We start from the raw sequence: 54,700 nt of genomic DNA, 5'->3' as shown, positions 1-54,700 counted from the left end.
AGATGTCCGGCCGGCCGGAGGCCGAGGCCGCCGCGTCGCGGATCGGCATCGAGGGACCGGCCCTGACGCTCGCGCCAGCCGCCGCGCAGGCGCTCTCCATGGCGCTGCACGAGCTGGCGACGAACGCGACGAAGCACGGCGCGCTCTCGGTGCCGGCGGGGCGGGTCGCGGTGTCGTGGCGCGTGGACGGGGCGGCGGGGCTGCTGCGGCTGCGCTGGGAGGAGCGCGGCGGGCCGCCGGTCGCGGCGCCGCCGGCGCGGCGCGGCTTCGGCTCGCGGGTGATCGAGGCGACGGTGCGCGACCAGCTCGGCGGGCGCGTGGCGCGGCACTGGAACGTATCGGGGCTGGCCTGCGAGATCGAGGTGCCGCTGGCGCGCGCGCTGGCCGCGAAGCCGGCAGCGCCCGGACGATCGCCCCAAGCGCCGCCGGCCCGCGCGGCCGCGGGGGTAGCAGGCGGCCCCGCTGCGCAGGCGTGACCTGCGCGCGGCCGGGGAGCCGGGCGCAGGACGGCGCGCGCTGCGGGGGCGCCGCCGCTCGCGGGGCGCGGGCGCCGCGAGGCCCGCGCCGGCGGCAGCGGCCGCCAGCGGGATCAGTCGCGCTTGCGCTCGATCACCTCCAAGGTCTCGGGGTGGAGCTTCAGGTCGTACTCCGCGCCGTCCGGCATGCGGGCGTCGTCCACCTCCCAGACGCCGTCCTCGAACTCGATCTCCTCCCAGGCGACGAAGCCGAGGCCGCGCAGCACGGCCTCGATGCGCGCGCGCTCCTCCGGCGTCGGGGGCCGGCCGGCCAGCGTGGGCCCGGGAGCGGCGGCAGCGAGCGCGGCGGCCCCGGCTGACGCCAGGCGGAGCATCGAGCGGCGGTCCAGGCCGACCATGGTGGCGACTCCTTCCGAAAGAACGGGGATGCGGGTCGAAACGGCGCCATCGTCCCGCGGTTCAGCGCGGGGGCGGCGCCCCGCCCTGCGCTGCCGCGCCGGCGGTGGTCGCCGGCCCTCCCCGGCGCCGCGGCAGCAGCGGCAAGGCCGCCAGGGCGAAGGCCGCGCCGGCGAGGAAGGTCGCCGTCGGCCCCGCCGCCTGCCACAGGGCGCCGGCGATGGCGCTGGCCAGCAGCAGCGCCAGGCCCTGGGCGAGGTTGAACACCCCGAAGGCGCTGCCGCGCAGATCCGCCGGCGCCGCGTCCGCGACCAGGGCGGCCAGCAGCCCCTGGGTCGCCGCCATGTGCAGGCCCCAGAACGCCGCGCCGGCGAGCGCCCAGGGCCAGGACGGCGCGAAGGCCAGCGCGAGGTCCGCCGCGACGAGGACGGCGACGCCGAACGCCAGCAGCCCCGCCCGCTCCACCCGGTCGGCCAGCGCGCCGAGCGGGTATGCACCGACCATGTAGACGAGGTTCATCGCGACCATCACCGCCGGCGCCCAGGCGACCGGCAGGCCGATGTCGGCGGCGCGCAGGACCAGGAAGGCCTCGCTGAACCGCGCGAGGGTGAAGACCCCCGCGACCGCCAGCACGCGCCAGAAGGCGCCCGGCAGCCGGGCGAGCTCGGCGCCCCGCAGCGGCCATGCGCGGCGCCCCCGCTCCGCCGGCGCGCGCGGCGGCGCCTCCGGCTCGCGCACGCCGAACAAGACCAGGCCGACCGCGACGAGGGCCGGCAGCACCGCCACCCACAGGACGAGGCGGATGTCGTCGCCTGCGGCCAGCATCAGCGCCATGGCGAGCAACGGTCCGGCGAAGGCGCCGGCGGTGTCCATCGCCTGGCGCAGCCCGTAGGCGGCGCCGCGCAGCTCGGGCGGCGTCACGTCCGCGACCAGCGCGTCGCGCGGGGCGCCGCGGATGCCCTTGCCGACGCGGTCCGCGAAGCGCGCGGCGGCGACCGTGCCGGCGCCCGTCGCCAGGGCGAAGAGGGGCTTGGTCGCCGCCGCCATGCCGTAGCCGAGCAGCACCAGCGGCTTGCGCCGGCCCATCCGGTCCGACAGCGCGCCGGAGAACAGCTTCGAGACGGCGGCGGCGGCCTCGGCGACCCCCTCGATCAGCCCGACGGCGACGAACGAGGCGCCGAGCGTGCCGACGAGGAACAGCGGCAGCAGCGCATGGATCGTCTCCGAGGACAGGTCCATGAAGAAGGAGACGAGGCCGAGCGCCCAGACCGTGCGCGGCAGGCGCCGCGACGCGCCGTCGTGCTGCCGGCCCCCTTGGGGGGATCCGCTCGCGGGCGGGCCGCGCCGGCCGACCGTCACGGCAGGCCGCCGCCGTGGCCGTAGCGCACCACCCGCACCGCCTCCAGCGTGACCAGGCTGCTGCCGAGCATCGGCTCCAGCGCCGCGAGCAGGCGCTCGACCTTCTCCTCCGTGTCCACGATCTCGATGACGAGCGGCAGGTCTTCCGAGAGGCGGAGGATCTTGGTGGTGTGGAGCCTGCTCGACCGGCCGAAGCCCATCGGGCCGCGCAGCACCGTCGCGCCCGCCAGCCCCATCTCGCGCGCCTTCAGCACGATGGCCTCGTAGAGCGGCCGTCCGGCGTGCTCGTCCGACTCGCCGATAAAGACGCGCAGCAGCATCGCCGGGGTCGTGGGGATCGTCATGGCCGCATCCCTCTGAGACGGTTCAGGCGCTGTGCCAGCAGGTGGCCGAGCCACGCCGCGGCCAGCCACAATACCAGCGAGGCCAGCACATAGGCGCCGGCGAGCCAGGGGGCGGCGGAGCTGGCAAGCCGCACGCTCTCCAGGCTGAAGATCGAGAAGGTGGTGAAGCCGCCGCAGAAGCCGGCCATCACGAACTGCCGCGTCGCCGGCGCGGCGAACAGGCGCCCGCCGGGCTCGGTCAGGGCGGCGTAGAACGCGATCAGGAAGGATCCGGCCGTGTTGACCAGCAGCGTCCCCCAGGGGAAGGCCGGACCGAGCAGCGCGAGCGCGCCGAGCGAGCAGAGGTGGCGGGCGACGGAGCCGAGCGCCCCGCCCGCGGCCACGGCGGCGTAGAGCCTGAGGCGTCCCGCCATCGTTCCCCGCTCAGCCCCCGAACAGGCGGGCGCCGCCGGACAGCCCGGCGACGGCCGCCCCCAGGCACAGGACCAGCGTGGCCAGCACGTTGAGGACGGCGCGGCCTCCCTCTCCGCCGCGGAGGAGGGCCAGGGTCTGGAGGCTGAACGAGGAGACCGTGGTGTAGCTGCCGAGCACCCCGACCACGAGGGCGAGCCACGGCGTTCCCCGCCCCCCGGCGGCGCCGCCATGCGGCGCGAGGAGCAGCGCCGCGAGGAACCCGACGGCAAGGGCGCCGCTGGCGTTCACCGCGAGCGTTCCCCAGGGGAAGGTCTCGCCGACGCGGCGGGCGACGACGCCGGAGAGCCAGAAGCGGGCGCAGGCCCCGACCGCCCCGCCGAGGGCCACCAGCAGCACCTGCGCCATCACGGCCCCCGATCCCCCGTCGCCGGCCCGTCGCCCCTGGGGGCCGCGCGGCGGCTCCGGCCGCCGGCCGGACGGCGCCCACGATGCGCCGGGTCGCGGCGAGCCTCCGCGCCGTCCCCGGGCCGCCACCGGGCATCCTTCCGCAACGCCAGGGCCCGACCCATCCGGAGCGCCTCCGCCCTTCGCACCGTCCGACAGGCCGCCGACATAGCAGGACCCGCGGCACCGGTCGAACGCGCGGGTTGTCGAACCCCGCGCTGGCGCCCCCTGCGGGCGAGGCCCGGTCCGCCGCGAGGCTCCCCCCACGAGGCCTGCTGGCGCCCGGCCCCGCAGTCTTCGGGGCACGCCGCTGCGGCATGCGACGATTCGCCGGCGCACCCGTTGATCTTCGGACGCGCCTGCGCGATATGCGCGCTGCGTGCCGGCCTTCGGCCCGGCGCGCCCCTTTTTCATCCCTGGAGTTCCCGATGGACGAGGCGAGCGGAAGTAGACCCCGCACGCACCACCAACGCCGCGCCGCCGCGCGGCGCCGGGTCCTGCGCGCGCCGGCCGTCGCCTGACGGTCCGCCGCCTCCGCCCCGGTGCCGCGCGACGGCGCCCCGGACCGGACGGAGACGGCGATGAGCGCCACCACCCTGCCGACCGCCACGGCGCCGCTGCCGCCGGAGGCGGCCACCACCCTCCACCCCGCCGACCTGGCGGCGCTGCTCGACCTGCGGCAGCCCGAGGCGGCGTGGGAGACCCTCGCCGCGCTGCCGCTGGCGCGCCGCGCCGAGACCTTCGGCTACCTCTCGGCGACGACCCAGGTCGCCGTGGCGGCCGTGGCGCCGCGGCGCGCCCTGGCGGAACTCGTCTCGGCCATGGACGCCGACGAGCGCGCCGACCTCTGGGCCCGCCTGCCGGAGGAGGCGCGGGAGGCGCTGGCGCCCGCCCTCGCCGCGGCCGAGCGGGAGGACATCCGCAAGCTCGCCTCCTACCCGCCCGGCACCGCCGGGGCGGTGATGACCAGCGACTACGCCGTGCTGCGCCCCGAGATGACGGCGCGCGACGCGATCGAGGCGCTGCGCCGCCAGGCCGCCTCCAAGGAGACGATCCACGTCGCCTACGTGCTCTCCACCGGGCGTCGCCTGCTCGGCACCGTCACGCTCGAGGACCTCGTGCTGTCCCCTCCCGACCGGCCCGTGTCGCAGATCATGCACGCCGACGCGCCGGCCGTCCGCGCCGAGGAGCCGGCCGAGCAGGCCGCGCGGATCGTCGCGCGCTACGACCTCCCCGCGGTCCCGGTGCTCAACGGGGGCGACGCGATGGTCGGCATCGTCACCGCGGACGACGCGATGGACGTGGCCGAGGCCGAGGCGACCACCGACTTCCACAAGGCCGGCGGCTCGGCGAGCCTCGGCGTGGCGCTGCGCGAGGCGACCATCGGGCTGCTCTACCGCAAGCGCATCGTCTGGCTGGTGGTGCTGGTCTTCGCCAACGTCTTCTCCGGCGCGGGCATCGCGGCCTTCGAGGAGGTGATCGCGGCGAACGTGGCACTGGTGTTCTTCCTGCCGCTGCTGATCGACAGCGGCGGCAACGCGGGAAGCCAGGCGGCGACGCTGATGGTGCGCGCGCTTGCCACGGGCGAGGCACGCCTCGCCGACTGGGGGCGCATGCTCGGCCGCGAGACGCTGGTCGCGGCGCTACTCGGCCTCACCATGGCGGGGGCGGTGTCGCTGCTCGGCCTGGTGCGGGGGGGGCCCGAGATCGCGCTCGTCGTCGCCGCGACGATGGTCTGCGTGGTGCTGGTGGGCAGCCTGGTCGGCCTCTCCCTGCCCTTCCTCCTGTCGCGCTTCGGGCTCGACCCGGCGACGGCGAGCGCGCCGCTGATCACGACCATCGCCGACGCCTCGGGGGTGCTGATCTACTTCGCCATCGCCTCGGCGCTGCTGATGGGCTGAGGCCGCGCGGCGGCGGCCGTGCGCGGCACCACGGCGCATCAGCGGCGCGGCGGCCGGGGACCGCGCGCGAGCGGCGCCGCCCCAGCCGCCGCGCCCTTGCGCCACAGCTTGCCCGCGGAGACCAGCAGGATGACGCCGAGGAGCAGCTTCAGCGCGCCGACCGGCAGGAAGCCCAGCAGCGCCGCGCCTGCGGCGGCGCCGAGGACCGATCCCGCGGCCATCGGGAGGCCGATGCCGAGCAGGGCGCCCCGGTCGCCGTAGCCCCCCGCCCGCGCGTGGCGGAGCACGCCCACGGCGACCGCGGGCAGGCTGATGATCAGGCTCGCGGTGCCGGCGGTGCGGATGTCGAGTCCGAAGCCGAAGAGCAGGGTCGGGATGATCAGTTCGCCGCCCGCGACCCCGAGCAGCGAGGAGACGAGACCGATCGCCACCCCGGCCGCCGCGCCCGCCGGCGCGCGCCACCAGCCGCCCGGCTCCGCCCCGAGATGCAGCGAATCGCCCGCCGCCGCCTCGGCCAGCAACAGCAGGCCGATCCCGGCGAGCAGCGCGGCGATGATCCGCTTGAGCCGGCGGGCGTCCAGGCGCCCGAGCAGGCCGGCGCCGAACCACGCCGCCGCGACCGCCGAGACGGTCAGCGCCGCGATCTCGGGCCAGTGCGCGGCGAGGCCCGGGAACTCCGCGACCCCGAACCGCGCGGCGGCGGAGGCGGCGAGCGTCACGAGGCTGACCAAGAGGTTCAGCCGCACGGCGTGGTGGGCGGCCAGCGCGAACAGGCCGAGCAGCACCGGCAGGCGGAACTCGGCCCCGCCGAGGCCGATCAGCCCGCCGAGGGTGCCGATGGCGGCGCCCCAGGCGAGTGCCGCGGCCGGGCCGTCAGCCCGCATGCCGGGCACCGGCCAGGATGATCGCGGTGCCGAGCAGGCAGACCGTCACGCCTGCCGCGTCCCAGCCCGAGGGCCGCACGCCCTCGACCGCCCACAGCCAGGCCAGCGAGGCGGCGACGTAGACGCCGCCATAGGCGGCATAGGCGCGGCCGGCGGCGAAGAGGTCGGGAAGGGTGAGCAGCCAAGCGAAGAGCCCGAGCGCGGCCGCGCCCGGCAGCAGCCACCAGGGCGAGGCGCCGAGGCGGAGGACGCCGAACAGGGCGAAGCATCCGGCGATCTCGGCGAGCGCCGCGGCGACGAAGATGAGGGCGCTGGTCATGGCACGGGGCCTCGCGGCGGCATGAGGTGGATCCCCTCCCGCAGCAGCGAGACGGTGCAGTCCTCGCCCGGCGCCAGGCCGTTGCGCCGCGCCGCGTGCAGGGGCAGGGAGAAGGCGAGCGTGCCGCCCCCAGGATCGCCGATGTCAAGCGTGACCTGCGCCTCCTCGCCCAGTGCCAGCAGGTCGAGCACGCGACCGGCGACCGGGTTCTCGCGCTCGCCGAAGGACGGCCGGCCGCGCCGGTGCAGCAAGACGGCCGAGCCGGGGACCAGCCAGTCCACCGTCCCGCCGGGGGCGAAGCCGGGCGCGTGTGCCGCCTCCAGGACGCGGCCGCCCCAGCGCAGGAAGGTGATGCCGGAGTCGGGGTCGTGGCGCTCGACGACGCCGCGGAACAGGTTGCGCAGGTCGAGGAGGCGCGCGACCTCGGCGCTCGCGGGCCGGGCGAGCATCTCCGCCGGCGGCGCCGTCTGCAGCCCGCGCCCGCGGTGCATCAGGCACATCCGGTCGGCGAGCGCCACCGCCTCGTCCAGGTCGTGCGTGACGAGCAGGATCGGGATCGACAGGCTGCGGCGCAGCGCCGCGAGCTCCCCCTGCAGCCGGCGGCGCGTCGCGCGGTCCACGGCGGAGAAGGGCTCGTCGAGCAGCAGCACGGCGGGGTCGCGCGCCAGCGCCCGGGCGACCGCGACGCGCTGCTGCTGCCCGCCCGACAGTTCGGCCGGGCGCCGCTCCTCGAGCCCGGCGAGGTGCACCCGGGCCAGCAGTTCCCGCGCCCGCGCCGCGCGCTCCGCCGGCGCCCGGTGGCCCATGGCGGCGGCGACATTGCCGAGCGCGGTCATGTGCGGGAACAGCGCGTAGTCCTGGAACACCATGCCGACGGCGCGGCGGTGCGGCGGCAGGTCGAGGCGCGCGGCGGTGTCGAGCCAGGTCGCGCCGCCGCAGCGCACGCTCCCCCGCGACGGCCGATGCAGGCCGGCGACGCAGCGCAGCGCCGTGGACTTGCCGGCGCCCGAGGGCCCGACCAGCGCCAGCGTCTCCCCGGGCGCGCAGCCGAAGGCGATGTCGAGCGGGATCGGCGCGGCGGCCTCGAGCCGGACCTCGAGGCCGCGGCCCTGCGCCGCCGCCGCGGCACCTTCGGCCGCCGGTGCCTCAGGCATCCCGCGTGCGCCGCCCGACGCGGCCCGAGAGCGTGTTGGTCAGGCCGAGCGCGACGACCGAGACGGCGAGGAGGACGGCGGACATGACCGCGGCGCCGCGCTCGTCGAAAGCCTGCACGCGGTCGTAGATGGCGATCGCGATGGTCTGCGTCTCGCCGGGGATCGCCCCGCCGACCATCAGCACCACGCCGAACTCGCCGAGGGTGTGGGCGAAGGTCAGCACCGCGGCGGTGGCGATGCCCGGCCAGGCGAGCGGCAGCTCGACGCGGAGCAGCACGCGCGCGGGGGTCATGCCCGAGACCGCCCCGGCATCGCGGAGCTGCGGGGGGATGGCGGCAAAGGCGTTGCGCACCGGCTGGACCGCGAAGGGGAGGTTGACCAGCACCGAGGCGAACAGCAGTCCCTCGAAGGAGAAGGCGAGGCCATGCCCGAACACCGCCTGCCAGGCCCGGCCGAGCGGCGAGAGGCCGCCGAAGGCGACGAGCAGGTAGAAGCCGAGCACGGTGGGCGGCAGCACCAGCGGCAGCGCCACCACGGCCTCGACGAAGCCGCGCCCGGGAAAGGGCCGATAGGCGAGCCTCCGGCCGAGCCAGAGCGCGAGGGGGAGCAGCAGCAGCAGGGTCCACGCGCCGAGCGCCACCGAGAGGCGGAAGGCCGTCCAGTCCATGGGCGCGGCGCTCATTCGTCCGGCAGCAGGAAGCCGTAGCGCACCATCACCGCACGCGCCTCCGGACCCTGCAGGTAGGCGTAGAAGCGCTCGGCGGCCGGTCCGGCGCGGCGCGTCAGCGCCATGCGCTGGCGGAGCGGCTCATGCAGGCTGTCGGGCAGCAGAGCATGGTCGCCCCGCTCGCGCATGGCGGGCGCGAGGGCGAGCGAATAGGCGATGATGCCTCCCTGGCTGCCGCCCGCGAGCGCGAATTGCGCGGCCTGCGCGACGTTCTCGCCGAAGGCGAGATGCGGGCGGATACGCTCCCAGAGGCCGGTGGCGCGCAGCGCCTGTTCGGCGGCGCGGCCATAGGGCGCGTGCTCGGGATTGGCGATGGCGAAGCGGGTGATGCGGCCGGCGTCGAGCGCCTCGCGGATGGCGTCCATGCCGCCGGCGGCGCGGATCGGCGAGCCGGGCGGCGTGAACAGGGCGATGCGACCGATGGCGTAGAGCGCGCCCTGGTCCCTCGTGTATCCCCCCTCGGCGAGGCGGAGGACGAAGGCCTCGTCGGCCGAGAGGAACAGCTCGACCGGACTGCCCTGCTCGATCTGGCGCGCGATGTTGCCCGAGGAGCCGAAGGAGAGGCGCACCGCCTGGCCTGTCGCCTCGCGGAACCGGGCCGCGACCTCGGCCAGAGCGAACTGCAGGTCGGCGGCGGCGGCGACCAGCGGGGGCGCGGCCGCGGGAACGCCGCCGGAAGCCTGGCCGGTATCCTGACCGGGCGCCGCGGCCGCGAGGACCGGCACGAGGGGCAGGGCGGCGAGGCGCAGCACCGTGCGCCGCGACGGGTCGGGAAGGACAGGTCGGAGCATGCGCGGTCCCTTCGCTATCTTCGTTCATGGATAGCGATCAGGCGCTGACAGCGCAAGGCGCAGGCGGCAGCGTGGGCGATTGGCGCGATCCCGGAAGCGTGGTTCCTTTCGTCGCATGGCAGGCAGGCGACGCCGCGGCGATGGCGGCACGGTCCGGCGCACGCTGACCCTCCGGCTGACGCTGGACGAGCGGGTGGAATTCGGGCCGGGCAAGGCGGACCTCCTCGAAGGCATCCGCGAGGAGGGCTCCATCGCCGGCGCGGGGCGGCGGATGCGGATGTCCTACCAGCGCGCGCACGATCTGGTGGCGGCGCTGAACGCCGACTTCCGCGAGCCGCTGGTGGCGACCGCCATGGGAGGGACCGGCGGCGGCGGCGCGCGCCTGACGCCGCTCGGCGAACAGGTGCTGCGCACCTATCGCGAGGCCGAGTCGCTGGCCGAGGCGGCGGTCGCCGAGCGCCTGGACCGGCTGCGCACCATGCTGGCGCGACGCGGCGGCTGACCGCGCGGCGCCGGCAGCCGGTCAGACCGTGATTCCCGCGGCAAGCCCCGTGTGCACCTCCCCGGCGCGAAAGCGCGGGTCGTCGAGCGCCGCGAGGAGGAAGGGGATGTTCGTCTCCGGTCCCTCGATCTCCATGCCGGCGAGCAGCTCGCGGAGGCCGCGGATCGCCTCCTCGCGCGATCGGCCCCGCACCACCGCCTTGGCGAGAAGCGGATCGTAGAAGGGGGTCACCTCCATGCCCTCCCGGTAGCCGGTCTCGATCCGCCAGGCGCCGTCGCCCTCGGGCAGCCGGAAGCGGACCAGCCGCCCCGGGGAGGGGAGGAAGCGGCGGGGATCCTCGGCATAGATGCGGGCTTCCACCGCGTGCCCCTCCACCGCCACGCGGGACGGCAGCACGCGCCCGAGCGGCTCTCCCGCCGCGGTGCGGATCTGCGCGGCGACCAGGTCGACGCCGGTGACCATCTCCGTCACCGCGTGCTCCACCTGAAGCCGCGTGTTGACCTCGAGGAAGCCGAAGGTGCCGTCCTCGGCCATGAGCATCTCGACCGTGCCGATGTTGTCGTAGCCGAGCCGCTGCAGCGCCGCGGCCGCGCGCTGCGCGATCCCGAGGGCGCGGTCGCGCGGGAGGTTGGGCGCCGGGGCCTCCTCGATCACCTTCTGGTGGCGGCGCTGGACCGAGCAGTCGCGCTCGAACAGGTGGCGCACCTGGCCGTGCCGGTCGCCGAGGAGCTGGATCTCGACGTGCCGCGCCCGCTCCAGGAAGCGCTCCAGGTAGACGCCGCCATCGGCGAAGCTTCGTTCCGCCGCGGCGCGGGCGCGCGCGACCGCGCGGAGCAGGGAGGCCTCGTCGCGCGCGATGGCCATGCCGATCCCGCCGCCGCCGCCAGCCGGCTTGACCATCACCGGGAAGCCGATCCCGCGCGCGGCGGCGAGGACCTCCCCCGGGTCCGCGGGCAGCAGCCCGGAGCCCGCGGCGACCGGGAAGCCGTTCCCGGCCATGATCGCGCGCGCGCGGGTCTTCTCGCCCATCGCGGCGATGTGGTGCGGCGAGGGGCCGATGAAGGTGATGCCCATCGCCGCGGTCCGGGCCGCGAAGGCCGCGTTCTCCGAGAGGAAGCCGTAGCCCGGATGCAGGGCGTCCGCCCCGGCCTTCGCCGCCGCGTCGAGCAGGGCGTCCTGGTTGAGGTAGCTCTCGCGCGCCGGGGCGGGGCCGATGCGCAGGGCCTCGTCCGCCTCCTCGAGGTAGGGCGCCCCGGCATCGGCGTCCGAATGGACCGCGACCGCCCTGCACCCCAGGGCGCGGACGGCCCGGATGATGCGGGCGGCGACGGCGCCCCGGTTGGCGACGAGCACGGTGCGGAAGGGCGCCGCGCGCGCGGGCGGCGGCGTGTCCGTCATCGTGTCAGCGGGCATCGTCGCTCCTCGCATGCGGGTTCGGTACGGGGCCGGGACCGCCGCCGACCGGCCGGCCGTTGCCTGTCCCGGAGGCGCGCGGCAAGCATGGGGGGCACCGCGCCCGGAGACGCGGGGAGCCTGCCACCAGGAGACCACCGCGGGGAATGATCCCGGCCGAGGCGTCGCATCCCTTTACCATCCGCCGGTACGGCCGGCTCGCCTCGACCAACGACACGGCGCGCGCGCTCGCCGCCGCGGGCGCGCCGCACGGCACCGTCGTCTGGGCGCGGTCGCAGTCGGCCGGCCGCGGCCGGCAGGGGCGGGCCTGGTTCAGCCCGCCCGGCAATCTGTACGTCTCGCTCATCCTCCGGCCGTGCGTCCCGGCGGCGAGGCTGGCCGAACTCGGCTTCCTCGCGGCGCTGGGCGTCGCGGACGCGCTGGATGGCGTGCTCGCGGCACGCCGGGCGGAGCTGAAATGGCCCAACGACGTGCTGCTGGAGGGCCGCAAGGTCGCCGGCATCCTGCCCGAGGCGGTGGTCGCCGCAGGCGCACCCCCCGCGGTCATCCTCGGCATCGGCATCAACCTCCGCGAGGCGCCGGCGGGCACGCCATACCCGGCAACGAGCCTGGCGGCGAACGGTGCCGCGGAGGTGACGCCCGAGGGGATGCTCGGCGCCCTGCTGCCGGCGCTCGCGCGCTGGCTCGCGCGCTGGGACGCCGAGGGCTTCGCGCCCGCGCGGGCGGCCTGGATGGGCCGGGTGCGCGGGCTCGGCCACCCCGTCCGCGTGCGCACCGGCGAAGGCTGGCTGGAAGGCCGCCTGACCGCGCTGGACGAGGACGGCGCGCTGATCGTCGAGACCGCCGCCGGGCCGCGCCGCGTCACGGCCGGCGAGGTCGCCTTCGCGCCGCGCGAGGCGGAGGACGCGGCCCCGCCCGCCGCGCCGGCCGGCCGATGAGCCATCCCGCGCGCCGGCTCACGGCCGCATGCCGAAGGCGCGCGGCCCCGGCTGGCGCAGCGGCTCAGCCTGGCGGGCGAACTCGCACAGCAGCGGCCGGGTGTCGCGCGGATCGATGATCTCCTCGACCCAGAAGGTCTCGGCGGTGCGGACCGGGGCGCGCAGGGCGGTCAGGCGCGCCTCGATCTCGGCGAGCTTCGCCGCCGGGTCGGGCGCGGCCTCGATCTCCGCGCGGTAGGCGGCCTCGATCCCGCCTTCGAAGGGCAGCGATCCCCAGCGGGCCGAGAGCCAGGCGTAGCGGAAGGCGAAGCGGCCGGCGGGCTGGTGGATCGCGCCGGCCACGCCGAAGGAGTTCCGCACGATGATCGAGCACCACGGCACGGTGGACTGGTTGACCGCCGCCATGGCGCGCACGCCGTGGCGGATGGTCGCGGCGCGCTCGGCCTCCAGCCCGATGTGGAAGCCCGGGCAGTCCACCAGGTAGATGACCGGCAGGTGGAAGGTCTCGGCGAGGTCCACGAAGCGGACGACCTTCTGGCAGGTCTCGCTGGTCCAGGCGCCGCCGTAGAAGTACGGGTCGCTCGCCATCACCGCGACCGGCAGCCCGTCCATGCGCGCGAGGCCGGTGATGATGGAGCGGCCGAACATCCGCCCCATCTCGAAGAAGGAGCCGCGGTCCACGATCGCTTCGACGATCGGGCGCATCTTGTAGACCTTGCGCGCCTCGCGCGGGACGGCGGAGAAGAGCGACTCCTCGCGCCGGCCCGGGTCGTCCCCCGACGGGACGCGCGGCGCGACCTGGTGCACTGAGGAGGGAAGGTAGGAGAGGAAGCGCCGCGCGCAGGCGAAGGCCTCCTCCTCGGTGTCCACCGCGTGGTCCACCGCGCCGCTGCGGGTCTGGATCTCCCAGCCGCCCAGCTCCTCCTTGCTCAGGTTCTGGCCCGTGCGCGCGACCACCGGCGGGCCGGCAACGAACATGGCGGAGGTGCCCTTGGTCATCACCGAGTAGTGGCTCGCCGCCATCCGCGCGGCGCCGAGGCCCGCGACGGAACCGAGGCCGAGCGCGACGACGGGCACGTGGCAGAGGTTCTCCGTCGTGTAGTGGAACTGCAGCGTGCCCGGCGTCAGGCCACCGGGGAGGTTGGCGCGGCCGGTCGTCTCGATGGTCCTGACCGATCCGCCGCCGCCCGAGCCCTCGATGATGCGGACGATCGGCTGGCGCAGCTCCTGCGCCATGCGTTCCGCGAGGACGTGCTTCTCCTTGATGTTCGCGTCCGCGGAGCCGCCGCGCACCGTGAAGTCGTCGCCGATGACGACGACGGGGCGGCCGTCGATCCGCGCGCGGCCCATCACGCAATTGGCGGGAGTGAGGGCCTGCAGCCGGCCCTCGGCGTCGTACTCCGCCTTGCCGGCGATCGAGCCGATCTCGAGAAAGCTGCCCGGGTCCACCAGGCGGTCGAGCCGCTCGCGCACCGTCAGCCGGCCGGCATCGTGCTGGCGCTTCACCTTGTCCGCGCCGCCCATGGCGCGCGCGAGGCGCTGGCGTCGGCGCAGGTCCTCCAGCTCAGGCGTCCAGTTCACCGCTCTCCTCCACCGCCTCGTTGCGCATCAGTCCTCCGCCATGGCGGGGCGCCCCGGCCGGCGCGAGGCGGAGCAGGGCGTCCACGACGACGGCGCCCTCGCCCTCCCGGCCGACCAGGACCGGGTTCAGGTCCAGCTCGCCGATCTCCGGGACCGCCACGGCGAGCCGCGACACGGCGGCGATCGCGCGCGCCAGCGCCGGCACGTCGAGGCGCGGCCGGTCGCGCGCGCCGTCCAGCAGCGGCCAGGCCTTGAGGCTCCGCAGCAGCGCCGTCGCCTCGGCCTCGCCGAAGGGGGCGGCGCGGAAGGCCACGTCGCCGAGGATCTCGACGAAGACGCCGCCCAGGCCGACGGCGACGAAGGGGCCGAGGATCGGATCGCGCTTGATGCCGATCATCACCTCGGCACGGCCGCCGCCGACCATCTCCGCCACGAGCAGTCCCTCGATCGCCGCGCCGGGCGCCTTCTCGCGCACGGCGCCGAGGATCGTCCGGGCCGCCTCCCGGCAGGCCGCCGGCGAGGCGATGCCGAGCGCGACGCCGCCGGCCTCCGTCTTGTGCGGGATGTCGGGCGAGTCGATCTTCACCGCGACGCCGTCCGCGCCGAGGGCGGCGAAGGCGGTCTCCGCCTCCTCGGGCGTGCGGACGCGCGCCATGCGCGGAACGCGCAATCCGAGCCGGCCGAGCGCGGGCAGGAGCGCCGCCTCCCCGATGACGCCCCGGCCCTCCCTCCGGGCCTGCCGCACGAGCGCGGCGACGGACGCGGCGTCCGCCGGCGCCGCGTCCGCCGGCGGCGCGGCGCCGCCGGCCGGCCGCGCCGCCGCATCGAGCAGGCGCCGCGCCGCCCTCGCGGCGCGCGACGGGTCGGTGAAGGTCGGGACGCCCGCGGCCGAGAGCGCGACGAAGCCCGCCGGCGCCGAGGCGAGCCAGGCCGCGACCATCGGCTTGGCCGCCGACCGCGCGAAGGCCGCCAGCTCGGCGGTGAGCGCCGCCGAGGCGGCGCGGATCGCGCCGAAGCAGCAGATCACGATGTCCACCCCGGGATCGTCCGCCACCCGCTGCAGCAGCGCCCGTGCCGTCGCCGGGTCCGCCTGCGGCAGCGACGCCAGGTCCACGGGATTCTGCGCCGGGAGGAAGGGCGGCAGGTGCGCCGCGATCTCCGCCCGCGTCGGCTCGGACAGCGACGCGAGCTCCAGGCCGAAGCGGTGCAGGTCGTCCGTGCAGAGGACGTTGAAGCCGCCCGAATTGCCGACGATCCCGACCCGCGCCCCGCGCGGCGGCGGCAGCGCGGCGCCGAGGGTGACGGCGGCGTCCACCAGGTCCTCCAGGCTCTCCTCCACCATGACGCCGAGCTCCGCGAACAGCGCGTCGTGCAGCCGCGCCGAGCCGGCGAGCGCGCCGGTGTGCGAGGCCGCGGCGCGCGCCGCCGCGGAGCTGCGCCCGGCCTTGAGGACGACCAGCGGCTTGCCCTTCTCCCGCGCCCGCAGCGCCGCGGCGCGGAAGCGCGCGACGTCGCGGATGCCCTCCAGGTAGCCGACGACGACGCGGATGCGCGGGTCCGCGGTCATGTGCGCGACGGCGTCGGCGAACTCGAACCCGGCCTCGTTCCCCGTGCTGACGAGGTAGCCGAGCCCGAGCGAGCGGGCCATGCACTCCGAGGCGATCAGTGCGCCGACGAGCCCGCTCTGCGAGACGATGCCGATCGGGCCCGGCTTCGGCTGCCCCTCCGAGAGCGCCGTCGAGAAGTTCACGGCGAGGCCGTTGAACAGGTTCGCGATGCCCTGGCAGTTCGGGCCGCAGACGATCAGGCCGGTCCGTTCGCAGATGCCGCGGATCTCGCGCTCGGCCGCGCCGCCCTCCGGCCCGACCTCGGCGAAGCCGCTGGTGTAGATCACCATCGCGCCGACGCCCATCGCGGCGGCCTGGCGCACCGCCGGCAGCACGCCCTCGGCGGGGATGGCGACGACGACCAGATCGGGCACCTCGGGCAGCGCGTCGAGGGAGGGGAAGCAGTCGAAGCCGAACAGCGCGCGGTGCCGCGGGTTGATCGGATAGACGCGGCCGGCGAAGCCGGTCTCGCGCAGGTAGGCGAGCGGGCGCCCGCCGGCCTTGGTGGCGACCCCGGACGCGCCGAGCACGGCGACGGAGGAGGGTTCGAAGAGGCGCCGGAGATTCGCCTCGCGCCTCGCCGCGCATCCGCTGCTCATGGCCGCTCCCCCAGGGGCATGCGTGTGCCTGGAAGCGGGATGTGAAGCCGCCCTTGCCGGGTGCGTCAACTCTGCCATGCTGCGCGCGACGCCGGCCGCTTGCGGGCGCGGCACCGAACTGCGCATGAGGGGGATGATGCCGTTCGAGCGCGAGATCGCCGAGCACGCGCGGCGCCGCGGGAAGGCGCTCGCCATGGGGTCGAAGCGGAAGCTCGAGGAGTTCGCCGCCGCCGGCCTGCTGAACGCGCGCCAGCGCATCGCGCACCTGCTCGACGAGGGGTCGTTCCAGGAGGTCGGCCTCTTCGCCGTCTCGGAGCGCGCGGCGGACCGCGACCGCTCGCCCGGCGACGGCGTCGTCACGGGCTACGGGCGCATAGACGGGCGCGAGGTCGGCGTGGTCGCCTACGACTTCACCACGCTCGGCGCCTCCAGCGCGCCGGTGGCGAGCCTCAAGTTCCAGCACGTGCGCAAGACCACCATCGCGCGCGGCATCCCGATGGTGATCCTCGGCGAGGCGGGCGGCGCGCGCATCCCGGACGTGATGGGCGCGCGCGGCATCGCCCGCACGCGCAGCCACCAGGTGTACGACCGGCGCCGGCAGACGCCCTGGGTGACGGCCATCCTCGGGCAGAGCTACGGCTCGCCGAGCTGGAAGGCCGCGATGTCGGACTTCGTGCTGATGCGCAAGGGCGCGGTGCTCGCCGTCTCCAGCCCGAAGGTGACGGCGGTCGCGATCTCCGAGGAGGTGGACCCGGAGGAGCTCGGCGGCTGGCGCATGCGCACCGAGGTCACCGGCGAGGTGGACCAGGCCTACGCGACGGACCAGGAGGTGCTGGGCGCGATCCGTCGCTTCCTCAGCTACATGCCCTCCAACGCGAACGAACCGCCACCGCGCGCGCCGGTCCCGCCGGGATCGGGCGAGGGGATGGCGCGCATCCTCGACATCGTGCCCGAGCAGCGCGAGCGCGTGTACGACGTGCGGCGGGTGATCGAGGTCGTCGTGGACCGCGACAGCTTCTTCCCGGTCAAGGAGCGCTTCGCGAAGGTCCTCACCTGCGGCCTCGCGCGCATCGGCGGGCGCACGGTCGGCATCATCGCCAGCAACCCGATCTTCAAGGGCGGCGCGCTCGACCCCCAGGCCTGCCGCAAGGCGACGGGCTTCATCGTGCTGTGCGATTCCTTCAACATCCCGCTGGTCTTCCTGACCGACACGCCCGGCTTCCTCGTCGGCGTCGAGGGCGAGCGGCTCGGCCTCGCCGGCCAGATCATGAACTTCAACCACGCGCTGGAGATGGCGACGGTGCCCAAGCTCGCCGTCATCATGCGCAAGAGCTATGGGCAGGCCTACATCAACATGGGCGGCACCGCCGACGAGATCGCCGCCTGGTACAGCGCCGACGTCAGCTTCATGGACCCCGCCGCCGCGGTGAACGTGCTGCACGGCGTGCGCCGCCAGGCCGACCCGGAACGCTTCGAGGCGCTGCGCCGCGAGCTTGCCCGCGACACCGGCGCCTACGACCTCGCGGCCGGGTTCCTTGCCCAGGACGTGATAGACCCGCGCGAGACCCGCGCCTGGCTGATCCGCATGCTCGCGGTGCACGAGTCACGCGCCTCCGGCGGCATCGGGCGCCACCACATGGCCACCTGGCCCTACAACTTCTGACGAGGCCTTCGAGGAGCAGGCATGAAGAGGATCGAGGTGAAGGCGGAGACGCCGGGCAGCGTCATCCGCCACGAGGTGGTTCCCGGCGATGCGGTCGCCGAGGACGACCCGATCCTGACCATCGAGTCCATGAAGATGGAGATCCCGATCCCGGCGCCGGTGGACGGGCGCGTGATCGAGATCCTCGTCGCCCCGGGCGAGGCGGTGGCGGCGGGCCAGACCGTCGCCGTAATGGAGGCGTGAACCGCCGGCCGGGCCCCTACGCCTCCTGCAGCATCGGGCCGGTCTCCGCCTTGGCGCCGGCGGCGACCGCCTCGTGGTGGTGGCAGGCGACGAGGTGGTCCGGCTCCGCCAGGCGCATCTCCGGCAGGCGGGCGGCGCAGGTCGCGTCGGCGTAGGGGCAGCGGGTGCGGAACAGGCAGCCGCTCGGCGGCGCCAGCGGGTTCGGCAGCTCGCCCTGCAGGCGCACGGCGCCGAGCGGCGCGTCGCCGGCGGCGAGCGCGACCAGGCGCCGCGTGTAGGGATGCGCCGGACGCCGCAGCACGCGGCGCGCCGGACCCAGCTCGACCAGGCGGCCGAAATACATGACGCCGACCGTGTCGCTCAGGTAGCGCACCACGGCGAGGTCGTGGCCGATGAAGAGGTAGGTCAGGTCCAGCCGCTGCTGCATCTCGCGCAGCAGGGTCAGCACCTGCGCGCGCACCGAGACGTCGAGCGCCGAGACCGGCTCGTCCAGCACGAGGAGCGCGGGGTCCACCGACAGCGCGCGCGCGATGGCGAGCCGCTGGCGCTGGCCGCCGCTGAACTCGTGCGGATACTTGCGCGCCGAGTCCGGCGGCAGGCCGACCAGGCGCAGAAGCTCGGGCGCCCGCGCCTCCGCCTCGCGGCGGTCCATGCCGTGGGCGCGCAGCGGCTCCGTGACGATGCGGTCGGCGCGCATGCGCGGGCTGAGCGCGCCGTAGGGGTCCTGGAACACCGCCTGGACCTTGCGCCGGTAGGCCAGCTCCTCGGCCGGCGTCTGCGCGAAGATGTCCTGCCCCTCGACCAGCAGGCGGCCCGCGCTCGGCGCCTCCAGCTTCAGCAGCAGCTTCGCGACCGTGCTCTTGCCGCTGCCCGATTCGCCGACCAGGCCGAAGGTCCGGCCGCGCGGGATGCGGAAGGAGACGTCCACGGCGGCGGCGACCGGGCGCGCCCTGCCGAACAGCGTCGCGGCCGGGATCGCGAAGGTCTTGGTCAGGCCGATCGCCTCGACCATCGGCGGGGCCGCGTCCGCGCTCATGCGGCACCCTCGCCCGCGCGCCAGCAGAAGACGCGGTGGCGTTCGCCGACCGTGCGCTCGCGTGGCCGCTCCTCGCGGCAGAGCGGGATCGCGGCCGGGCAGCGCGCGGCGAAGGCGCAGCCCGGCGGCAGCCGGGCGAGGTCGGGCACCTGGCCCGGGATCGGCTGGAGGACGACCTCCTCCTCCTCGATCCGCGGCAGGGAGGCGAGCAGGGCCTGCGTGTAGGGATGGCGCGGCGCGCGGAAGACCTCGACCGTCGGCCCCTCCTCCACGATGCGGCCGGCGTACATGATGACCACCCGGTCGGAGAGCCGCCGGATCGCCGACAGGTCGTGCGTGACGATGACGACCGCGGTGCCGGCGGACTCGCGCAGTTCCCGGAACAGGATCAGGATCTCGTCCTGGATCGAGGCGTCGAGCGCGGTGGTGGGCTCGTCCGCGATCAGCAGCCGCGGCGCCGCGGCCGTCGCCATCCCGACCAGCACCCGCTGGCGCATGCCGCCGCTGAGCTGGTGCGGGTACTGCCGCAGCCGCAGCTCCGGCGCGGTGAGGTGGACGCGGCGCAGCACCTCCACCGCGCTGCCCAGCCGCCCCGCTCCGCCGCCGCGCCGCCGCTCGCGCAGCACCTCCTCGAGCTGGTTGCCGATGGTGTAGAGCGGGTCGAGCGAGGTCATCGGGTTCTGCAGCACCATCGCGAGGTCGCGGCCACGCAGGCGCGCCATCTCCCGCTCCGGCAGCGAGAGCAGCTCCTTCCCCGCGAACTCGACCCTGCCCGAGACGCGCGCCGTGCGCGGCAGGGTGCGCATGACAGCGGCGCAGAGCGTGGTCTTGCCGCTTCCCGACTCGCCGGCGATGCCGAGGATCTCGCCGGGCGCGAGCGTCAGATCGGCGTCGGCGACGGCGCGCACGGGCCGCGCCGGCAGGCCGAACTCGACGTTCAGGCCGCGGATCGCGAGGAGGGGCTCGCCGTGGGGCATGGCGCCGCGGCCTACAGCCGGCCGCGCGGATCGAAGCCCGCCTTCAGCCACTCGCCGAGCGCGTTGAAGCTCATCACCGCGAGCACGATGGCGAGCCCCGGCCAGACCGTGAGCCACCAGGCGACGGTCATGTAGGTCCGCCCCTCGGCCAGGGCGAGGCCCCAGGACACGTCGGGCGGCTGGATGCCGAGGCCGAGGAAGGAGAGCGAGGATTCGAGGATGATCGCGCGCCCGACGTCGAGCACGCCGAGCACGAGGATGGAGGTGAGCGCGTTCGGCAGGATGTGCCGCAGCGCGATCGGCAGGGGGCGGAGGCCGGCGACGCGGGCGAGCAGCACGAAGTCGCGCTTCTTGATCGAGACCACCTCGCTCCGCACCAGGCGCGCGTAGCGGGCCCAGTTGGTCAGCATCATGACGAGGATGATGTTCCCGATCCCCGTCCCCAGCGCCGCCACGAAGGCGAGCGCCATCAGGATGAAGGGCAGCGCGAGGAAGGCATCCACGACGCGCATGACCACCGCCTCGACCACGCCGCCGAGATAACCAGCGGCGAGGCCGAGCGCGACGCCGACGGTGCCGCCGGCCAGCACCGCGGCGCCCGCGGTCAGCAGCGAGATGCGCGCCCCCGCGATCAGGCGGCTCAGCATGTCGCGGCCGAGCTGGTCGGTGCCGAGCGGATGCGCGAGCGATCCCCCCTCCACCCAGGCGGGCGGCGCGAGGATGGCGGTGAAGTCGGCCTCGTCCGGCACGTAGGGCGCGATCGCCCCGCCGCCGAGGGCGGCGACGACGAGCAGCAGGCAGATCGCGGTCGCGAACAGCGGCGGCCGCCCCGCGCCGGCCCGGATGCGCCCGCCGAACAGCCCGCCCGCGTCGCCGGGCCGCTCCCCCGCGGCGGCGCTCACGACCGGCTCACCCGCGGGTCGAGCACCGCGTAGAGGAGGTCCACGACGAGGTTGATGGTCATGACGAGCACGGCGGTCAGCATCACGGCGGCCTGCACGACGGGGTAGTCGCGGTTGAGGATGGCGTCCACGAGCATCTGGCCGACGCCCGGCCAGGCGAAGACCCGCTCGGTCACGACGGCGCCGCCGAGCAGCAGGCCGAACTGCAGGCCGAGATAGGTCACGATCGGCAGCGAGGCGTTGCGCAGCGCGTGCTTCAGCACGATCAGGCGGCGCGGGATGCCGAGCACGCGCTCCATCTGCACGAAGTCGCTGCGCAGCGCCTCGGTCATGTTGGCCCAGGTCAGCATGGTGACGGAGGCGGAGGCGTAGAAGCCGAGGGTGACGGCCGGCAGCACGAAGTTCGCCGCCGTCCCGTAGCCGGAGGAGGGCAGGACGGGAATGCTGATGGCGAAGACGAAGATCAGCATCAGGCCCGTCCAGAAGGTCGGCATCGCCTGGCCGAGGCTCGCATAGCCGCGCACCGTCGCGGCCAGCCAGGAGCCCGGCCGCAGCGCCGCCGCGATGCCGAGCGGCAGGCCGAGCAGGATGGCGACCAGCATCGAGACCCCGGCGAGCTGGAGCGTCGGGCCGATCGCCGCCAGCACCAGGTCGAAGGCGGGTTCCCGGTAGCGGAACGAGATCCCGAAGTCGCCGCGCAGCACGTTGCGGAGGAAGACGACGTACTGCTCGTGGACCGGGCGGTCGAGGCCGTACTGCTGGCGGAAGAAGGCGCGGTCGGCCTCGGTCGCCTCGGAGGGCAGCACCAGCGGCGTCGGGTCGCCGGTGAGCCGCGCGAGGACGAAGATCAGGACGGTCAGCAGCGCCAGCGTGACCAGCGCCTGCCCGAGCCGGGTGAGGAGGAAGCGCGCCATCCCGTTCTCGCCCTGCGCGGGTCCGGCCTAGGAGGCGCGCCTCACGTTCCACAGCACCGGCCAGGAGACGTGCGGCGTCGGCTTCCAGCTCAGCCCCCTGCCGACGCCGTAGATGGAGTCGACGGTCCACAGCGGGATCAGCGGCGCCTCCTCGTGCAGCCGCGCGAACAGACGACGGACGAACGCCCGCCGCTCCTCGATCGAGGCGAAGTCGTTCATGCGGTCGAGCATCGCGTCGATCTCGGGGTTCGAGTACCACGAATAGGTAGCGCCGGTGCGCACCTGGCGCAGCAGGCGGCCGGAGGGGTCCGCGTTGTAGTCGGTGAAATTGGCGAACACCATGTCCACCGAGGGGTCCTTCTGGCGCGCGCCGTAGACCGAGATCCAGGCGCCGTAGTCGAGCATGTTGATCTCGGTGCGGATGCCGATGCGGTTGAGGAAGGCGGCGACGCCCTGCAGCGTCTCCCGCGCCTGGGGGACGCGCCCGGTGCCCTGGCCGAGCAGCTTCAGCGGGCGGCCGAAATCGAAGCCGGCCTCGGTGAGGATCTGGCGCGCGCGGTCCGGGTTGTAGCCGTAGGGCGTCACCTGCGCGTCGCAGCCGAAGATGTCTGGGTGGCATGGCTGCTCGAGCTGCTGGGCGAAGCCGAGCATGGTCGCGCGCAGGAGCGCCGCCTTGTCCACCGCCATGTTCAGCGCGCGGCGCACATCGGCCCGCCGGAGGCCCGGATGCCCGTTCAGCGCGTTGATCGCGATGTAGATGTTCTGGAAGCTCGGCGCGCGGACGACCTGCACGTTGGGCAGGCGCTGCAGCGGCGCGGCCAGCACGGGCGGGACGTTGGTCACGATGTCCGACTCGCCCGTCTGGACCTGGGCGACGCGCGACTGGTCGTCGGGGATGATCTTGAGCGTGACCTCGCCGAAGGCCGGCACGCGGCCCCAGTGCTGCTCGAAGCCTCGCAGCTTGATGTAGGAGCGGACGCGGCGCTCGACGAAGGCGAAGGGGCCGGTGCCGATGGGCTGCCGGTCGAACGGGTTCTCCCCGCCAGCCTCCGCATGCTTCTTCGAAATGATGTACCAGTACTCGCCGCAGTTATCGAGGAAGGAGGCGTCGCGCTGCTTCAGCTTCACGCGGCACCGCCGCTGGTCGAGGACCTCGACGTCGGCGATGTTGGCGACCAGGACACTCGCCCTCGGGTTGCGCGTCTCGGGCGCGACGGCGCGCTGCCAGCTGAAGCGTACGTCCTCGGCGGTGACCGGCTCGCCGCTGTGGAAGCGCGCGTTCGGGCGCAGCGTGAACTCGTAGGAGAGGCCGTCCGGGCTCGCCGTGTGGCTCTCGGCGAGCAGCGGCGCGGGCTTGCCGTTCTCGTCCGGGCCGTAGAGGCCCTCGAAGACGTTGGCGAAGAAGAAGTAGTCGTTGCCGCCGGCGATGCGGCACGGATCCTGCGTGATCAGGTCGGTCCCGATGGCCACGGTGAGCGGGGGCCTCGCCTGCGCGCGCGCCGGCACCGCCGCGCCGGCCGCCATCGCCACCGCGGCGCCGGCGCCCGAGAGCAGCGCGGCGCGCCGCCCGATCCCCGGCGCCGAAGGGTTCGGCCGCGCGGAAGCGGCGTTGGCGTCGGCCTGTGTCATGGAGCGTCCTCCCTTCTTGTCGTCGGGTCTTGTCGTCGGGACCACCACGCCCGATCGCGCAGCGTCCCGACAATGGTGACCAATTCGTGCCGACCGTCCACCCCCGACCGCGCGCCGCCAGGAGAACCGGAACCCCATCGGCGCCGTGCCGGCGTCGGGCGCCGGCGGAGCGCCGGGTCGGGCAACGGGTTGCGGGCGCGCGTCGCGCCCCGCCCGATCAAAGCGGCGGCGCCGCCCGGCGGACCGGCGACGGTCGCGGGCTTGCCCTGCGGCCGGCACGGCGCCGGCGTCGGACCGGCAGACGGCGCCGCCCCCGCTGCTTGAGCCGTCATTCCGGCCCTTCTATGCTGCCGCGCGAGCGTCTCCGTTCGTCACAACAAGCGCAGCCGCGAAGCTGCGCGTCGGGAGGGAACCATGAAGCGCGTCAAGGCGTTGGCGGTCGGACTTTCCGTGCTGGCGGCGGTCGCCCTCGCCGCCGGCGCGGCCGCCGCGCAGCAGGTCCGCTGGATCGTCGCCACCGGCTTCGCCGAGACCAATTTCCAGACCCAGAACGTCCGACGCTTCGCCGAGGACGTCCGGGCGCGGACCAACGGCAGGCTGGAGATGGTCGTCCATTCCGGCGCCTCGCTGGTGCGCCTGCCGGACATCCTGCGCGCCGTGCAGACCGGCCAGGTGCAGGCCGGCGACATCCTGCTCTTCCTCTACGGCAACCAGGACCCGTTCTTCGAGATCGACACGATCCCCTTCGTGGCGGTCGGCTACGACGAGGCGCGGCGCCTCCATGAGCTACAGAAGCCGCATCTCGAGCGCCGTCTCGCCGAGCGGGGGGTGCGCCCGCTGTTCTACGTCCCCTGGCCGGGCCAGGGCATCGTGTCGCAGCGGCAGATCAGCTCCGCGCAGGACCTGCGCGGATCGCGCATGCGCACCGCGGGCCAGACCACCGCGCGCTTCGCCGAACTGCTCGGCGCGGCGCCGACGGTGGTGCAGACCTCCGAGATCTCCCAGGCCTTCTTCACCGGCCTGGTCGATTCCAGCATCTACTCGCCGACCACCGCGGTGGACACCCAGGCATGGGACTACGCCAGGTTCTTCCACAACACCCGCGCCATGCACAGCAAGGACGCCTTCGTGGTCAACCGGCGGGCCTTCGACGCCCTGCCCGAGGATCTCCGCCGCGCCGTGCTCGAGTCCGCCGCGATTGCCGAGACCCGCGGCTGGGAGATGAGCCAGCGCCGGGAGCAGGAGGCGCTGCAGGAGATCCGCCAGCACGGGCTGCAGGTGGTCGAGCCCAGCGAGCAGCTGATGAGCGAGCTGCGCAGGGTGGGCGACCGCATGCTCGAGGAATGGGTGCAGAAGGCCGGCGCGGAGGGCCGCGCGCTGCGGGACCAGCTGCGGCGCTGAACGGGACGCAGCGGCGGGACGGGCGCCCCCCGGCGCCGGCCGCCACCGCAGAGGGGACGCCAGGGACGGTCATGCGCAGGGCCCTCGATCGCCTCTACCTCGGCGCCGCCGTTCTGGCGGGGATGTGCCTCGTCGCCATCGCCGTGCTGGTGGTCGCCCAGATCGCCGGGCGACTGGCCGGGGTCTTCATCCGCGGCCTCGACCAGCTCTCGGGCTACCTGCTCGCCGCCGCGACCTTCCTCGCCCTCGCCCACACCTTCGCGACCGGCGGCCACATCAGGGTCGAGCTGCTGCTCGAGCGGCTGCCGCCCCGATCCCGCCGGGCCGTCAACCTGGCCTGCCTGCTCCTCGCGACGGCGGTGATCGGCTACTTCGCCTGGCACGCGGTGGTCACGACGTGGCAGTCCTACGAGTTCATGGAGGTCACCGTCGGCCTCCTCGCCGTGCCGCTCTGGATACCGCAGAGCGTGATGGCGATCGGGCTGTGCATCATGTTCGTCGCGGTGGCCGATGCGCTCGTCACCGCCCTCGACCGGCGGGCGCCGGCGCGCGGCGTCCCCCGGCCCGGCGGCCCGCCGCGGTGACGGCGCCCCGCCTCGCCGCGCCGGCCTAGGGCGCGGGACGCCGCATGGAACCGGTCGCGCTGGCCACGGTGCTGCTGATCCTGATGTTCGTCCTGCTCGGGGCGGGACTGTGGGTCGCGGTCGCGCTGGTCGCCCTCGGCGTGCTCGCCCTCGAGCTCTCCGGGGCGGCCCCGCCCGGCACGGTGCTCGGCGCGACCGTGTGGGGCGGCAGCACGAGCTGGACCCTCATCGCCCTGCCGCTGTTCATCTGGATGGGCGAGATCCTGTTCCGCACGCGGCTGTCGGAGCAGATGTTCCAGGGCCTCTCGCCCTGGCTCACCCGCCTGCCGGGGCGCCTGCTGCACGTCAACATCCTCGGCTGCGGCATCTTCGCCGCCGTCTCCGGCTCCTCCGTCGCCACCACGGTGACGGTCGGGAAGATCGCGCTGCCGGAGCTGGAGCGGCGGCGCTACGACGAGTCCCTCGCGATCGGAACCCTGGCCGGATCGGGCACGCTCGGCATCCTGATCCCGCCCTCGATCATCATGATCGTCTACGGCGTCGCGGCCGACGTCTCCATCGTCCGCCTGTTCGCGGCCGGCGTCGTGCCCGGGCTGATGGTGGTCGGGCTGTTCATGCTCTACGTCGCCGCGCGGGCCCTGGCCGACCCGAGCAAGGCACCGTTCACCGACGCCCCGCTGCCGCTGCGCGAGCGGCTCCGGCAGGCGCGGCACCTCATCCCGGTCCTGCTGCTGATGGCCGCCGTGCTCGGCTCGATCTACGGCGGGCTGGCCACGGCGACCGAGGCGGCGGCGCTCGGCGTCGTCGGCGCGCTGGCGATCGCGGCGATGAGCGGGTCGCTCACCTGGCGCAGCTTCTACGAGAGCGTCATCGGCGCGACCTGCGCGTCCTGCATGATCTGCTTCCTGCTCGCGGCGTCGGCCTTCCTGTCGGTGGCGATCGACTACGCCGGCCTCTCGGCCTGGGTCGCCGGGTCCGTGCTCTCGCTCGGGCTGTCGCGCACCGAGCTGATCGCGGTGCTGACGCTGATCTTCATCGTGATGGGGTGCTTCCTGGACGGCATCTCGATCGTGGTGCTGGCGACCTCGCTCCTGCTGGCCGCGGTGAAGCAGGCCGGCATCGACCCGCTGTGGTTCGGCGTCTACCTGGTCGTCGTCGTCGAGATGTCGCTGATCACGCCGCCGGTCGGGCTGAACCTGTTCGTGCTGCAGGGGATGACGGGCAGGAACCTGGCCGTCGTCTCGCGCGCGGCGTTCCCCTTCTTCCTGCTGATGGTCCTGTCGGTGGTGCTGCTGGTCGCGTTCCCCGGGCTCGCGACCTACCTGCCCGCCGCGGTGTTCGCGCGGTAGCGCGGGGACGGCCGGCGCGGCCGGGCCGCCCGCCCGCGGCTTGCCCGCGCGCGGCGCTCCTCTTGCCGTCCCGCGCCGGCGGAGCCTAGGGTTGCCGCCGATCGGACCATGAGGAGGAACGGACATGGCCCAGGGACACGTGTTCGCCGGCGTCGTCCGCTGGCCGGGAGGGGCCGACATGTCCTCGCCGCCCGGCACACTCGGCGGCATCTTCCGCCTGGCGGTCGGCGAGCGCGAGTGGGAGCAGGTGACGCGCGGCCTCCCCGCGGAATGCCATGTGCCCGGCCTGACCGCGGACCCGCACGACCCCGACCGCATCTACGCCGGCACGCAGGAGGGCCCCTACGTCAGCACCGACGGCGGCGCGAGCTGGCGGCGCCTGGACTTCCCGCGCCGCGACCTGCAGGTCTGGGCGATCGCTGTGCATCCGCGCGACCCGCGCAAGCTCTACGTCGGCACCTCGCCGCTCGGCGTCTTCATCAGCGAGGACGGCGGCGGCACCTGGCGGAGCGCGCCAAGCGCCGCGCTGCCCGACCACATGGAGATGGGCAGGTTCCGCAACCGGGTGATGCGTTTCGCGTTCAATCCCTCGCGGCCCGAGGAGATGTTCGCCGCGCTCGAGGTCCGCGGCGTGATCCGCAGCACGGACGGCGGCGAGACCTGGCAGGACTGCAGCGCCCACCTCGTGGAGCTCGCCGAGCAGCCGCACCTGAAGAGCGCCATCCTGACCCAGGACACGGCGGAGGGCATGCTGGACGTGCACGCCGTCGCGATCAGCGCCGCGGCGCCGGAGACGCCCTTCGTCGCCTTGCGGATGGGCCTGTTCCGCAGCGACGACCACGGCGCGCACTGGCAGGACCTGGAGATGCGCAAGCGCAGCCCGATCTTCTACGGGCGGGACATCCGCGTCAGCCCGCACGACCCGAAGACGCTCTACGCCACGCTCTCGACCTCCGCCGCCGGCGACACCGGCACGGTCTGGCGCAGCCCGGACCTCGGCGCGACCTGGGAGAGATTCGACACGCCCACCAGGGCGCGCAGCACCATGATGGCGGCGGTGCCGTCGCCGCGCGATCCGCGCGTGGTCTACGCCGCGGCGCGCAAGGGCCAAGTGTTCTGCACCCTCGATGGGGGCGCGACCTGGCAGGAGGTGCCGCTGCCGGCCGGCTGCAGCGCGGTGATGGCGCTGGCGATGAACTGAGCGGCGCTCGGCGCCGCCGGGCCGGCCCCCCGGGGCGGCCGCGCGGCGGCCGCGGCCGGAGGGCGTCGCGCCCGCCCGGGGCCGGCGGTGTCCCGGTTCCGGGGCGCCCGCCGATCCGCCGGGGGGCGGCGCGCAGTCAGCGCGCGGCCGCCCGCATCTCGGCGGCCGTCTCCAGCACGGCGCGGACGATCTTGTCGTAGCCCGTGCAGCGGCAGAGGTTGCCAGCCAGCCAGTAGCGCACCTCGGTCTCCGTCGGGTCCGGATTCCGGTCGAGCAGGGCCTTGGCGGCGACCAGGAAGCCCGGCGTGCAGATCCCGCACTGCAGCGCCGCCATCTCCACGAACTTCCTCTGCAGCGGGTGCAGGCGCTCGCCCTCGGCCATGCCCTCGATGGTGCCGATGCGGCGGCCTTCGGCCTCGGCGGCCAGCATCAGGCAGGAGCAGACCAGGCGGTCGTCGACCGTGATGGTGCAGGCACCGCAATCGCCCGAGGCGCAGCCCTCCTTGCTGCCGGTCAGGCCGAGCTCGTCGCGCAGCACCTCGAGCATGCTCTGCGTCGGATCGCACAGGAACTCGACCGGCTCCCCGTTGATGGTGGTGGTGACGTGCAGCTTGGGCATGATCAGTGCTTCCCCCCGGCAGCCGCGCGCTCGGCGGCGATGGCGGCGACTCGCTTGAGCAGGACGCCGGCGATCCTGGTACGGTACTCGATGGTGCCGCGCTTGTCGTTGATCGGCCTGCAGGCGGCGCGGCAGGCGGCGGCGGCGGCCTCCAGCGCCTCGTCCTCGAGCCGCGAGCCGATCAGCGCCTTCGCCGCGTCCTCGACCAGCAGCACGGTCGGCGCGACCGCGCCGAGGCCGACGCGGGCCGCGGTGCAGGTACCGCCCTGCATGGTCAGGCTGACGCCGCAGCCGACCACCGCGATGTCCATCTCGGTGCGCGGGATCAGCCGCAGATAGGCGTCGCCGGACCCGGGCGGCCGCGGCGGCAGGGTGAAGCTCACCACGATCTCGCCGCGCCCCAGCGTGGTGCGGCCGGGACCGGCCTGGATCTTCTCCACCGGCACCTCGCGCCGGCCGTCCGGACCCTGCACCGTGACCGTGGCGCCGGCGGCGACCAGCGCCGGCACGCTGTCGGCGGCCGGCGAGGCGTTGCAGAGGTTGCCGCCCGGCGAGGCGCGGCCCTGGATCTGGGTCGAGCCGATCAGGTTGATCGCCTCCACCACGCCCGGCCAGACCTGGCCGAGCCTCGGGTGATCGCCGATCTCCGCGCCGGAGACCGCGGCGCCGATCCGGAAGCCGCCGTCCGCGGTCTCCTCGATCGTCGTCATCTCGGCGATCTTCTTCACGTCGACGATGACGCCGGGGCTCACCGCGCCGGCGCGCATCTGCACCAGCAGGTCGGTCCCGCCGGCGAGGACGCGGCCGGCGCCGTCGGCAGCGGCCAAGGCGCGGACCGCCTCGTCGAGCGTTCGCGGCGCAAGGTATCGAACGTCGTTCATGCCTGTTCCCGTTGTCGTTTCCAGTCCCAGGTGCCGGCCCTTGGCTCGGAGGGTCCCTTTCGGCTCCGCATGCACCATAGGGCGATCGGTGGCGGGGCGACAGTTCGGAGTGGCGCCCGGCCGCGGACCTGACCGGAGCGGGCGATCGCCGGGCGCGCACCGGCACCGTCGTCCGGTCGCGCCGCGGCGACCGCTCCGTCGCTGGCGCGACGACGACGCGCGTCGGGTCGCGACGGCGACGACCGCCCGGCGCGCGGCGTCTTCCCGCTCCCTCGTCCCCCGCCGATCGGGCGCGGGCACGTCGCATCCCCGCGGCCGGCGTCCGCTGCCGTCCGAATCCCGCCCGCGGCCGCTGCGCGACACCGGGCGCCGTCCGGGCAGGCCCGTGATGCCCGCGGCCCCGGCCACCATATGGGCGGTCGCCGCAGCGCCGGCGGCGGACCACCATCCAGGGAGGCCGGAGGGACCAATGTGCGGGCGCTACTTCCTCCCGCGCGGGCCGGCAGCGATCGCGGCGCATTTCGAGACGGTCAGCCCGCTGCCCAACTTCCCCGCCACCTGGAACCTCGCTCCGACGCAGGACGGGCTGGTGGTGCGGCGGCACCCGGAATCGGGCGCGCGCCACCTCGACGCGCTGCGCTGGGGCCTGGTCCCCCGCTGGGCGAAGGACGCCTCCGTCGGCGCGCGGATGATCAACGCCCGCGCCGAGTCGCTCGCCGAGCGGCCGGCCTTCCGCGACGCCTTCCGCAAGCGCCGCTGCCTCGTGCCGGCGGACGGGTTCTACGAGTGGCCGGCGGGCGGCGCCGCGCCGAAGCAGCCCTACGCGATCGCGCTCGCCAGCGGCGAGCCGATGGCGCTCGCCGGGCTGTGGGAGGGCTGGCGCGCGCCGGACGGCGCGATCCTGCGCAGCTTCGCCATCGTGACGACGGAGGCCAACGCCAAGCTCGCCGCGCTGCACCCGCGCATGCCGGCGATCCTGCCGCGCGAGGCCTGGCCGCTCTGGCTGGGCGAGGACGCGTCCGAGGACGAGGCGGCGCTGCGCGCCCTGCTGCGGCCCTGCCCCGAGGCGTGGCTCGCCGCCTGGCCGGTCTCGACCCGCGTCAACCGGGTGGCCGAGAACGACGCGGGCCTCCTCGCGCGCGATCCGGGCGCCCGCCCGCCGCCCGGGCTGGACGACCCGCCGCCCGGCCTGGCGTGACCGGGCGGCGACATCCCGCCCCGGGCCGGCGCGGCGCGGGCCGTGCCGCGCTCAATCGTCGCGGTGGATGCGCTCCATGCGCTCGTGGCGCTCCTGCGCCTCGATCGAGAGGGTGGCGATCGGCCGCGCCTCCAGGCGCCTGAGGCCGATCGGCTCGCCGGTCTCCTCGCAGTAGCCGTAGGTGCCGTTCTCGATCCGCTCCAGCGCCTGGTCGATCTTGGCGATCAGCTTGCGCGCGCGGTCTCGGGTGCGGAGTTCCAGGGCGCGGTCGGTCTCGACGCTGGCCCGGTCGGTGAGGTCGGGCTCGGCGATCCCGCCCTCGGAAAGACTGGCGAGGGTGTAGCCCGCCTCGCGAAGAAGATCCTGGCGCCAGCGGAGCAGCTTCTGCCGAAAATACTCGAGCTGGCGCGGGTTCATGAACTCTTCGTCTTCACTCGGTCGGTAGTCCGGTGGCAGCGTGACAACGATCATTCGACGATCCCCCGCCCCCGGCGACACCGTGACGGACCGGTTCCGAAGGCGCGCGGACCATACAGTCAGCGCACAGAAGCCGCCAAGGGGGATCCGGAAGCAAACGGTTGATCGCGCGCGCTTTTCAGCCGCACGGCGCGACCGGCCGGAGGGGACGGCGGGCGAGTTCCACCCGGGCGCGCAGGACGATCGCCGCGATCGCCTCCCGTAGCACGGGGTCGGCCGCCTCCTCGGCCCCGGCAAGGGCAGCGAGCTCGGCCAGGCGAGCGGCATCGGCCGCCGCCGCCTCGAGCAGGGCGAGCTGGAGGGCGCGCAGGGCCCCGAGCAGTTCGGCGCCGCGGCGGCGCGCCCGGCGGTCGCGCTCCGCCGCGATGTCGGCGGAGGCCACCGGCGCGACGGCCGCGCCCACCTCCTGCAACGCCAGCAGGGCGGCCGGCCCGCCGATCCCGGCCGCCGCGGCAGGCGCCGCCGGGCGCCGGGCGGACCCGGCGTCGCCGAGGGCCGGCCGGAACGCCGCACCGCCCGGGGCGCGGCCGCGTCCCGGCAGGATGGCCCGCTGCGGCGCCGTGCCGCCCGCTGCGATCGGCGCACCGGCTCCGCGCATGCGCCCCGCCGTATCCATGCTCCTCCTCCTCCATCCGTGCCTTCCTGCCGGTCTGGCGGGCAGGCCTTGCCGGCCCCGGCAGGGTCTTCCCGGCGCGCCCGGGCGTATCGGTGGCATGCGCGTTGCACCGGGTCCCCCGGCTGCCGCCGCCGCTTCGCCCCCGTGCCGCCCGGCGCCGCGGCGCCGGGCGAAAGCGCTGGCGGCAGGAGGAGGGCAGTGTGGCGACAATTGCTTGCGCAAGGACGAAGACGAGACGCCGCGGCGGGGCGAGGCGCGCCCCGGTGCGCCGCCTGTTGGCCACCGTCCTGGCCGCGGCCCTCGGCCTGGCCGGCCCGGCGGAGGCGGTCGAGGTGCGGATCAAGGACATCGCCGACGTCGAGGGGGTGCGCGACAACCAGCTCGTCGGCTACGGCCTGGTGGTCGGCCTGAACGGCACCGGCGACCGCCTGCGCACCGCGATCTTCACCCGCCAGACGCTGATCGGGATGCTGGAGCGGCTCGGCGTTAACACGCGCGACCACGAGGCGCGGCTCGAGACGAAGAACGTCGCGGCGGTGATGGTCACCGCGAACCTGCCCGCCTTCGCCCGGCCGGGCAGCCGGATCGACGTCGCCGTCTCGGCGCTCGGGGACGCGACCAACCTCACCGGCGGGACGCTTCTCGTCACGCCGCTGCTCGGCGCCGACGGAGAGGTCTATGCGGTGGCGCAGGGCACGGTCGCGACCGGGGCGATCGCGGCACGCGGCATCGCCGCCTCGGTCACGCGCGGCGTGCCGACCGCCGGGCGCATCGCCAACGGCGGGATCGTCGAGCGCGAGGTGCCTTACCGCCTCGCCGGGCGCGAGGCGCTGCGCCTCGCCCTGCGCAATCCGGACTTCACCACCGCCCGCCGCATCGCCGCGGCGATCAACCGCGCCGCCGGCGGACCGGTGGCGAACGCGACCGATCCGCGCACGGTGGCGCTGGCGCTCGGCGGGCGCGACCCGGCGTCATTCCTGGCGCAGATCGAGCAGCTTCGGGTGACGCCGGACCAGCCGGCGCGGGTGGTGATCGACGAGGCCTCGGGCACCATCGTGATGGGCGCGGACGTGCGGGTCAGCACCGTCGCGATCGCTCAGGGCAACCTGACGATCCGCATCACCGAGACGCCGGAGGTCGCGCAGCCCCTCCCGTTCGCGCGCGGCGAGACCGTGGTGGTGCCGCGCACCCAGATCGAGGTGGACGACCAGGGCGAGCGGCGGATGGGGGTGCTGCGCGGCGGCGTCACCCTGCAGGAGCTGGTGCGCGGCCTGAACAGCCTCGGCGTCGGGCCACGCGACCTGATCACCATCCTCCAGGCGATCAAGGCGGCAGGCGCGCTGCAGGCGGAGCTCGAGCTGCGATGACGCCAGTGCCGCGGAGCGCCCCGCCCGGCGCCGCCCCGCCTCAGGCGCGACCGCCGGCGACGGAAGAGGCGCTGCGCCGCGCCGCCCGCGCGTTCGAGGCCCAGGCGCTCGGGGCCTTGCTGCAGCCGATCTTCGCGACCGTGGACGCCGCGCGCAGCCCCTTCGGCGGCGGCGCCGGCGAGGCGCAGTGGCGGCCGATGCTGGTCGACGCCTATGCCGCGGCGATCGCGCGGGCGGGCGGCCTCGGCATCGCCGGGATGGTGCAGCGCGCGCTGCTGCGCGCCCAGGAGGATGGCGCGGCGGCAGGGACGCCGCCGCGCGTGCGGGAGGGAGGAGGCACGTGACGGAAGGCCTGATGCTGGCGGGGCGGCGACTCGCCGAGGCGCTGCGGGCGGAGAACGAGGCGCTGGCGGCGCTCGATCTCGGCCGCGCCGCCGCGCTGGCGGCGGCGAAGGTGGAGGCGTGCAACGCCTTTGCGGCGGCGCAGTCGGCCGCCGCGAAGCAGGATGGCGAGGCGTCGGCGGGGCGCAACGCCACGGTCGCCGCGATCCCGCCGGCGGAGGATCGTCGGGCCGCCGAGCAGCTCGCCGCCCTGCTCCAGGCGCTGGGCGCGGAGAACCGGCGTCTGCTGGAGCGTGCCATCACGCTCCAGTCGCGGGTGATCGAGACCATCGCGGGCGTGGCGATCCCGCGTGCCGCCGGGCCAGGCCGCTACGAGGCGCGGGGGACGCCGCGCCGCCCCTCGCCCGGCCAGGGGATCCCGCCGCTCGCGCTCTCGGCGCGGGCGTAGCGGCCGGCGGGGTGGCGGACGCCAGCCCCGTCCTCGCCGGGCCGCGCCCGCCACAACGGCCCCGCCCGGCGGCTGCGGGCGACTCTCGCTCCCGGCCGCTTTCCGCCGTCCGCGATCGGCCCTAGGAGGCGACGACGGCGCGGCCGTTGTCCACCACCTTGGCGTTGCGCGCGCGGACCAAGGCGCGGAAGGACACCACCTCCCCCTCGCGCCACATCTCGACCGAGATGGTCTCGCCGGGGATGACGGGGGCCGAGAAACGGAGGTCGAAGCCGCGCAGCCGCGCCGGATCGTAGCCGCAGTAGCTGCGCAGCACGGCGTGGGCGCAGACGCCGTAGGTGCAGAGGCCGTGCAGGATCGGCCGCTCGAACCCGGCGCGGCGCGCCGTGGCGGGGTCGGAGTGCAGCGGGTTGAGGTCGCCGTTCAGGCGGTAGAGCAGCGCCTGGTTGGGAAAGGTGGGGAGGTCGCAGACCGCGTCGGGGGCGCGGCCCTCCGGGATGCGGTGCGGCGTGCGCGGCGCCTCCGAACTGCCGCCGAAGCCGCCGTCGGCGCGGGCGAAGGTGCTGCTCCAGAGGCGGGCGATCGGCGCGCCAGACGCGTCGTCGCTCAGCGTGCTCTCGACGTAGATGACCGCGCCCTTGCCCGGCCCCTTGTCCACCACGGCGCTGACCCGCGCCGCGCTGCGCACCCGCCCCGCCGGGGCGAGGGGGCGCAGCAGCTCCAGCCCCTGCTCGCCGTGCACGACCATGGTGCGGTTGATCCCGCTGCGCGGATCGGCCGAGATCGAGGGCGGGCGCGCCAGCACCACGGCCATGGTCGGGAAGGCGAGCAGGTCCTTCTCGATGGTGACGAAGCGGAGCTGGCCCGCGTCCATCGGGTCGGCGCCGAGGCCGATGCCGAGGTTGTAGATGGTAGTGTCGCGCTCGTTGTAGGCCTGGACGGTCTCCTCGAAGCGCCAGTCGAGCAGGCGTTGCGGATCGATCATGGACATCCTCCGTGGCTGTCGGACGGGGCGAGCTTCGTCCGGCCGCGCCGTCGCGTCGAGCCCCCGCCCGCGCTTGACCGCGCCCGACCCCGCGCCCAGCCTCCCGCCCGCACCGCATCGCATCCGGGGAGATGACCATGGACGACCTGAAGGTGATCCGCGTCGCCATCGAGGACCACGTCGCGGTGGTGACGATGGACAACCCGCCGGTCAACGCGCAGGACCGCCGATTCAACGAGGAGGTCGCGCTCGCCTTCGACCGCCTGTCGGAGATGGACGAGGTGCGCTGCGCGGTGCTGACCGGCGCGGGCCGCGTCTTCTCCGCCGGCGCCGACATCAAGGCGCGCGTCGCCATGGCGGCCGAGCGCCGGCCCGGCGACGGGCTGCAGCACCTGCGCCGCGCGCGCGAGTGCTACCACTCCGTCTACGAGTGCCGGAAGCCGGTCGTGGCGGCGATCAACGGTCCGGCGCTCGGCGCCGGCCTCGCCCTCGCCGCCTCCTGCGACATCCTGGTCTGCTCGGAGAACGCGGTGCTCGGCCTGCCGGAGGTGGATGTCGGCCTGCTCGGCGGCGGGCGCCATGCGATGCGGCTGTTCGGCCACTCCCTGACGCGGCGGATGATGCTGACGGGCTACCGGGTGCCGGGGCCGGAGCTCTACCGCCTCGGCGTGGTCGAGGCCTGCGTGCCGCAGGATCGGCTGATGGAGGTGGCGATGGACCTGGCGCGCCAGGTCGCCTCCAAGAGCCCGGTCGCCACGCGGCTCGCCAAGCACGGGCTGAACGCGATCGAGTGGTCGAGCCTGCGCGACGGCTACCGCTTCGAGCAGGAGATGACCGCCGAACTCGGCAAGTACGAGGACTCGAAGGAAGCGATGCGCGCCTTTCTCGAGAAGCGCCCGCCGGTGTTCAAGGGGCGCTAGCGCCGATCGCCGGGACTGGCGGCCGGGAGCGGGGAACGCCCGCGGCCGACGGGCCAGGGCCGTTGCGGCGGACGCGGCCCGGCGAAGGCGGCGCCGGGCGCCGCCCCGGCTCACGCCAGCCGGGCCCGGTCCACCACGTCGGCCCGCCGGGCGGAGAGCCGGATCAGCCCCTGCTGCTCCAGCGCCGCGAGGGCGCGGGAGAGCGTCTCCGGCGTCATCCCGAGCCGGGCGGCGATCGCCGCGCGCGGCTCGGGCAGCTCGGCCGCGCCGGCGCCGGCCGCCTCCGGCACGCGGCGCGCGAGGAAGCGAGCCACCCGCCGCTCCGCCGGGCGGAGCTTCAGGTCCACCACCTGGTCCACCATCAGGCGCCAGTGGCGCGACAGCAGCTCGATCGTCGCCCGGGCCAGCGCGGGGTCCTGCGCGATACCCTCGCGGAAGGTCTCGGCCGGGATCATCAGCACGCGGACATCGGTCAGCGCCAGGCCGGAGGCGAGGTAGGGCAGGCTCAGCACCGCGGCCGGGACGAGGAACAGCTCGCCGGGGCCGAAGATCTCGACACAGGTGGCCGTGCCGCCCTCCGCCTCGGCCTTGAGGCCGACGCTGCCGGCGAGCAGCAGGTGCACGAAGTCCGGCAGCTCGTTCTGGTCGAACAGGATGGCGCCGCGCGGCAACTGCTGGGTGAAGCTCGGCCGCAGGAGCCGCGCCATCGCCGCCTCGCCGGCGGTGGCGAAGAAGGGGCTGCGGCGCAGCAGCTCGAGATTCGGGGTTCGGCTGGTGGTCGGCACGGCACCCTCCGTCTTCGGGCGTCGTATCGCATGCAGGATAGGCATTTTCCTTTGATTTGAATCAAGAAAAAACGCGGCTTCGATCGGGGTCAGCCTTGCGTTGGCTCGGCTTGCGTCGGATTTTCCTCGCGACCCCCACGCCAATGTTGATGTGAATCAACCGATCGGCCGGTCGTGAGGGGGAGAAGTCGCGTGCCTCGAGAAGCCCGGAGGGGGACGATGGACGCGACGGCTGGAAGCGGAGCGGCGGTGCCGGCGGACGGCGACCGGTCCCGCGCCCTGTGGGCGAGCACGGTGGCCTTCACCGTCTGCTTCGCCGTCTGGACGATCTTTTCCATCATCGGCGTGCAGATAAAGGCGGACCTGGACCTGAACGACACCCAGTTCGGCCTCCTGGTCGGCACGCCGATCCTGACGGGCAGCCTGATCCGCCTGGTGCTCGGCATCTGGGCCGACCAGTACGGCGGCCGGATCGTCTACACGGGCGTGATGGTGGCGGCGGCCGTCGCCACCTATCTGCTCACCTACGCCTACGACTACCCGACCTTCCTGCTCGCCGCGCTCGGCGTCGGCATCGCCGGCGGCTCCTTCGCCGTCGGCATCGCCTACGTCTCGAAGTGGTTCCCGAAGGAGAAGCAGGGCACGGCGCTCGGCATCTTCGGGGCGGGCAACGTCGGCGCGGCGGTGACGAAGTTCCTCGCGCCGGTGGTGATGGTGGCGTTCGGCTGGAAGGCGGTGGCGGAGCTCTGGGCGCTCGGGCTGCTGGTGACGGCGGTGGTGTTCTACCTCGTCACCAAGGACGACCCGGACCTCGCGGCGCGGCGCGCGCGGGGCGCGAAGCCGGAGCCGTTCTCGGCGATGATGGCGCCGCTCGCCAACCTCCAGGTCTGGCGCTTCAGCCTCTACTACTTCTTCGTCTTCGGCGGCTTCGTCGCGCTCGCGCTGTGGCTGCCGCGCTACTACGTCGGCGTGTACGGCCTCGACATCGTGACGGCGGGCCTGCTCGGCGCGGCCTATTCGGTGCCGGGCTCGATCTTCCGCATCCTCGGCGGCACGCTGTCCGACAAGTACGGCGCGCGGAAGGTGATGTACTGGACCTTCATCGGCTCCCTCGTCTGCACCTTCCTGCTCAGCTATCCGGCGACGCGCTACGTGGTCCAGGGCATCGAGGGGCCGATCGAGTTCACCCTCGCCCTCGGCTTCATCCCCTTCACGGTGCTGACCTTCGCGCTCGGCTTCTTCATGAGCCTCGGCAAGGCGGCCGTGTACAAGCACATCCCGGTCTACTACCCGAACCGCGTCGGCGCCGTCGGCGGCATCGTCGGGCTGATCGGCGGCCTCGGCGGCTTCGTCCTGCCGATCGCCTTCGGCGCGATGAACGACCTGATCGGCGTCTGGACCTCCTGCTTCATGCTGCTGTTCGCGATCGTGGCGGTGAGCCTGGCGTGGATGCACTTCGCGATCCGGCGGATGGAGCTGCGCGAGGTGCCGGCGCTCGGCGCGCCGCGCGACCTGCCCGAGCTGGAGGCGCTGCGCGCCGCGGCGATCGCCGCCGCGGCGGCGGCGAAGCAGGCTGCGGACGCGGCGGAACAGGCGGCGAGCGCGGCGCGGCGCGCGGCCGCCCGCGGCGGCAACGGGAAGGGCGCGGAGCACGCCGCGCTCCATCCCGCCGGGCGGTGAACGGGGCAACGGAGAGGCACGCACGTCATGGCCACCATCCTCGCCCCCGACGCCGCCGCCCCCGCCAAGCCGCGGAGCGCGAGCTGGCTCTCCCGCTGGGAGCCCGAGGACCCCGCCTTCTGGGAGGCGGAGGGCAGGGCCCGGGCCTGGAAGACGCTGGCGATCACCACCGCCAGCCTGACCATGGCCTTCATCGTCTGGTTCGTGGTCAGCGCGCTGGTGGTGCGCCTGCCGCAGATCGGCTTCCAGCTCACCACCGGGCAGCTCTTCTGGCTGGCGGCGATGCCGGGCCTCGCCGGCGGAACGCTGCGCCTGGTCCACACCTTCCTCACCCCGATCTACGGCACGCGCGCGGTGGTGACATGGTCCACCGCCTCGCTGCTGGTGCCCGCGCTCGGCTGGGCGGTCGCCGTGCAGAACCCCGCGACGCCCTACTGGGTGCTCATGGTCCTCGCCTTCCTGGCCGGGCTCGGCGGCGGGAACTTCTCCTCCTTCATGCCCTCCACCAGCCTGTTCTTCCCCAAGCGCCTGCAGGGCACGGCGCTGGCGATCCAGGCGGGGGTCGGGAATTTCGGCGTCTCCGTCGTGCAGTTCGTCACGCCCTGGATCATCGGCGTCGCCCTGTTCGGCAGCCTCGCCGGCTCGCCGCAGGTGCTGACGCTCGGCGGCGTCCAGAAGACGGTGTGGCTGCAGAACGCGACGCTGGTCTACGTGCCGCTGATCGCGCTCTGCGCGCTGCTCGCCTGGGCCATGCTGCGGAGCGTGCCGATCACGGCCAACATCCGCGAGCAGTTCGACATCTTCGGCAACGGCCACACCTGGGTCATGACCTCGCTCTACATCATGACCTTCGGCTGCTTCAGCGGCCTCGCGGCGACCTTCCCGCTGCTGATCAAGCAGATCTACGGCGCCCTGCCGGGCGCGCCGGACCCGCTCGCCTACGCGTTCTACGGGCCGCTCGTCGGATCGGTGGCGCGCGTGGCGGCCGGCCCGGTCTGCGACCGGCTCGGTGGCGGGCGGGTGACGCACTGGGCCGGGCTCGGCATGGTCGCCTGCGCGCTCGCGGTGCCGTTCTTCACCTCGGCCGCGTCGCTCGAGGCCTTCCCCTGGTTCGTGGCGGCGATGCTCGGCCTGTTCTTCTTCGCCGGCGTCGGCAACGCCTCCACCTTCAAGCAGATGCCGATGATCTTCCCGCCGCGCCAGGCGGGCGGCGTCATCGGCTTCACCGCGGCGGTCGCCGCCTACGGGCCGTTCCTCTTCGGCCTGCTGTTCGGCTGGGCCTTCGGCGCCTTCGGCGGACCGAACGTCGTCTTCTACGGCCTCGCCGGCTTCTTCCTGATCAACGTCGCGCTGAACTGGTGGCTCTACGCCCGTCGCGGCGCGAAGACCCCCTGCTGAGGGCCCCGCAGATGTCGCACTTCCTCGATCGCCTCGCCTTCTTCAAGCGCCACGTCGAGCCCTTCGCGGGCGGGCACGGCAGCGTCACCAACGAGCCGCGCGGCTGGGAGGACGCCTACCGGCAGCGCTGGGCCCACGACAAGATCGTGCGCTCCACCCACGGGGTGAACTGCACCGGCTCGTGCTCCTGGAAGATCTACGTCAAGGGCGGCGTGGTGACGTGGGAGACGCAGCAGACCGACTATCCCCGCACGCGGCCCGGCCTGCCGAACCACGAGCCGCGCGGCTGCGGGCGCGGCGCGACCTATTCCTGGTACCTCTACAGCGCCAACCGGCTGAAGCACCCGATGATGCGCAAGCGCCTGCTGCGGCTGTGGCGGGCGGCGAAGGCGCAGCACCCCGACCCGGTGCGCGCCTGGGAGAGCATCCAGTCCGACGAGGCGAAGCGCCGCGAGTACCAGCAGGTGCGCGGCATGGGCGGCTTCGTGCGCGTCTCCTGGGAGGAGGCGGAGGAGCTGATCGCCGCCGCCAACGTGTACACGGCGAAGACGCACGGGCCCGACCGCATCATCGGCTTCTCGCCGATCCCGGCGATGAGCATGGTCAGCTACGCCGCGGGCAGCCGCTACCTCTCCCTAATCGGCGGCGTCTGCATGAGCTTCTACGACTGGTACTGCGACCTGCCCCCGTCCTCCCCGCAGACCTGGGGCGAGCAGACCGACGTGCCGGAGAGCGCGGACTGGTACAACGCCGGCTTCCTGATGATGTGGGGCTCGAACGTGCCGCAGACGCGCACGCCCGACGCCCACTTCATGACCGAGGCGCGCTACCGCGGCACCAAGACCGTCGTCGTCACGCCCGACTACTCGGAGGCCTCGAAGTTCGCCGACCTCTGGCTGCACCCGAAGCAGGGCACGGACGCGGCGCTGGCGCTCGCCATGGGCCACGTGATCCTGAAGGAGTGGCACCTCGCCGGCCGCTCCGACTACTTCGCCGACTACTGCCGCCGCTACACCGACCTGCCGATGCTCGTGCTGCTCGAGCCGCGCGACGGCGTGCAGGCGATGGGGCGCCAGCTCCGCGCCGGCGACCTGCCGGACGCGCTCGGCGAGACGAACAACCCCGAGTGGAAGACGGTGGCAGTGGACGACGCCACCGGCCGGCTCTACTGCCCGACTGGCTCGATCGGCTTCCGCTGGGGCGAGCAGGGCAAGTGGAACCTCGAGGGGCGCGACTCCCGCACGCTCGAGGTCACGACGCCGCGCCTGACGCTGCTCGGCGACGGCGGCGAGACGGCGGAGGTCGCCTTCCCCTACTTCGGCGGCCGCGCGCCGGAGTTCTTCAACCCCTCCGCCCACGACGAGGTGCTGGTCCGGCGCGTCCCCGCCATGCGGGTGCGCCTCAAGGACGGCAGCGAGCGCCTGGTCGCCACCGCCTACGACCTGTTCGTCGCCAACTACGGCGTCGAGCGCGGCTTCGGCGACTGCGCGGCGAGCTACGACGACGACGCGCCCTACACCCCGGCCTGGGCGGAGAAGGTGTGCGGCGTGCCGCGCGCGCACATCGTCGCCACCGCGCGCGAGTTCGCCGCGAACGCGCACCGCACGCAGGGCAAGTCCATGGTGATCCTCGGCGCCGCGGTGAACCACTGGTACCACGGCGACATGATCTACCGCGGCATCATCAACCTGCTGGCGATGTGCGGCTGCATCGGCCAGTCGGGCGGCGGCTGGTCGCACTACGTCGGCCAGGAGAAGCTGCGTCCTCAGACCGGCTGGGTGCCGCTCGCCTTCGCCACCGACTGGCACCGCCCGCCGCGGCAGATGAACTCGACGAGCTTCTGGTACGCGCACACCGACCAGTGGCGCTACGAGAAGCTGCGGGTCGAGGAGCTGCTCTCGCCGACCGCGCCGCAGGCGCTCAAGGGCGCGCTGATCGACTTCAACGTGCGCGCCGAGCGGATGGGATGGCTGCCCTCCGCGCCGCAGCTCCAGGTTAACCCGCTGCGCATCGCGGAGATGGCGAAGGCGGCGGGCGAGGCCCCGGCGGCCTTCGTCGCGCGCTCCCTCGCCGAGGGCACGCTGCGCATGAGCTGCGAGGACCCCGACCATCCGGACAACTGGCCGCGCAACCTGTTCGTCTGGCGCTCCAACCTGCTCGGCTCCTCCGGCAAGGGGCACGAGTACTTCCTCAAGCACCTGCTCGGCACGGTGCACGGCGTGCAGGGCAAGGACCTCGGCGAGCAGGGCGGCGCGAAGCCGGAGGAGGTCGCCTGGCGCGACCCGGCGCCGGAGGGCAAGCTCGACCTGCTGGTCACGCTCGACTTCCGCATGAGCACGACCTGCATGTACTCCGACGTCGTGCTGCCGACCGCGACCTGGTACGAGAAGCACGACCTCAACACCTCCGACATGCACCCGTTCATCCATCCGCTCTCGGCGGCGGTGGACCCGGCCTGGGAAGCGCGCACGGACTGGGCGATCTTCAAGGGCATCGCCCGGCGCTTCAGCGAGCTCTGCGACGGGCACCTCGGCGTCGAGACCGACGTCGTGCTCTCGCCGCTGATGCACGACACGCCGCAGGAGCTGGCGCAGAACGCGGTGCGGGAGTGGAAGCGCGGCGAGTGCGATCCGGTCCCCGGCAAGACCATGCCGGCGGTGGCCGCGATCGAGCGCGACTACCCGCGCACCTACGCGCGCTACACCGCGCTCGGCCCGCTGATGGACAAGGTGGGCAACGGCGGCAAGGGCATCGCCTGGAAGACCGAGCACGAGGTCGAGTTCCTGGCGCAGCTCAACGGCACCGCCGTCGTCCCGGGCGTCGAGGGCCGGCGGCCGCGGATCGAGACCGACATCGACGCCGCCGAGGTGATCCTCGCCCTCGCCCCCGAGACCAACGGCCACGTCGCGGTCAAGGCCTGGGCGGCGCTGTCGCAGAACACCGGCCGCGACCACGTCCACCTCGCCAGGGGCAAGGAGCACGAGGCGATCCGCTTCCGCGACGTGCAGGCGCAGCCGCGCAAGATCATCTCCTCGCCGATCTGGTCGGGCCTGGAGAGCGAGGAGGTCTGCTACAACGCGGGCTACACCAACGTTCACGAGCTGATCCCGTGGCGGACGCTGTCCGGCCGGCAGCAGCTCTACCAGGACCATCCCTGGATGCTGGCCTTCGGCGAGCAGCTCTGCGTCTACAAGCCGCCGGTGGACCTGAAGGCGCACCAGGCGATGGTCGGGCGCGTGCCGAACGGCAACAAGGAGCTGGTGCTGAACTTCATCACCCCCCACCAGAAGTGGGGCATCCACAGCACCTACTCCGACAACCTGATCATGCTGACGCTGAACCGCGGCGGTCCCGTGGTCTGGATCAGCGAGACCGACGCGGCGAAGGCGGGCATCGAGGACAACGACTGGATCGAGGCCTTCAACCTCAACGGCGCGCTCACCGCGCGCGCCGTGGTCAGCCAGCGCGTGCCGGAGGGGATGATCCTGATGTACCACGCGCAGGAGAAGATCGTGAACACGCCGGGGTCGGAGGTGATGCGGACCCGCGGCGGCATCCACAACAGCGTCACCCGCGCGGTGCTGAAGCCGACGCACATGATCGGCGGCTACGCGCAGCTCTCCTACGGCTTCAACTACCACGGCACCATCGGCACCAACCGCGACGAGTTCGTCGTGGTGCGCAAGATGGCGAAGGTGGACTGGATGGACGAACCGGCGGCGTCCGACCAGGCCGCCCCGGCCGCGGCCGCGGAATAAGGAGCGACGACGATGAAGGTCCGCGCCCAGATCGCGATGGTGCTGAACCTCGACAAGTGCATCGGCTGCCATACCTGCTCGATCACCTGCAAGCAGGTCTGGACCAGCCGCGAGGGCGTCGAGTACGCCTGGTTCAACAACGTCGAGACCAAGCCCGGCATCGGCTACCCGAAGGACTGGGAGAACCAGGACCGCTGGATGGGCGGCTGGCGGCGCAAGCGCAACGGCAGGATCGAGCCGCGCATCGGCGGCCGCCTGCGCGTGCTGGCGAAGATCTTCGCCAACCCCGACATGCCGGAGATCGACGACTACTACGAGCCCTTCACCTTCGACTACGAGAACCTGCACAACGCGCCCGAGTCGAGGGCGATGCCGACCGCCCGCCCGGTCAGCCTGATCACCGGCGAGCGGATGGAGAAGATCGAGTGGGGCCCGAACTGGGAGGAGATCCTCGGCACCGAGTTCCGCAAGCGCTCGCGCGACCGCAACTTCGAGGCCGTGCAGAAGGAGATCTACGGCCAGTTCGAGCACACCTTCATGATGTACCTGCCCAGGCTGTGCGAGCACTGCCTCAACCCGGCCTGCGTCGCCGCCTGCCCGTCGGGCTCGATCTACAAGCGCGAGGAGGACGGCATCGTCCTCATCGACCAGGACAAGTGCCGCGGCTGGCGCATGTGCGTCTCCGCCTGCCCCTACAAGAAGATCTACTACAACTGGCAGTCGGGGAAGGCGGAGAAGTGCACCTTCTGCTTCCCCCGCATCGAGGCGGGCGAGCCGACCGTGTGCTCGGAGACCTGCGTCGGCCGCATCCGCTACCTCGGCGTGATGCTCTACGATGCCGACCGCATCGCGCAGGCGGCGAGCGTCGAGAACGAGCAGCACCTCTACCGCGCCCAGCTCGACATCTTCCTCGACCCGAGCGACCCGGCGGTGATCGCGCAGGCGCGCGCCGACGGCGTGCCGGAGCTGTGGCTCGAGGCCGCGCGCCGCTCGCCGGTCTACAAGATGGCGATCGAGTGGGGCGTGGCCTTCCCGCTCCACCCCGAGTACCGCACCCTGCCGATGGTCTGGTACGTGCCGCCGCTCTCGCCGATCCAGGGCGCGCACCAGGCCGGCCACATCGGCTGGGACGAGGAGAGCGGCCTGCCGGACGTGAAGTCGCTGCGCATCCCGGTCCGCTACCTCGCCAACCTCCTCACCGCCGGCGCCGAGGCGCCGGTGGTGCTGGCGCTGCAGCGCATGATGGCGATGCGCATCCACATGCGCGCCCGCACCGTCGAGGGGCGGATCGAGGCCGATGTGCTGAAGCAGGTCGGCCTCAGCCTCGAGCAGGTTGAGGAGATGTACCGGCTGATGGCGATCGCCGACTACGAGGACCGCTTCGTCATCCCGACGACGCACCGCGAGTACGCGGAGAACGCCTTCGACCTGAAGTCCGCCTGCGGCTTCACCTTCGGCAACGGCTGCTCGACCGGCGGCTCCACCAGCGCGAACCTGTTCTCGACCAGGCCGGCCTCCGCCGGCCTGCAGTCGCCGCGGGTGGAGATCCGGCGCGTGCCCGCGGCGGGCGGCGCGCAGCCCGCACCGGCGCGCCCGGCCGCCCGCGCCGCCGCGCCGCCGGCGAAGCAGGCGGAGGAGGTGTGACCGCCATGCGCCTCTCCCTCCGCGCCCTCGCCGCGCTCCTTGCCTACCCGACGGAGGAACTGCGGGTGGCGCTGCCCGAGGTGCGGGCGGCGCTCGCCGCCGATCCGGCGCTGGCGCCCGCGATGCCGGACCTCGACCGCCTCCTCGCGGAGCTTGGCGCCGGCGACCTGCTCGACCTGCAGGAGGCCTATGTGGGCTTGTTCGACCGCACGCGCGGCCTCTGCCTCAACCTGTTCGAGCACGTCCACGGCGTTTCGCGCGAGCGCGGGCCCGCCATGGTCGAGCTTGCCGGCATCTACGCCGCGGCGGGCCTCGCGCCCGCGGCGGGCGAGCTGCCGGACTACCTGCCGATGCTGCTGGAGTTCGCGGCGGTCGAGCCCGCGCGCGGGGCCGAGCTGCTCGGCAACGCCGCGCCGGTGCTCGACCTGCTGCACGGCCGCCTTCTCGCCCGCGGCAGCGCCTATGCCGCGGTGCTCCGCGCCGCGCTGCTTGTCGCCGGCGCCAGGCCCGGCGCCGTGCCCCTCTCCGACGCGCCCGACCCGACGCCGGAGGAACTCGACGCCGCCTACGCCGAGGCCCCCGTGGTCTTCGGCCCCGGCGCCGACGCGGAGGCCGAGTGCGGCGGCGCCGCGCTGGCGGCGAAGCTGCGCGCCGCCCGCCGCAACCCCGATCCGATGCCAACGCGCCGCCCCGCGCTCCGCCGCGTCGCGACGCTCAGCGGAGGCTGATTCCCGCCATGTCCGACTTCCTGCACCACCTCGCCTTCGGCATCTATCCCTACATCGCGCTCGCCGTATTCCTGCTCGGCAGCCTCGTGCGCTTCGAGCGCGAGCAGTACTCCTGGCGCAGCGGCTCCTCGCAGCTCCTGCGCGCGCGCCAGCTCCGCATCGGCAGCAACCTGTTCCACATCGGCATCCTGTTCCTGCTGGTCGGCCACACGGTCGGGCTGCTGACGCCGAAGGCGATCTACGGCCTCGTCATCACCCCGGCGCAGAAGCAGATGCTCGCCATCGTCTCGGGCGGCGCGGCGGGGATCATCTGCTTCGTCGGGCTGACGATGCTGCTGCACCGCCGGCTCTACGACCCGCGCATCCGCAAGACTTCCAGCGTGATGGACATCGCCATCCTCGGGCTGCTCTGGCTGCAGCTCGTGCTCGGCCTGGCGACGATCCCCTTCTCGCTGGCGCACCGTGACGGCTCGGTGATGACGCAGCTCTCGCTCTGGGCGCAGCACATCCTCACCTTCCAGGCCGACGCGGCGTCCTACCTCGTGGGCGTCGGCTGGGTGTTCAAGGCGCACATCCTGCTCGGGCTGACGCTGTTCGTGGTCTTCCCCTTCTCGCGCCTGGTGCACATCTGGTCGGCTCCGGTCGGCTACCTGGTCCGCCCCTACCAGATCGTCCGCCGGCGCGGCGGCGCCCGCACGGCCTGAGGGGAGCGCGCGCGATGATCCGCGTGGACGGCGTCGAGATCCCGGAGCGGAGCATCGCCGCCGAGATGCAGCACCACCCCGCGGCGTCGCGCGAGGCCGCATACCACGCGGCGGCGCAGGCGCTGGTGGTGCGCCAGCTCCTGCTCGCCGAGGCCGCGCGGCGCGGCTTCGACGGCGCGGAGGAGGAGGCGGTCGGCCGCCTCCTCGCCGCCGAGATCACGGTGCCGGAGGCGGACGAGGCGACCTGCCGCCGCTGGTTCGAGGCCAACCGCGACCGGTTCCGCGCACCCGAGGCCTGGCACGCGCAGCACCTCCTGATCGCCGCCGACCCCGAGGACGAGGCCGCGCGCCGCGCCGCCGAGGCCGAGGCGACGGCGCTGCTCGCCGAGGTCCTGGCCGACCCGGAGCGCCTCGCGCCCCTCGCCCGGGAACGCTCCGCCTGCCCCTCGCGCGCGCAGGGGGGCGACCTCGGCCTGATCGAGCCCGGCACCACGGTGCCGGAATTCGAGGCCGCCCTGCGCGCCCTCGCGCCGGGCGAGGTGCACCCGGCCCCGGTCGCGACGCGCTTCGGCTTCCACCTCCTGCGCCTGCTGCGCCACGAGCCCGGGCGCGACCTGCCCTTCGAGGCCGTCGCGCCGCGGATCGCCGCCTGGCTGCGCGAGGCGAGCTGGCGCCGCGCCGTCCATCAGTACGTCGGCATCCTGGCCGGCCGCGCCCGGATCGAGGGCTTCGCCCTCGACGGCGCCGCCACCGACGGGCCCCTCGTCCAGTAGAGGACGCCGTGCCATGCCCCCCGACGACGCGCCCCCCACCGCGTCCGGCGCCGACGTGGCGCCGATCCAGGCGGCGCTGCTCGACGATCCCCTCGCCTTCCTGAGCGCCGAGCACGCGCGCCAGACCGCGCTGCTCGGCCACCTCGAGCGCGTCGCGCGGGAGCCCCAGGCGCGCGCCGCGCGCGGCATCGCCGTCGTGCTGCTGCGCTGGCTGACGCGGGAACTGCCGCTGCACGTCGCCGACGAGGAGCGCTCGCTGTACCCTCGGCTCGCCGCCTTCGACGAGGCCGGCGTGCTCGACGAGCTGCGCGAGGAGCACCGGCGCGACCGCCGGCTCATCGCCGACATCGCCTCCGGCCTGCGCCGCATCGCCAGGGGCGGCGTGCCGGAGCCGGGATTCGCCGAGGCGGCGCGGGAGTTCGTCGCCGGCCACCGCAAGCACCTCGCCCACGAGGAGACGGTGCTGACTCCCCTCGCCCGGCGCTGGCTCGGGCCGGAGGCGATGGCCGCGCTGGCCGCCGAGATGGTCGCCCGACGGCAGCAGCAGCCCTGAAGGGACTTGGCGCGCGCATGGACGGGTCCGCCCACGGAACCGCCGACGGCGCCCTGCGCCGCATGGTGGAAGGCTTCGAACGCTTCCGCCGGCGCCACTTCGAGACCGACGCCGACCTCTACGACACGCTCCTGCGCGACGGGCAGCGGCCGGAGGTGATGGTGATCGCCTGTTCCGACAGCCGCACCGATCCCGCCATCATCACCGGCGCCGCGCCGGGCGAACTCTTCGTGGTCCGCAACGTCGCCGCGCTGGTTCCGCCCTACGAGGAGGACCGGCGCCCGCACGGGACCGCGGCCGCGATCGAGTTCGGCGTCGTCGGCCTCGGCGTCCGCCACATCGTCGTGCTCGGCCACTCCTTCTGCGCCGGCGTCCGCTGCCTGGTCGAGCACGACCACGCGGCGCAGCGCTTCGCCTTCGTTTCCGACTGGGTCGCGGTCGCCGCCGAGGTGCGCGAGGAGATGGAGGGCCTGGTCACCGAGGCCGACCGCGCGCTCGTCGGGCGCCTCGCCGAGCAGGCCGCGGTGCTGGCGAGCCTGCGTCACCTCGCCACCTATCCGTTCGTGGCGGAACGCGCCGCCGACGGGCGCCTCGACCTGCACGGCTGGTACTTCCACTTCGGCTGGGGCGTGCTGCTGGCCGCCGGCGGTCCGCGCGGCCCCTTCCGCCAGCTCGATGCCGGCACGCCGATCCCGCCCGCCATCGGGCGGCAGGCGGGCGCCGCCACCCTGACCGCCGGCTGAGGTTCCGCCCCGATGGATGCGACCGCTGCCTCCAACCCCCGTCCCCGCACGCGCCTCGCGCTGTTCGGGCAGGGATTCCGCCCGTTCTTCCTGCTCGCCGGCCTCGTCGCGGTGGCGGTGATCGCGGCCTGGGTCGCCGCGCTGCATGGCGCCGGCCTTCCCGAGGGACCGCTGCCGCTCGCGCACTGGCACGCGCACGAGATGCTGGCCGGATTCGTCGGCGCGGCGATCTCGGGCTTCCTCCTCACCGCCGTGCCGAACTGGACCGCGCGCCCGGCCTATGGCGGCGCACCGCTCGCGCTGCCGGTGGCGCTGTTCGTGCTCGCGCGCCTCGCGCTCGCGCCGGGCTCGCCGGCGCCGGTCGGCCTCGCCGCCACCCTCGCCCTGCTGCCGCTGCCGGCGCTGCTGCTGACCGTCCTGCCGGCCCTGGTGCGATCCGGCAGGGCGCGCCTGTTCGGCCCGCCCGCGGTGGTCCTCGGCTTCTGGATCGGCGACCTGCTGATGCTCGGGGACGCGGCGGGCTGGTTCCGGGACACCTGGGAGGCAGGCGAGCACCTGATGCTGAACCTCGCCCTCCTCCTGGTCGGGCTCATCGGCGGGCGCATCGTGCCGTCCTTTACGGTGAACGCGCTGCGCAGGCAGGGGCGCGACGCGACGCTGCGGCCGATCCCCGGCGTGGACGCCGGCGCCGTTCTGGCGCTGCTCGCCGTCGCGCTGGTGGACCTGGTGGCCAGGGAGACGACGCTCGCCGGGATCGCCGCCGCCGCCGCCGCGCTGCTCGCGCTGCTCCGCCTGTCGCGTTGGCACGGGCTGGCGACGCTCGGCGATCCGATCCTCTGGGTACTGCATCTCGCCTACCTGTTCATCCCGATCGCGCTGGGGCTGAAGGCGCTCCACCTGCTCGCCGGCGCGGACTGGGCGGCGAACTGGCTCCACGTGCAGGCGATCGGCGCGATCGCCCTGATGATCCTCGCGGTGATGACCCGCGCGACGCTCGGCCACACCGGGCGCGCGTTGCGCGCGCCGCCCTCCGCGGTGCTCGGCTACGTGCTGCTGCCGCTCGCGGCGCTCGCGCGCGCCTTCGGCCCGCTTGTCCTGCCGGGCAGCGCCGGCCTGGCGCTGGCCGGCGCGCTGTGGCTCGCCGCCTTCGCCCTGTTCCTGTGGGGCTTCGCGCCGATCCTGATCGCCCCGCGGGCCGACGGGAAGCCCGGCTGATCCCGCGGCGTCGCACCCCCGCCAGCAGAAGGAATCCGCGATGCAGAACCGCACCTCCCTGCCCGCCGCCGCCGCCCAGGTCGCGCAGGCCTATCCCGAGCTCTACCGCGCCTACTCCGCGCTCGGCGCCGCCTGCGCCGCGAGCGGCCCGATCGAGGCGAAGGCGCGGCGCCTGGTGAAGCTCGCCCTCGCCATCGGCGCCGGGTCGGAGGGCGGCGTGCACTCGCACTGCCGCCGCGGCCTGGAGGAGGGTCTCGCGCCGGAGGCGCTGCGCCAGGTCGCGCTGCTCGCCATCCCGACGCTCGGCTTCCCGCGCGCCGTGGCGGCGCTGACCTGGATCGAGGACGTGATCGGCAGGCCCGGACACCCGCCGACCACGACGGCCTGAGGCCCCGCCCCCTCCGGGGCGGTCCGTTGCGCCACGCGCGGGCACGGCTTAAGCCGTCCCTCCGACGACAAGCGGAGGGATCGGCGCGATGCGGCTCTACAGGCTTCCCCGCGCGGAGCGGATCGACGACCTCACCCTGACCGAGGCGGAGACGCCGCGCCCGGCGCGCGGCCAGGTCCTCGTGCGCATGCGCGCGGCCTCGCTCAACTACCGCGACCTGATGGTCGCGACCGGGCGCTACGGCCGCGGCGCCGGCGTGAAGCCGGGCCTGGTGCCGCTTTCCGACGGCGCCGGCGAGGTGGTCGGGATCGGGCCCGACGTCACCCGCTTCGCCCCCGGCGACCGCGTCGCCGGCCTGTTCATGCCGCGCTGGCTCGGCGGCGAGATCACCGAGGAGGCCGCGGCGGTCGCGCTCGGCGGCGGCACGACGGACGGCGTGCTGGCGGAGCACGTGCTGTTCGAGCAGGACGCGCTGGTCCGGCTGCCCGACCACCTCTCCTTCGAGGCCGGCGCCACGCTGCCCTGCGCCGCCGTCACCGCCTGGAACGCGCTCTATGGCGGGCCGCGGCCGCTGCAGCCGGGCGAGACGGTGCTGCTGCTCGGCACCGGCGGGGTGTCCATCTTCGCGCTGCAATTCGCCCGTGCCGGCGGGGCGCGGCCGATCGTGATCTCCTCGAGCGACGGCAAGCTCGCCCGCGCGACCGAGCTCGGCGCCGCGGCCGGCGTGAACTACCGCGCCCATCCGGAATGGCAGGACCGCGTGCTGGAGCTGACGGCGGGGCGCGGCGTGGACCATGTCGTCGAGGTGGGCGGCCCCGGCACCCTGCCGCGCTCGATCCGCGCCGCGCGCCTCGGCGGGCAGATCCACCAGATCGGCGCGGCGCTGGCCGGCGCCGGCGGGCAGATAGACCCGGCGCCGCTGATGCGCCGGAACATCCTCTTCCGCGGCATCTACGTCGGCTCGCGGGCGATGTTCGAGGCGATGAACCGGGCCATCGCGCTGCACGCGATCCAGCCGGTGATCGACCGCGTCTTCCCCTTCGAGGCGGCGCGCGACGCCTACCGCCACCTGGAGAGCCAGGCGCATCTCGGCAAGGTGGTGATCCGGATCGCCTGACCCGCGCCTGCCCCGGCACCACGGCCTCCCGGACGGCATGCACGCGCCTGCCGCGCACGAGGACGGGCTGCCGCCGGCGCAGCGGCGCCGGGCGGTGGCGTCGGTGCTGCTGGTCATCGGCATCTCCGTCCTGCTCGCCGCGCAGGTGAACGTCGCGCTGCCCGGGATCGCGCGCGACCTCGCGGCCGAGCCGGCGACGGCGGTGTGGATCGTCAACGCCTACCAGCTCGCCGTGGTCGCGACGCTGCTGCCCTTCGCCGCGCTCGGCGACCGCGTCGGGCACCGGCGCGTCTTCCTCGCCGGCACTGCGGTGTTCGGCCTCGCCTCCGCCGCCTGCGCCCTGGCGCCGTCGCTGCCGGTGCTGATCGCGGCCCGGCTGGCGCAGGGGCTGGGCGGCGCGGCGGCGATGAGCGTGCAGCCGGCGCTGCTGCGCTTCAGCTATCCGCACGCCCAGCTCGGCCGCGCCATCGGCAACACCGCGATGGTGGTCGCGATCTCCACCGCGGCGGGGCCGAGCGTCGCGGCGGCGGTGCTGGCGGTGGCCGACTGGCCGTGGATGTTCGCGGCGAACCTGCCGCTGGCGCTGCTCGGCCTCGCGCTCGCCGCGCCGAGCCTGCCGCGCGACGCGGCGACGCGCAGCGCGCTGGGCGGCCGCTTCGATGCGCTCGCCGCGGCGCTGAACGCCGCCGCGTTCGGCCTCGTCTTCGTCGGGCTCTACGGGCTCGCCGCGCGCCCCGTGCTCGGCCTGCTCGCGCTGTGCGGCGGCATCGCGGCCGGAGTGGCGCTGGTGCGGCGCGAACACGGCGCGCCGGCGCCGCTGCTGCCGCTCGACCTGCTGCGGGTGCGGGTGATCGGCCTCGCCGTGTCCGCCTCGGTCTGCAACTTCGCCGCCCAGATGATGGCCTTCATCGCCCTGCCCTTCCTGCTCCAGCACGACCTCGGGCGCGACCAGGTGGAGACCGGGCTGCTGATCACGCCCTGGGCGATCGCGGTGGCGGTGATGGCGCCGCTCGCCGGGCGGCTGTCGGACCGCTTCTCCACCGCGACGCTGTGCGCGATCGGCGGCGCGCTGACGGCGGTGGGGCTCGCGCTGCTCGCGGCGATGCCGCGGACGGTCGGGGTCGCCGGCTTCATCGCGCTGGTGGCGCTCTGCGGCGTCGGCTTCGGGCTGTTCCAGACGCCCAACAACCGTGCGATGCTCGGCGCCGCGCCGCGGGCGCGCAGCGGCGGCGCGGGCGGGCTGCAGGGGACGGCGCGGCTGAGCGGGCAGACGCTCGGCTCGACCCTGGTCGCGCTGACCTTCCTCGCCGCGCCGCAGGTCGCCCCGGCCGCGGCGCTCGCGTTCGGCGCGGCATTCGGCCTGGCGGGCGGCGGGGTGAGCCTCGCCCGGCGGCGGCACGGCCGCGACGGCGAACGGGGCTGACCCCGACGCGCGCAACGGCAGGGCGGCATCCGCTGCGGCGCGACCGGACCGCCCGCGCTGAGGGTCGCGACAAGGCCGCGCCGGCCGGCGCGCTCCCGATGGCGGCCGGCTGGGCTCGGCGAACGGGGAAACCGGGGAACCGGGGCAGGGTTGCGTCATCGGCTGCGACATCGCGCCGCCGCGGCGAAGGAGGCCAGCCATGCTCAGCTGGGCGGCAATCGCCCTCGTCGTCGCCATCGTCGCCGGCGCGCTCGGCTTCGCCGGCATCGCCGCGGCCGCCAGCCTGGTGGCGCGGGTCCTGTTCGGCGTGTTCCTCGTCATCGCCGCGCTGCTGTTCGTGGTCGCCCTGATGGCGAACGCGGCGGTCGCCTGAGCACCGCGACATCGCCGGCGTGCCGGAGTCACGCGACCGGGAGGCAGGCCGCCTGCCTGATGCGCGCGCGGCAGAAACCCGGGGCCGCGTGGCGGCCTTGAGTCGCGATCAACCCACGACAGGGGAGCAGGCGCAAATGGCCTCCGAACTCAGCGGACGCAGCGTCGCCGTGCTGGCAACGGACGGGGTCGAGCAGGTGGAGCTCACGCAGCCGGTCAAGGCGCTCCGGGACGCCGGCGCGCAGGTGCACGTCGTCTCGCCCAGGTCGGGCACGATCCAGGGCTGGAACCATCACGACCGCGGCGATCCCATCCCCGTGGACCAGCCGCTCGGCCAGGCGAACCCGGAACGCTACGACGCGCTGGTGCTCCCGGGCGGCGTGATCAACCCCGATCAGCTCCGCACGGACCCGAAGGCGGTGCAGTTCGTCCGCCACTTCGTCGAGACCGGCAAGCCGATCGCCGCCATCTGCCACGGCCCCTGGATGCTGATCGAGGCCGACGGGGTGCGTGGCCGGCGCGTCACCTCCTGGCCCTCGCTGCGGACCGATCTCCGCAACGCGGGCGCCCGATGGGTGGACGAGGAGGTGGTGACCGACCAGGGCATCGTCACCAGCCGAAGCCCGAAGGACTTGCCGGCCTTCTGCCGCAAGATGGTCGAGGAGTTCCGCGAGGGCGCGCACGCCGCCCGCCGGCAGGACGCCGGCGCCGCCAACGACGCGGCGCGGACGGCGGGGCGACCGACCGGCGGCGCACACCGCGCGGCGCGGCCGTGAACCGTCCCCGGCGTGCCGCGTTCGAGCGGCGTGACCCCGCGCCGCCCGGGCCGCGATGCGGGAGGGGGGAGGATGGAATGGCGACCACCGGACTCGAGGTCTTCGACAAGACGCTCCAGACGACGCATGTCTGGCTCGGCGAGATCGAGGCGCGGATCGGCCCCGACCGCCACCTCGCCTGGCGGGTGCTCGGCGCCGTGCTCCACACGCTGCGCGACCGCGTGCCGCTGGAGCTCGCGGCGCATGTCGGGGCGCAGCTCCCGCTGCTTGTCCGTGGCCTCTATTACGAGGGCTTCGAGCCGACGCGGCAGCCGGACCGGGTGCGGACCCTGGAGGGCTTCCTGGCGCAGGTCGAGGCCGGCCTTCGCGCCACCCGGCCGGTGGCGCCGCGCGATGCGGCGCAGGCCGTGTTCCGCGTCCTCGCCCACCACATGGACCCGGGGCAGGTCGGCAAGCTGGTGCAGGCCCTGCCGCAGCCGGTGCGCGACCTGTGGACCGAGGTCGCGGCCGTCACCCTGCCCACGGAGGCGGCGGCGCGGCCCTCGCCGGGTCGCGGCGGCATCGCCTGAGCGACCGGCTCCCATGCCGGGAGTGGGCGCGGGCCGTGCGGTCCGGATGGCCCTGGCGATCTCCCGGGCCCGGAATGGGGCCTTCGCCTCGGTCCCGTCGCTGTCGGCAGGCGCCGGGCCCTCCCGCGCTGCGCGGCGGCCCGAAGGCGACCGAAACCCGCCAAGGCCGCGCGGGACGGGCGGCCCGCGCCCGCGCGAGAGAACCGGTCCGCCGTGGCAGCCCGACCCCTCGCGCAGCGGTCGGCCGCGCCCGGGGCTCCCGGCCCGGCAGCGCCGCAAGGCGGATGCCCGGGCCGCGATTCCTGCCGGGCAGCCTCGTTCCCTCCGGCGCTCCGCGTTGCGCAACGAGCGCCGCAGCGGCGAGGCCGCCGGCCCGCACCGGCGAGCAGGGGATCATACGCACGGCACCTGAGTCTGGCTCGTGGGGGATTCCGGCTTGGCTGTGATGGTGATTCGCTGTCTTCGCTGAGGAG

At 74.4% G+C, this 54,700-nt stretch carries 55 protein-coding genes (1 of these 55 cut by a window edge); 31 read left to right on the top strand and 24 right to left on the bottom strand.

Features of this window, described 5'->3' with window-relative positions; all coding sequences use genetic code 11:
* Positions 1-476, top strand: partial view of a PAS domain S-box protein gene (locus IEX99_RS07630; RefSeq protein ID WP_188899437.1) — the 3' end only. It extends 2,563 nt beyond the left edge of the window; only the last 476 of its 3,039 coding nucleotides appear in the window; its start codon lies beyond the left edge, outside the window; the stop codon is at positions 474-476.
* Between the two features lie 113 nt (positions 477-589).
* Here the strand turns inward: IEX99_RS07630 and IEX99_RS07625 are convergent, their stop codons facing one another.
* The 5 genes from IEX99_RS07625 to crcB all read right to left on the bottom strand — a co-directional run bounded on the left by IEX99_RS07625 (position 590) and on the right by crcB (position 3,394).
* Entirely contained in the window at positions 590-874 is a 285-nt protein-coding gene (locus IEX99_RS07625) for a PepSY domain-containing protein (RefSeq protein ID WP_229677870.1), read from the bottom strand.
* A 61-nt stretch (positions 875-935) separates the two neighbouring features.
* Complete coding sequence (locus IEX99_RS07620) at positions 936-2,231, bottom strand: MFS transporter (RefSeq protein ID WP_229677869.1); 1,296 nt, start codon at positions 2,229-2,231, stop codon at positions 936-938.
* Positions 2,228-2,575 (bottom strand): DUF190 domain-containing protein, encoded by a 348-nt coding sequence (locus tag IEX99_RS07615; RefSeq protein ID WP_188899436.1) that lies wholly within the window; start codon positions 2,573-2,575, stop codon positions 2,228-2,230. Before IEX99_RS07615 ends, IEX99_RS07620 begins: the two co-directional genes overlap by 4 nt.
* The gene (locus IEX99_RS07610) at positions 2,572-2,988 is read right to left on the bottom strand and encodes a fluoride efflux transporter FluC (RefSeq protein ID WP_188899435.1); all 417 of its coding nucleotides are present in this window, start codon (positions 2,986-2,988) and stop codon (positions 2,572-2,574) included. The genes IEX99_RS07615 and IEX99_RS07610 overlap by 4 nt, the downstream gene beginning before the upstream one ends.
* Positions 2,989-2,998: 10 nt before the next feature.
* Positions 2,999-3,394 (bottom strand): fluoride efflux transporter CrcB, encoded by a 396-nt coding sequence (gene crcB, locus IEX99_RS07605; RefSeq protein WP_188899434.1) that lies wholly within the window; start codon positions 3,392-3,394, stop codon positions 2,999-3,001.
* Between the two features lie 620 nt (positions 3,395-4,014).
* Between crcB and mgtE the strand changes: the two genes are divergently transcribed.
* Positions 4,015-5,334: a magnesium transporter gene (gene mgtE, locus IEX99_RS07600; protein WP_188899433.1), complete on the top strand. Its 1,320-nt coding sequence runs from the start codon at positions 4,015-4,017 to the stop codon at positions 5,332-5,334.
* 38 nt (positions 5,335-5,372) lie between these two features.
* On the opposite strand, the gene IEX99_RS07595 is transcribed toward mgtE, so the two are convergent.
* Genes IEX99_RS07595 through modA form a run of 5 tightly spaced genes read right to left on the bottom strand, consistent with a single transcriptional unit; the run spans position 5,373 to position 9,209 of the window.
* Positions 5,373-6,218 (bottom strand): sulfite exporter TauE/SafE family protein, encoded by an 846-nt coding sequence (locus tag IEX99_RS07595; RefSeq protein ID WP_188899432.1) that lies wholly within the window; start codon positions 6,216-6,218, stop codon positions 5,373-5,375.
* Positions 6,208-6,537, bottom strand: coding sequence for a YnfA family protein (locus IEX99_RS07590; protein WP_188899431.1), 330 nt, complete (start codon positions 6,535-6,537; stop codon positions 6,208-6,210). Before IEX99_RS07590 ends, IEX99_RS07595 begins: the two co-directional genes overlap by 11 nt.
* Positions 6,534-7,691: an ABC transporter ATP-binding protein gene (locus tag IEX99_RS07585; RefSeq protein ID WP_188899430.1), complete on the bottom strand. Its 1,158-nt coding sequence runs from the start codon at positions 7,689-7,691 to the stop codon at positions 6,534-6,536. Before IEX99_RS07585 ends, IEX99_RS07590 begins: the two co-directional genes overlap by 4 nt.
* A complete protein-coding gene (gene modB, locus IEX99_RS07580) occupies positions 7,684-8,358 on the bottom strand; it encodes a molybdate ABC transporter permease subunit (protein ID WP_188899429.1) in 675 nt (224 codons plus the stop codon). Before modB ends, IEX99_RS07585 begins: the two co-directional genes overlap by 8 nt.
* An 11-nt stretch (positions 8,359-8,369) precedes the next feature.
* A complete protein-coding gene (gene modA, locus IEX99_RS07575; protein WP_188899428.1) occupies positions 8,370-9,209 on the bottom strand; it encodes a molybdate ABC transporter substrate-binding protein in 840 nt (279 codons plus the stop codon).
* 115 nt (positions 9,210-9,324) lie between these two features.
* Between modA and IEX99_RS07570 the strand changes: the two genes are divergently transcribed.
* Positions 9,325-9,711 carry a winged helix-turn-helix domain-containing protein gene (locus tag IEX99_RS07570; protein WP_188899427.1) on the top strand — a complete coding sequence of 129 codons (387 nt, stop codon included), beginning with the start codon at positions 9,325-9,327 and terminating at the stop codon, positions 9,709-9,711.
* A gap of 21 nt (positions 9,712-9,732) precedes the next feature.
* Here IEX99_RS07570 and IEX99_RS07565 read toward each other — a convergent pair whose 3' ends face one another.
* Complete coding sequence (locus IEX99_RS07565; RefSeq protein ID WP_229677868.1) at positions 9,733-11,124, bottom strand: ATP-binding protein; 1,392 nt, start codon at positions 11,122-11,124, stop codon at positions 9,733-9,735.
* A 146-nt stretch (positions 11,125-11,270) separates the two neighbouring features.
* Here IEX99_RS07565 and IEX99_RS07560 point away from each other — a divergent pair, with 146 nt between their 5' ends.
* On the top strand, positions 11,271-12,062 hold the full coding sequence (locus IEX99_RS07560; protein ID WP_188899426.1) for a biotin--[acetyl-CoA-carboxylase] ligase: 792 nt from the start codon (positions 11,271-11,273) through the stop codon (positions 12,060-12,062).
* A gap of 18 nt (positions 12,063-12,080) precedes the next feature.
* Here IEX99_RS07560 and IEX99_RS07555 read toward each other — a convergent pair whose 3' ends face one another.
* A complete protein-coding gene (locus IEX99_RS07555; protein WP_188899425.1) occupies positions 12,081-13,643 on the bottom strand; it encodes an acyl-CoA carboxylase subunit beta in 1,563 nt (520 codons plus the stop codon).
* Complete coding sequence (locus IEX99_RS07550; protein WP_188899424.1) at positions 13,627-15,849, bottom strand: acetate--CoA ligase family protein; 2,223 nt, start codon at positions 15,847-15,849, stop codon at positions 13,627-13,629. The genes IEX99_RS07555 and IEX99_RS07550 overlap by 17 nt, the downstream gene beginning before the upstream one ends.
* A gap of 124 nt (positions 15,850-15,973) precedes the next feature.
* On the opposite strand from IEX99_RS07550, the gene IEX99_RS07545 reads away from it, so the two are divergent.
* A complete protein-coding gene (locus tag IEX99_RS07545) occupies positions 15,974-17,512 on the top strand; it encodes an acyl-CoA carboxylase subunit beta (RefSeq protein ID WP_229677867.1) in 1,539 nt (512 codons plus the stop codon).
* 21 nt (positions 17,513-17,533) lie between these two features.
* Positions 17,534-17,755 (top strand): acetyl-CoA carboxylase biotin carboxyl carrier protein subunit, encoded by a 222-nt coding sequence (locus IEX99_RS07540; protein ID WP_188899423.1) that lies wholly within the window; start codon positions 17,534-17,536, stop codon positions 17,753-17,755.
* Positions 17,756-17,771: 16 nt separating this feature from the next.
* On the opposite strand, the gene IEX99_RS07535 is transcribed toward IEX99_RS07540, so the two are convergent.
* The 5 genes from IEX99_RS07535 to IEX99_RS07515 are packed head-to-tail and all read right to left on the bottom strand — an operon-like array spanning position 17,772 to position 23,213.
* Complete coding sequence (locus tag IEX99_RS07535) at positions 17,772-18,791, bottom strand: ABC transporter ATP-binding protein (protein ID WP_188899422.1); 1,020 nt, start codon at positions 18,789-18,791, stop codon at positions 17,772-17,774.
* Complete coding sequence (locus IEX99_RS07530) at positions 18,788-19,768, bottom strand: ABC transporter ATP-binding protein (protein WP_188899421.1); 981 nt, start codon at positions 19,766-19,768, stop codon at positions 18,788-18,790. Before IEX99_RS07530 ends, IEX99_RS07535 begins: the two co-directional genes overlap by 4 nt.
* Positions 19,769-19,779: 11 nt before the next feature.
* Entirely contained in the window at positions 19,780-20,670 is an 891-nt protein-coding gene (locus tag IEX99_RS07525) for an ABC transporter permease (RefSeq protein ID WP_188899420.1), read from the bottom strand.
* Positions 20,667-21,584, bottom strand: coding sequence for an ABC transporter permease (locus IEX99_RS07520; RefSeq protein WP_188899419.1), 918 nt, complete (start codon positions 21,582-21,584; stop codon positions 20,667-20,669). Before IEX99_RS07520 ends, IEX99_RS07525 begins: the two co-directional genes overlap by 4 nt.
* Before the next feature lie 27 nt (positions 21,585-21,611).
* The gene (locus IEX99_RS07515; protein WP_188899418.1) at positions 21,612-23,213 is read right to left on the bottom strand and encodes an ABC transporter substrate-binding protein; all 1,602 of its coding nucleotides are present in this window, start codon (positions 23,211-23,213) and stop codon (positions 21,612-21,614) included.
* Positions 23,214-23,627: 414 nt separating this feature from the next.
* Here IEX99_RS07515 and IEX99_RS07510 point away from each other — a divergent pair, with 414 nt between their 5' ends.
* From IEX99_RS07510 to IEX99_RS07495, 4 genes are all read left to right on the top strand, one after another.
* Complete coding sequence (locus IEX99_RS07510) at positions 23,628-24,614, top strand: TRAP transporter substrate-binding protein (RefSeq protein ID WP_188899417.1); 987 nt, start codon at positions 23,628-23,630, stop codon at positions 24,612-24,614.
* A 71-nt stretch (positions 24,615-24,685) separates the two neighbouring features.
* Complete coding sequence (locus tag IEX99_RS07505) at positions 24,686-25,198, top strand: TRAP transporter small permease (protein ID WP_188899416.1); 513 nt, start codon at positions 24,686-24,688, stop codon at positions 25,196-25,198.
* Positions 25,199-25,242: 44 nt separating this feature from the next.
* A complete protein-coding gene (locus tag IEX99_RS07500) occupies positions 25,243-26,547 on the top strand; it encodes a TRAP transporter large permease (protein WP_188899415.1) in 1,305 nt (434 codons plus the stop codon).
* A 124-nt stretch (positions 26,548-26,671) separates the two neighbouring features.
* Positions 26,672-27,748: a sialidase family protein gene (locus IEX99_RS07495; protein WP_188899414.1), complete on the top strand. Its 1,077-nt coding sequence runs from the start codon at positions 26,672-26,674 to the stop codon at positions 27,746-27,748.
* A gap of 136 nt (positions 27,749-27,884) precedes the next feature.
* Here IEX99_RS07495 and IEX99_RS07490 read toward each other — a convergent pair whose 3' ends face one another.
* Both IEX99_RS07490 and IEX99_RS07485 read right to left on the bottom strand, forming a co-directional pair.
* Positions 27,885-28,367: a (2Fe-2S)-binding protein gene (locus IEX99_RS07490; protein ID WP_188899413.1), complete on the bottom strand. Its 483-nt coding sequence runs from the start codon at positions 28,365-28,367 to the stop codon at positions 27,885-27,887.
* A gap of 2 nt (positions 28,368-28,369) precedes the next feature.
* Positions 28,370-29,248 (bottom strand): FAD binding domain-containing protein, encoded by an 879-nt coding sequence (locus IEX99_RS07485; protein WP_188899412.1) that lies wholly within the window; start codon positions 29,246-29,248, stop codon positions 28,370-28,372.
* A gap of 469 nt (positions 29,249-29,717) precedes the next feature.
* On the opposite strand from IEX99_RS07485, the gene IEX99_RS07480 reads away from it, so the two are divergent.
* Positions 29,718-30,446 carry an SOS response-associated peptidase gene (locus IEX99_RS07480; protein ID WP_188899411.1) on the top strand — a complete coding sequence of 243 codons (729 nt, stop codon included), beginning with the start codon at positions 29,718-29,720 and terminating at the stop codon, positions 30,444-30,446.
* A 51-nt stretch (positions 30,447-30,497) separates the two neighbouring features.
* Here IEX99_RS07480 and dksA read toward each other — a convergent pair whose 3' ends face one another.
* Entirely contained in the window at positions 30,498-30,917 is a 420-nt protein-coding gene (gene dksA / locus IEX99_RS07475) for an RNA polymerase-binding protein DksA (protein WP_188899410.1), read from the bottom strand.
* 124 nt (positions 30,918-31,041) lie between these two features.
* On the bottom strand, positions 31,042-31,521 hold the full coding sequence (locus IEX99_RS07470) for a flagellar assembly protein FliX (protein ID WP_188899409.1): 480 nt from the start codon (positions 31,519-31,521) through the stop codon (positions 31,042-31,044).
* 281 nt (positions 31,522-31,802) lie between these two features.
* Here IEX99_RS07470 and IEX99_RS07465 point away from each other — a divergent pair, with 281 nt between their 5' ends.
* From IEX99_RS07465 to IEX99_RS07455, 3 genes are read left to right on the top strand one after another with little or no spacing between them, the layout of a single operon-like run.
* On the top strand, positions 31,803-32,906 hold the full coding sequence (locus IEX99_RS07465; protein ID WP_188899408.1) for a flagellar basal body P-ring protein FlgI: 1,104 nt from the start codon (positions 31,803-31,805) through the stop codon (positions 32,904-32,906).
* The gene (locus IEX99_RS07460; protein WP_188899407.1) at positions 32,903-33,250 is read left to right on the top strand and encodes a rod-binding protein; all 348 of its coding nucleotides are present in this window, start codon (positions 32,903-32,905) and stop codon (positions 33,248-33,250) included. Before IEX99_RS07465 ends, IEX99_RS07460 begins: the two co-directional genes overlap by 4 nt.
* A complete protein-coding gene (locus tag IEX99_RS07455; protein WP_188899406.1) occupies positions 33,247-33,696 on the top strand; it encodes a hypothetical protein in 450 nt (149 codons plus the stop codon). The genes IEX99_RS07460 and IEX99_RS07455 overlap by 4 nt, the downstream gene beginning before the upstream one ends.
* A 121-nt stretch (positions 33,697-33,817) precedes the next feature.
* On the opposite strand, the gene IEX99_RS07450 is transcribed toward IEX99_RS07455, so the two are convergent.
* Positions 33,818-34,681 (bottom strand): MaoC/PaaZ C-terminal domain-containing protein, encoded by an 864-nt coding sequence (locus IEX99_RS07450; RefSeq protein WP_188899405.1) that lies wholly within the window; start codon positions 34,679-34,681, stop codon positions 33,818-33,820.
* A gap of 137 nt (positions 34,682-34,818) precedes the next feature.
* Here IEX99_RS07450 and IEX99_RS07445 point away from each other — a divergent pair, with 137 nt between their 5' ends.
* On the top strand, positions 34,819-35,601 hold the full coding sequence (locus IEX99_RS07445) for an enoyl-CoA hydratase/isomerase family protein (RefSeq protein ID WP_188899404.1): 783 nt from the start codon (positions 34,819-34,821) through the stop codon (positions 35,599-35,601).
* A 110-nt stretch (positions 35,602-35,711) separates the two neighbouring features.
* On the opposite strand, the gene IEX99_RS07440 is transcribed toward IEX99_RS07445, so the two are convergent.
* Entirely contained in the window at positions 35,712-36,386 is a 675-nt protein-coding gene (locus IEX99_RS07440; RefSeq protein WP_188899403.1) for a helix-turn-helix domain-containing protein, read from the bottom strand.
* 219 nt (positions 36,387-36,605) lie between these two features.
* On the opposite strand from IEX99_RS07440, the gene IEX99_RS07435 reads away from it, so the two are divergent.
* From IEX99_RS07435 to IEX99_RS07360, 16 genes are all read left to right on the top strand, one after another.
* On the top strand, positions 36,606-38,066 hold the full coding sequence (locus tag IEX99_RS07435) for an MFS transporter (protein WP_188899402.1): 1,461 nt from the start codon (positions 36,606-36,608) through the stop codon (positions 38,064-38,066).
* Positions 38,067-38,093: 27 nt separating this feature from the next.
* A complete protein-coding gene (locus tag IEX99_RS07430; protein WP_188899401.1) occupies positions 38,094-39,464 on the top strand; it encodes an MFS transporter in 1,371 nt (456 codons plus the stop codon).
* 11 nt (positions 39,465-39,475) lie between these two features.
* The gene (locus IEX99_RS07425; protein ID WP_188899400.1) at positions 39,476-43,222 is read left to right on the top strand and encodes a nitrate reductase subunit alpha; all 3,747 of its coding nucleotides are present in this window, start codon (positions 39,476-39,478) and stop codon (positions 43,220-43,222) included.
* Positions 43,223-43,234: 12 nt separating this feature from the next.
* Complete coding sequence (gene narH / locus IEX99_RS07420) at positions 43,235-44,866, top strand: nitrate reductase subunit beta (protein ID WP_188899399.1); 1,632 nt, start codon at positions 43,235-43,237, stop codon at positions 44,864-44,866.
* A gap of 5 nt (positions 44,867-44,871) precedes the next feature.
* Positions 44,872-45,594, top strand: a complete 723-nt coding sequence (narJ, locus tag IEX99_RS07415; protein ID WP_188899398.1) for a nitrate reductase molybdenum cofactor assembly chaperone — start codon at positions 44,872-44,874, stop codon at positions 45,592-45,594.
* Positions 45,595-45,602: 8 nt separating this feature from the next.
* Complete coding sequence (gene narI / locus IEX99_RS07410; protein WP_188899397.1) at positions 45,603-46,298, top strand: respiratory nitrate reductase subunit gamma; 696 nt, start codon at positions 45,603-45,605, stop codon at positions 46,296-46,298.
* Between the two features lie 14 nt (positions 46,299-46,312).
* Positions 46,313-47,071 (top strand): peptidylprolyl isomerase, encoded by a 759-nt coding sequence (locus IEX99_RS07405; protein WP_188899396.1) that lies wholly within the window; start codon positions 46,313-46,315, stop codon positions 47,069-47,071.
* Between the two features lie 13 nt (positions 47,072-47,084).
* Positions 47,085-47,624, top strand: a complete 540-nt coding sequence (locus IEX99_RS07400) for a hemerythrin domain-containing protein (RefSeq protein ID WP_188899395.1) — start codon at positions 47,085-47,087, stop codon at positions 47,622-47,624.
* Between the two features lie 17 nt (positions 47,625-47,641).
* Positions 47,642-48,367, top strand: a complete 726-nt coding sequence (locus IEX99_RS07395) for a carbonic anhydrase (protein WP_188899394.1) — start codon at positions 47,642-47,644, stop codon at positions 48,365-48,367.
* A 12-nt stretch (positions 48,368-48,379) separates the two neighbouring features.
* Positions 48,380-49,582, top strand: a complete 1,203-nt coding sequence (locus tag IEX99_RS07390) for an NnrS family protein (RefSeq protein ID WP_188899393.1) — start codon at positions 48,380-48,382, stop codon at positions 49,580-49,582.
* A gap of 40 nt (positions 49,583-49,622) precedes the next feature.
* Positions 49,623-49,970, top strand: coding sequence for a carboxymuconolactone decarboxylase family protein (locus IEX99_RS07385; RefSeq protein WP_188899392.1), 348 nt, complete (start codon positions 49,623-49,625; stop codon positions 49,968-49,970).
* Between the two features lie 88 nt (positions 49,971-50,058).
* Positions 50,059-51,087, top strand: a complete 1,029-nt coding sequence (locus tag IEX99_RS07380) for a zinc-dependent alcohol dehydrogenase family protein (protein WP_188899391.1) — start codon at positions 50,059-50,061, stop codon at positions 51,085-51,087.
* 37 nt (positions 51,088-51,124) lie between these two features.
* Positions 51,125-52,510, top strand: a complete 1,386-nt coding sequence (locus IEX99_RS07375; protein ID WP_188899390.1) for an MFS transporter — start codon at positions 51,125-51,127, stop codon at positions 52,508-52,510.
* A gap of 199 nt (positions 52,511-52,709) precedes the next feature.
* Complete coding sequence (locus IEX99_RS07370) at positions 52,710-52,883, top strand: DUF1328 domain-containing protein (RefSeq protein WP_188899389.1); 174 nt, start codon at positions 52,710-52,712, stop codon at positions 52,881-52,883.
* 136 nt (positions 52,884-53,019) lie between these two features.
* Entirely contained in the window at positions 53,020-53,658 is a 639-nt protein-coding gene (locus IEX99_RS07365; protein ID WP_188899388.1) for a type 1 glutamine amidotransferase domain-containing protein, read from the top strand.
* 77 nt (positions 53,659-53,735) lie between these two features.
* Positions 53,736-54,227, top strand: coding sequence for a DUF2267 domain-containing protein (locus IEX99_RS07360; protein ID WP_188899387.1), 492 nt, complete (start codon positions 53,736-53,738; stop codon positions 54,225-54,227).
* Positions 54,228-54,700 lie beyond the last annotated feature (473 nt).

This window comes from Caldovatus sediminis, assembly GCF_014644455.1.
In the GTDB taxonomy this organism is placed as follows: domain Bacteria; phylum Pseudomonadota; class Alphaproteobacteria; order Acetobacterales; family Acetobacteraceae; genus Caldovatus; species Caldovatus sediminis.
The sequence above is the reverse complement of the archived record's forward strand: the minus strand, read 5'-3'. Positions and strand labels throughout refer to the sequence as shown.

Bases quoted from the DNA above. Each gene is read 5' to 3' on its own strand.
- IEX99_RS07625 (WP_229677870.1), bottom strand. From the start codon at position 874: ATGGTCGGCCTGGACCGCCGCTCGATGCTCCGCCTGGCGTCAGCCGGG.
- IEX99_RS07615 (WP_188899436.1), bottom strand. From the start codon at position 2,575: ATGACGATCCCCACGACCCCGGCGATGCTGCTGCGCGTCTTTATCGGC.
- IEX99_RS07610 (WP_188899435.1), bottom strand. From the start codon at position 2,988: ATGGCGGGACGCCTCAGGCTCTACGCCGCCGTGGCCGCGGGCGGGGCG.
- crcB (WP_188899434.1), bottom strand. From the start codon at position 3,394: ATGGCGCAGGTGCTGCTGGTGGCCCTCGGCGGGGCGGTCGGGGCCTGC.
- mgtE (WP_188899433.1), top strand. From the start codon at position 4,015: ATGAGCGCCACCACCCTGCCGACCGCCACGGCGCCGCTGCCGCCGGAG.
- IEX99_RS07595 (WP_188899432.1), bottom strand. From the start codon at position 6,218: ATGCGGGCTGACGGCCCGGCCGCGGCACTCGCCTGGGGCGCCGCCATC.
- IEX99_RS07590 (WP_188899431.1), bottom strand. From the start codon at position 6,537: ATGACCAGCGCCCTCATCTTCGTCGCCGCGGCGCTCGCCGAGATCGCC.
- IEX99_RS07585 (WP_188899430.1), bottom strand. From the start codon at position 7,691: ATGCCTGAGGCACCGGCGGCCGAAGGTGCCGCGGCGGCGGCGCAGGGC.
- modB (WP_188899429.1), bottom strand. From the start codon at position 8,358: ATGGACTGGACGGCCTTCCGCCTCTCGGTGGCGCTCGGCGCGTGGACC.
- modA (WP_188899428.1), bottom strand. From the start codon at position 9,209: ATGCTCCGACCTGTCCTTCCCGACCCGTCGCGGCGCACGGTGCTGCGC.
- IEX99_RS07570 (WP_188899427.1), top strand. From the start codon at position 9,325: ATGGCAGGCAGGCGACGCCGCGGCGATGGCGGCACGGTCCGGCGCACG.
- IEX99_RS07565 (WP_229677868.1), bottom strand. From the start codon at position 11,124: ATGCCCGCTGACACGATGACGGACACGCCGCCGCCCGCGCGCGCGGCG.
- IEX99_RS07560 (WP_188899426.1), top strand. From the start codon at position 11,271: ATGATCCCGGCCGAGGCGTCGCATCCCTTTACCATCCGCCGGTACGGC.
- IEX99_RS07550 (WP_188899424.1), bottom strand. From the start codon at position 15,849: ATGAGCAGCGGATGCGCGGCGAGGCGCGAGGCGAATCTCCGGCGCCTC.
- IEX99_RS07545 (WP_229677867.1), top strand. From the start codon at position 15,974: ATGAGGGGGATGATGCCGTTCGAGCGCGAGATCGCCGAGCACGCGCGG.
- IEX99_RS07540 (WP_188899423.1), top strand. From the start codon at position 17,534: ATGAAGAGGATCGAGGTGAAGGCGGAGACGCCGGGCAGCGTCATCCGC.
- IEX99_RS07535 (WP_188899422.1), bottom strand. From the start codon at position 18,791: ATGAGCGCGGACGCGGCCCCGCCGATGGTCGAGGCGATCGGCCTGACC.
- IEX99_RS07530 (WP_188899421.1), bottom strand. From the start codon at position 19,768: ATGCCCCACGGCGAGCCCCTCCTCGCGATCCGCGGCCTGAACGTCGAG.
- IEX99_RS07520 (WP_188899419.1), bottom strand. From the start codon at position 21,584: ATGGCGCGCTTCCTCCTCACCCGGCTCGGGCAGGCGCTGGTCACGCTG.
- IEX99_RS07515 (WP_188899418.1), bottom strand. From the start codon at position 23,213: ATGACACAGGCCGACGCCAACGCCGCTTCCGCGCGGCCGAACCCTTCG.
- IEX99_RS07510 (WP_188899417.1), top strand. From the start codon at position 23,628: ATGAAGCGCGTCAAGGCGTTGGCGGTCGGACTTTCCGTGCTGGCGGCG.
- IEX99_RS07505 (WP_188899416.1), top strand. From the start codon at position 24,686: ATGCGCAGGGCCCTCGATCGCCTCTACCTCGGCGCCGCCGTTCTGGCG.
- IEX99_RS07500 (WP_188899415.1), top strand. From the start codon at position 25,243: ATGGAACCGGTCGCGCTGGCCACGGTGCTGCTGATCCTGATGTTCGTC.
- IEX99_RS07495 (WP_188899414.1), top strand. From the start codon at position 26,672: ATGGCCCAGGGACACGTGTTCGCCGGCGTCGTCCGCTGGCCGGGAGGG.
- IEX99_RS07490 (WP_188899413.1), bottom strand. From the start codon at position 28,367: ATGCCCAAGCTGCACGTCACCACCACCATCAACGGGGAGCCGGTCGAG.
- IEX99_RS07485 (WP_188899412.1), bottom strand. From the start codon at position 29,248: ATGAACGACGTTCGATACCTTGCGCCGCGAACGCTCGACGAGGCGGTC.
- IEX99_RS07480 (WP_188899411.1), top strand. From the start codon at position 29,718: ATGTGCGGGCGCTACTTCCTCCCGCGCGGGCCGGCAGCGATCGCGGCG.
- dksA (WP_188899410.1), bottom strand. From the start codon at position 30,917: ATGATCGTTGTCACGCTGCCACCGGACTACCGACCGAGTGAAGACGAA.
- IEX99_RS07470 (WP_188899409.1), bottom strand. From the start codon at position 31,521: ATGCGCGGAGCCGGTGCGCCGATCGCAGCGGGCGGCACGGCGCCGCAG.
- IEX99_RS07460 (WP_188899407.1), top strand. From the start codon at position 32,903: ATGACGCCAGTGCCGCGGAGCGCCCCGCCCGGCGCCGCCCCGCCTCAG.
- IEX99_RS07450 (WP_188899405.1), bottom strand. From the start codon at position 34,681: ATGATCGATCCGCAACGCCTGCTCGACTGGCGCTTCGAGGAGACCGTC.
- IEX99_RS07445 (WP_188899404.1), top strand. From the start codon at position 34,819: ATGGACGACCTGAAGGTGATCCGCGTCGCCATCGAGGACCACGTCGCG.
- IEX99_RS07435 (WP_188899402.1), top strand. From the start codon at position 36,606: ATGGACGCGACGGCTGGAAGCGGAGCGGCGGTGCCGGCGGACGGCGAC.
- IEX99_RS07430 (WP_188899401.1), top strand. From the start codon at position 38,094: ATGGCCACCATCCTCGCCCCCGACGCCGCCGCCCCCGCCAAGCCGCGG.
- IEX99_RS07425 (WP_188899400.1), top strand. From the start codon at position 39,476: ATGTCGCACTTCCTCGATCGCCTCGCCTTCTTCAAGCGCCACGTCGAG.
- narH (WP_188899399.1), top strand. From the start codon at position 43,235: ATGAAGGTCCGCGCCCAGATCGCGATGGTGCTGAACCTCGACAAGTGC.
- narJ (WP_188899398.1), top strand. From the start codon at position 44,872: ATGCGCCTCTCCCTCCGCGCCCTCGCCGCGCTCCTTGCCTACCCGACG.
- narI (WP_188899397.1), top strand. From the start codon at position 45,603: ATGTCCGACTTCCTGCACCACCTCGCCTTCGGCATCTATCCCTACATC.
- IEX99_RS07405 (WP_188899396.1), top strand. From the start codon at position 46,313: ATGATCCGCGTGGACGGCGTCGAGATCCCGGAGCGGAGCATCGCCGCC.
- IEX99_RS07400 (WP_188899395.1), top strand. From the start codon at position 47,085: ATGCCCCCCGACGACGCGCCCCCCACCGCGTCCGGCGCCGACGTGGCG.
- IEX99_RS07395 (WP_188899394.1), top strand. From the start codon at position 47,642: ATGGACGGGTCCGCCCACGGAACCGCCGACGGCGCCCTGCGCCGCATG.
- IEX99_RS07390 (WP_188899393.1), top strand. From the start codon at position 48,380: ATGGATGCGACCGCTGCCTCCAACCCCCGTCCCCGCACGCGCCTCGCG.
- IEX99_RS07385 (WP_188899392.1), top strand. From the start codon at position 49,623: ATGCAGAACCGCACCTCCCTGCCCGCCGCCGCCGCCCAGGTCGCGCAG.
- IEX99_RS07380 (WP_188899391.1), top strand. From the start codon at position 50,059: ATGCGGCTCTACAGGCTTCCCCGCGCGGAGCGGATCGACGACCTCACC.
- IEX99_RS07375 (WP_188899390.1), top strand. From the start codon at position 51,125: ATGCACGCGCCTGCCGCGCACGAGGACGGGCTGCCGCCGGCGCAGCGG.
- IEX99_RS07370 (WP_188899389.1), top strand. From the start codon at position 52,710: ATGCTCAGCTGGGCGGCAATCGCCCTCGTCGTCGCCATCGTCGCCGGC.
- IEX99_RS07365 (WP_188899388.1), top strand. From the start codon at position 53,020: ATGGCCTCCGAACTCAGCGGACGCAGCGTCGCCGTGCTGGCAACGGAC.
- IEX99_RS07360 (WP_188899387.1), top strand. From the start codon at position 53,736: ATGGCGACCACCGGACTCGAGGTCTTCGACAAGACGCTCCAGACGACG.